The 57671-nt window shown below is 59.7% G+C and carries 44 protein-coding genes and 1 other RNA gene (1 of these 45 cut by a window edge); 30 read left to right on the top strand and 15 right to left on the bottom strand.

Annotated features, from left to right (window positions below; translation table 11 throughout):
- Positions 1-78: 78 nt before the first annotated feature.
- Positions 79-1317, top strand: a complete 1239-nt coding sequence (serA, locus tag F3J36_RS21075) for a phosphoglycerate dehydrogenase (RefSeq protein ID WP_166720511.1) — start codon at positions 79-81, stop codon at positions 1315-1317.
- 30 nt (positions 1318-1347) lie between these two features.
- On the opposite strand, the gene F3J36_RS21070 is transcribed toward serA, so the two are convergent.
- The 3 genes from F3J36_RS21070 to zapA form a co-directional block, all read right to left on the bottom strand.
- Entirely contained in the window at positions 1348-1953 is a 606-nt protein-coding gene (locus tag F3J36_RS21070; RefSeq protein ID WP_166720510.1) for a 5-formyltetrahydrofolate cyclo-ligase, read from the bottom strand.
- Between the two features lie 70 nt (positions 1954-2023).
- Positions 2024-2207, bottom strand: a non-coding RNA gene (ssrS, locus tag F3J36_RS21065) — 6S RNA.
- 39 nt (positions 2208-2246) lie between these two features.
- Complete coding sequence (gene zapA, locus F3J36_RS21060; RefSeq protein WP_021506660.1) at positions 2247-2576, bottom strand: cell division protein ZapA; 330 nt, start codon at positions 2574-2576, stop codon at positions 2247-2249.
- Positions 2577-2746: 170 nt separating this feature from the next.
- Between zapA and F3J36_RS21055 the strand changes: the two genes are divergently transcribed.
- From F3J36_RS21055 to F3J36_RS21020, 8 genes are all read left to right on the top strand, one after another.
- Positions 2747-3328: a YecA family protein gene (locus F3J36_RS21055; protein WP_166720509.1), complete on the top strand. Its 582-nt coding sequence runs from the start codon at positions 2747-2749 to the stop codon at positions 3326-3328.
- 50 nt (positions 3329-3378) lie between these two features.
- Positions 3379-4701, top strand: a complete 1323-nt coding sequence (pepP, locus tag F3J36_RS21050) for a Xaa-Pro aminopeptidase (protein WP_211073249.1) — start codon at positions 3379-3381, stop codon at positions 4699-4701.
- On the top strand, positions 4698-5876 hold the full coding sequence (ubiH, locus tag F3J36_RS21045) for a 2-octaprenyl-6-methoxyphenyl hydroxylase (protein ID WP_166720508.1): 1179 nt from the start codon (positions 4698-4700) through the stop codon (positions 5874-5876). Before pepP ends, ubiH begins: the two co-directional genes overlap by 4 nt.
- 20 nt (positions 5877-5896) lie before the next feature.
- Positions 5897-7099, top strand: coding sequence for an FAD-dependent 2-octaprenylphenol hydroxylase (gene ubiI, locus F3J36_RS21040; RefSeq protein WP_166720507.1), 1203 nt, complete (start codon positions 5897-5899; stop codon positions 7097-7099).
- A 555-nt stretch (positions 7100-7654) separates the two neighbouring features.
- Complete coding sequence (gene gcvT / locus F3J36_RS21035) at positions 7655-8752, top strand: glycine cleavage system aminomethyltransferase GcvT (RefSeq protein WP_166720506.1); 1098 nt, start codon at positions 7655-7657, stop codon at positions 8750-8752.
- Between the two features lie 21 nt (positions 8753-8773).
- On the top strand, positions 8774-9160 hold the full coding sequence (gcvH, locus tag F3J36_RS21030; protein ID WP_058771554.1) for a glycine cleavage system protein GcvH: 387 nt from the start codon (positions 8774-8776) through the stop codon (positions 9158-9160).
- A gap of 98 nt (positions 9161-9258) precedes the next feature.
- The gene (gene gcvP, locus F3J36_RS21025; RefSeq protein WP_166720505.1) at positions 9259-12132 is read left to right on the top strand and encodes an aminomethyl-transferring glycine dehydrogenase; all 2874 of its coding nucleotides are present in this window, start codon (positions 9259-9261) and stop codon (positions 12130-12132) included.
- Positions 12133-12206: 74 nt separating this feature from the next.
- A complete protein-coding gene (locus F3J36_RS21020) occupies positions 12207-12950 on the top strand; it encodes an SDR family oxidoreductase (RefSeq protein WP_058781310.1) in 744 nt (247 codons plus the stop codon).
- Positions 12951-13010: 60 nt separating this feature from the next.
- Here the strand turns inward: F3J36_RS21020 and F3J36_RS21015 are convergent, their stop codons facing one another.
- Positions 13011-14450, bottom strand: a complete 1440-nt coding sequence (locus F3J36_RS21015; protein WP_058757093.1) for a 6-phospho-beta-glucosidase — start codon at positions 14448-14450, stop codon at positions 13011-13013.
- Between the two features lie 124 nt (positions 14451-14574).
- Positions 14575-15306, bottom strand: a complete 732-nt coding sequence (locus F3J36_RS21010; RefSeq protein WP_166720504.1) for a MurR/RpiR family transcriptional regulator — start codon at positions 15304-15306, stop codon at positions 14575-14577.
- 176 nt (positions 15307-15482) lie between these two features.
- On the opposite strand from F3J36_RS21010, the gene F3J36_RS21005 reads away from it, so the two are divergent.
- Entirely contained in the window at positions 15483-16136 is a 654-nt protein-coding gene (locus F3J36_RS21005) for a hemolysin III family protein (RefSeq protein WP_021506671.1), read from the top strand.
- 52 nt (positions 16137-16188) lie between these two features.
- Here F3J36_RS21005 and ygfZ read toward each other — a convergent pair whose 3' ends face one another.
- Entirely contained in the window at positions 16189-17172 is a 984-nt protein-coding gene (gene ygfZ, locus F3J36_RS21000) for a tRNA-modifying protein YgfZ (protein ID WP_166720503.1), read from the bottom strand.
- Between the two features lie 228 nt (positions 17173-17400).
- Here ygfZ and sdhE point away from each other — a divergent pair, with 228 nt between their 5' ends.
- On the top strand, positions 17401-17667 hold the full coding sequence (gene sdhE, locus F3J36_RS20995; protein ID WP_010616925.1) for an FAD assembly factor SdhE: 267 nt from the start codon (positions 17401-17403) through the stop codon (positions 17665-17667).
- Positions 17642-18061, top strand: a complete 420-nt coding sequence (locus tag F3J36_RS20990; protein ID WP_166720502.1) for a protein YgfX — start codon at positions 17642-17644, stop codon at positions 18059-18061. Before sdhE ends, F3J36_RS20990 begins: the two co-directional genes overlap by 26 nt.
- Here F3J36_RS20990 and fldB read toward each other — a convergent pair.
- The gene (gene fldB / locus F3J36_RS20985) at positions 18058-18576 is read right to left on the bottom strand and encodes a flavodoxin FldB (protein ID WP_010616927.1); all 519 of its coding nucleotides are present in this window, start codon (positions 18574-18576) and stop codon (positions 18058-18060) included. The two genes, F3J36_RS20990 and fldB, sit on opposite strands and share 4 nt — an antisense overlap.
- Before the next feature lie 100 nt (positions 18577-18676).
- Here fldB and xerD point away from each other — a divergent pair, with 100 nt between their 5' ends.
- Genes xerD through recJ form a run of 3 tightly spaced genes read left to right on the top strand, consistent with a single transcriptional unit; the run spans position 18677 to position 22043 of the window.
- Entirely contained in the window at positions 18677-19570 is an 894-nt protein-coding gene (gene xerD / locus F3J36_RS20980) for a site-specific tyrosine recombinase XerD (protein WP_058757089.1), read from the top strand.
- Positions 19571-19592: 22 nt separating this feature from the next.
- Positions 19593-20306 (top strand): bifunctional protein-disulfide isomerase/oxidoreductase DsbC, encoded by a 714-nt coding sequence (gene dsbC, locus F3J36_RS20975; protein WP_166720501.1) that lies wholly within the window; start codon positions 19593-19595, stop codon positions 20304-20306.
- 9 nt (positions 20307-20315) lie between these two features.
- Positions 20316-22043, top strand: a complete 1728-nt coding sequence (gene recJ / locus F3J36_RS20970; RefSeq protein WP_058771561.1) for a single-stranded-DNA-specific exonuclease RecJ — start codon at positions 20316-20318, stop codon at positions 22041-22043.
- 3 nt (positions 22044-22046) lie between these two features.
- Here the strand turns inward: recJ and F3J36_RS20965 are convergent, their stop codons facing one another.
- A complete protein-coding gene (locus F3J36_RS20965; RefSeq protein WP_166720500.1) occupies positions 22047-24809 on the bottom strand; it encodes an autotransporter domain-containing protein in 2763 nt (920 codons plus the stop codon).
- Between the two features lie 551 nt (positions 24810-25360).
- On the opposite strand from F3J36_RS20965, the gene prfB reads away from it, so the two are divergent.
- A protein-coding gene (gene prfB / locus F3J36_RS20960) for a peptide chain release factor 2 (protein ID WP_166720499.1) occupies positions 25361-26459 on the top strand; the annotation gives its coding sequence in 2 pieces (ribosomal slippage) (positions 25361-25435 and positions 25437-26459; 1098 coding nt in all).
- Positions 26460-26468: 9 nt separating this feature from the next.
- Positions 26469-27989 (top strand): lysine--tRNA ligase, encoded by a 1521-nt coding sequence (lysS, locus tag F3J36_RS20955; RefSeq protein ID WP_166720498.1) that lies wholly within the window; start codon positions 26469-26471, stop codon positions 27987-27989.
- A gap of 213 nt (positions 27990-28202) precedes the next feature.
- Here lysS and F3J36_RS20950 read toward each other — a convergent pair whose 3' ends face one another.
- Entirely contained in the window at positions 28203-28829 is a 627-nt protein-coding gene (locus tag F3J36_RS20950) for a serine protease (RefSeq protein ID WP_166720497.1), read from the bottom strand.
- A 391-nt stretch (positions 28830-29220) separates the two neighbouring features.
- Here F3J36_RS20950 and F3J36_RS20945 point away from each other — a divergent pair, with 391 nt between their 5' ends.
- A complete protein-coding gene (locus F3J36_RS20945) occupies positions 29221-30384 on the top strand; it encodes an MFS transporter (RefSeq protein WP_058775879.1) in 1164 nt (387 codons plus the stop codon).
- On the opposite strand, the gene F3J36_RS20940 is transcribed toward F3J36_RS20945, so the two are convergent.
- Entirely contained in the window at positions 30381-31301 is a 921-nt protein-coding gene (locus tag F3J36_RS20940) for a LysR family transcriptional regulator (RefSeq protein WP_021506685.1), read from the bottom strand. The two genes, F3J36_RS20945 and F3J36_RS20940, sit on opposite strands and share 4 nt — an antisense overlap.
- A 110-nt stretch (positions 31302-31411) precedes the next feature.
- On the opposite strand from F3J36_RS20940, the gene lysA reads away from it, so the two are divergent.
- Both lysA and F3J36_RS20930 read left to right on the top strand, forming a co-directional pair.
- Entirely contained in the window at positions 31412-32665 is a 1254-nt protein-coding gene (gene lysA, locus F3J36_RS20935; RefSeq protein ID WP_166720496.1) for a diaminopimelate decarboxylase, read from the top strand.
- Positions 32665-33117 (top strand): GNAT family N-acetyltransferase, encoded by a 453-nt coding sequence (locus F3J36_RS20930; RefSeq protein ID WP_058757074.1) that lies wholly within the window; start codon positions 32665-32667, stop codon positions 33115-33117. Before lysA ends, F3J36_RS20930 begins: the two co-directional genes overlap by 1 nt.
- A 197-nt stretch (positions 33118-33314) precedes the next feature.
- Here F3J36_RS20930 and galR read toward each other — a convergent pair whose 3' ends face one another.
- A complete protein-coding gene (galR, locus tag F3J36_RS20925) occupies positions 33315-34316 on the bottom strand; it encodes an HTH-type transcriptional regulator GalR (RefSeq protein WP_166720495.1) in 1002 nt (333 codons plus the stop codon).
- Between the two features lie 196 nt (positions 34317-34512).
- On the opposite strand from galR, the gene F3J36_RS20920 reads away from it, so the two are divergent.
- The 8 genes from F3J36_RS20920 (at position 34513) to lplT (ending at position 51553) form a co-directional block, all read left to right on the top strand.
- A complete protein-coding gene (locus F3J36_RS20920; protein ID WP_166720494.1) occupies positions 34513-36786 on the top strand; it encodes a molybdopterin-dependent oxidoreductase in 2274 nt (757 codons plus the stop codon).
- Between the two features lie 311 nt (positions 36787-37097).
- On the top strand, positions 37098-38828 hold the full coding sequence (locus F3J36_RS20915) for a penicillin-binding transpeptidase domain-containing protein (protein ID WP_021506690.1): 1731 nt from the start codon (positions 37098-37100) through the stop codon (positions 38826-38828).
- 443 nt (positions 38829-39271) lie between these two features.
- On the top strand, positions 39272-40477 hold the full coding sequence (locus tag F3J36_RS20910) for an MdtA/MuxA family multidrug efflux RND transporter periplasmic adaptor subunit (RefSeq protein WP_166720493.1): 1206 nt from the start codon (positions 39272-39274) through the stop codon (positions 40475-40477).
- Positions 40474-43623: a multidrug efflux RND transporter permease subunit gene (locus tag F3J36_RS20905; RefSeq protein ID WP_166720492.1), complete on the top strand. Its 3150-nt coding sequence runs from the start codon at positions 40474-40476 to the stop codon at positions 43621-43623. Before F3J36_RS20910 ends, F3J36_RS20905 begins: the two co-directional genes overlap by 4 nt.
- The gene (locus tag F3J36_RS20900; RefSeq protein WP_166720491.1) at positions 43620-46721 is read left to right on the top strand and encodes an efflux RND transporter permease subunit; all 3102 of its coding nucleotides are present in this window, start codon (positions 43620-43622) and stop codon (positions 46719-46721) included. Before F3J36_RS20905 ends, F3J36_RS20900 begins: the two co-directional genes overlap by 4 nt.
- A 12-nt stretch (positions 46722-46733) precedes the next feature.
- Positions 46734-48125: an efflux transporter outer membrane subunit gene (locus F3J36_RS20895; protein WP_371742070.1), complete on the top strand. Its 1392-nt coding sequence runs from the start codon at positions 46734-46736 to the stop codon at positions 48123-48125.
- Positions 48126-48215: 90 nt separating this feature from the next.
- Positions 48216-50366 carry a bifunctional acyl-ACP--phospholipid O-acyltransferase/long-chain-fatty-acid--ACP ligase gene (aas, locus tag F3J36_RS20890; protein WP_166720489.1) on the top strand — a complete coding sequence of 717 codons (2151 nt, stop codon included), beginning with the start codon at positions 48216-48218 and terminating at the stop codon, positions 50364-50366.
- Positions 50363-51553: a lysophospholipid transporter LplT gene (gene lplT, locus F3J36_RS20885; protein WP_166720488.1), complete on the top strand. Its 1191-nt coding sequence runs from the start codon at positions 50363-50365 to the stop codon at positions 51551-51553. Before aas ends, lplT begins: the two co-directional genes overlap by 4 nt.
- A 129-nt stretch (positions 51554-51682) precedes the next feature.
- On the opposite strand, the gene F3J36_RS20880 is transcribed toward lplT, so the two are convergent.
- From F3J36_RS20880 to mutH, 4 genes are all read right to left on the bottom strand, one after another.
- On the bottom strand, positions 51683-52723 hold the full coding sequence (locus tag F3J36_RS20880; RefSeq protein WP_021506697.1) for an NADP(H)-dependent aldo-keto reductase: 1041 nt from the start codon (positions 52721-52723) through the stop codon (positions 51683-51685).
- 143 nt (positions 52724-52866) lie between these two features.
- Positions 52867-53085, bottom strand: a complete 219-nt coding sequence (locus tag F3J36_RS20875; protein ID WP_021506698.1) for a YgdI/YgdR family lipoprotein — start codon at positions 53083-53085, stop codon at positions 52867-52869.
- Between the two features lie 116 nt (positions 53086-53201).
- Complete coding sequence (locus F3J36_RS20870) at positions 53202-53912, bottom strand: TerC family protein (RefSeq protein WP_021506699.1); 711 nt, start codon at positions 53910-53912, stop codon at positions 53202-53204.
- Positions 53913-54009: 97 nt separating this feature from the next.
- A complete protein-coding gene (gene mutH, locus F3J36_RS20865) occupies positions 54010-54696 on the bottom strand; it encodes a DNA mismatch repair endonuclease MutH (RefSeq protein ID WP_058757065.1) in 687 nt (228 codons plus the stop codon).
- A 685-nt stretch (positions 54697-55381) separates the two neighbouring features.
- Between mutH and rppH the strand changes: the two genes are divergently transcribed.
- Both rppH and ptsP read left to right on the top strand, forming a co-directional pair.
- Positions 55382-55912 (top strand): RNA pyrophosphohydrolase, encoded by a 531-nt coding sequence (gene rppH, locus F3J36_RS20860; RefSeq protein WP_031279497.1) that lies wholly within the window; start codon positions 55382-55384, stop codon positions 55910-55912.
- 12 nt (positions 55913-55924) lie between these two features.
- Positions 55925-57671 carry the 5' portion of a phosphoenolpyruvate--protein phosphotransferase gene (ptsP, locus tag F3J36_RS20855; protein WP_058757064.1) on the top strand. Its footprint extends 500 nt past the window's final position, so only the first 1747 of its 2247 coding nucleotides appear in the window; the start codon lies at positions 55925-55927; its stop codon lies off the right edge, out of view.

The raw sequence follows: 57671 nt of genomic DNA, 5'->3' as shown, positions 1-57671 counted from the left end.
CCGCGCCGGAAAATTTTGATATTTTGACAGAAGGCTACCTTATGGTAGTCCTCGTTGAATTCTGAATAGGGTCGGGAAATGGCAAAGGTATCACTGGAAAAAGACAAGATTAAGTTCCTGCTGGTGGAAGGCGTTCACCAGAGTGCGCTGGATAATCTGCGCGCCGCAGGTTACACCAACATCGAGTTCCACAAAGGCGCACTGGATGCTGAGACGCTGAAGTCCTCCATCCGCGATGCCCACTTCATTGGTATCCGTTCCCGTACCCAACTGACTGAAGAGATCTTCGAGGCGGCTGAAAAGCTGGTGGCGGTGGGCTGCTTCTGTATTGGTACTAACCAGGTTGACCTCAGCGCGGCAGCGAAACGCGGCGTGCCGGTGTTCAACGCCCCGTTCTCCAATACCCGTTCGGTCGCGGAACTGGTGATCGGCGAAATGCTGCTGATGCTGCGCGGCATTCCGGAAGCCAACGCCAAAGCCCACCGCGGCATCTGGAATAAAATCGCCACCGGCTCGTACGAAGCGCGTGGTAAGAAGCTGGGGATCATTGGCTACGGCCATATCGGGATGCAGCTCGGCGTGCTGGCGGAAAGCCTCGGCATGCACGTATTTTTCTACGATATCGAAAACAAGCTGCCGCTGGGCAATGCCACCCAGGTGCGCCATCTCTCTGACCTGCTGAACATGAGTGATGTGGTCAGCCTGCACGTGCCGGAAACGCCGTCCACGCAGAACATGATTGGCAGCGAAGAGCTGGCGCTGATGAAGCCCGGCGCGCTGTTGATCAACGCCGCGCGCGGCACCGTGATCGACATCCCGGCGCTGTGTAATGCGCTGGCCAGCAAGCACCTCGCCGGTGCGGCCATCGACGTATTCCCGGTTGAACCTGCAACCAATAGCGATCCGTTCAACTCGCCGTTGTGCGAATTCGACAACGTGATCCTGACGCCGCACATCGGCGGATCAACGCAGGAAGCGCAGGAGAACATCGGTCTGGAAGTGTCTGGCAAGCTGGCCAAGTACTCTGACAACGGCTCGACACTCTCCGCAGTAAACTTCCCGGAAGTCTCGCTGCCGATGCACGCCGCCAGCGCCAGCCGCCTGCTGCACATCCATGAAAACCGTCCAGGCGTGCTGACCGCCATCAACCAGATCTTTGCCGAGCAGGGCATCAACATTGCCGCTCAGTATCTGCAAACCTCGCCAGTGATGGGTTATGTGGTTATCGATATTGATGCCGAAGAGGATGTGGCGGAGAAAGCGCTGCAGCTGATGAAGGCGATTCCGGGCACCATGCGCGCCCGTCTGCTGTACTGACAGTGCAGGGCGCCGCTGGGCGCCCTGTCTTTATCCCGCCAGCGTTTCCCACTGCCACAGCTTTGACGGCGTCAGAATCGCCGGCAATGGCACATCCCAGGCCGCCACCGGCAGCGCATCCACGCGCTGGCAGTCGTGCGCAATACCCAGCGGTAAAAAGCCATGCTGCTGCCAGTGCTGTAGCGTGCGATCGTAAAAACCCCCACCCATGCCTAAGCGTTGTCCCTGCGCGTCAAACGCCACCAGCGGTACCAGCATCACATCCAGCTGATCGAGTGTGGCCAGCTGCGTAATATCCAGCGGCGGCTCAGGGATGCGCAGCTTGTTAGGTCGCAGCGGGGTTTCTGGCGTGTAGCGCAAAAAAAGCAGGTGACCGGGCGCAAACGGATGCAGCACCGGCAGAAAGACCTGCTTCTTTTGCTGCCACAGTTTGGCAATCAGCGGTCGGGTATTGATTTCGCCGTCAACGGAGAGAAACAGCGCGATGCGTTGTGCGCTGGCCAGCGGGGCAAAATTGATGGCATGTTCAGCCAGCAGATCGGCGGCCTCAACCTGTTGCTTAGGCGTAAGATTGCGGCGCAGATGGCGCACATGCTGACGAATATCCTGACGGTCGAGAAGAGAGAGTGCTGGCATGATGTCCCCGGCTGATAAGGCTGTTGATAGCCACATTATCACACCGGGAATAACAGGGTGGAACTAAGAGGAGATCTCCGAGATGCCGCCGCAGGCTGTAACCCTTGAACCCTTGGTTCAAGGTGAGTATGCCGTCGTAACCATCAGGCTTCTCGGACGGACCGAGCATGCTCACAGGTTACAGAGCGTCACACTCTGTTGGTATGAAATATCGGCTCAGGGGACTGGCCCGCTTGCAAACATCTCAGAGAAAATTGACTTCACCGTTACTCTAACACGAGTACCATGAAGTGTTATTCGAATTTAGGACCCTGACGTTCAGTTATGCGACCTTGCTCAACTAATGCCTGCTCAATGGTCTGCTGCAGCATACGGATGCGTTGTTCCATATTGGCTGCGTAATCGCGCGTTTTACCTTTCTCTTGTGCCAGCTCGTGGCAAATGTTTAACGCGGCGATGAACACCAGCTGCTCTGTATTTGTGACTCTAGTGCGAACTTTTAAATCTTGCAACCGTTGATTGAGATCCTCTGCGGCCAGATTCAGCGCATCTTGCTGTTCAGGCGGACAATTCACTCTCAATGAACGACCAAAAATCTGAATATCTACCGGTTGTGCAGACATGCCACCATCCTGACTGATTACTTCGTTCGCATCTCCCTTACCTGTCAATGGGTTGGGAGGTGCGCAACTATATAGACCCGCGTGATAAGTTACAACCCCTTTTCTGGAAACCCTGAGGCACCTGGTGGTAGCATAACACGAACTTATTCTGCCAACGACGACCAAAGCTTATGTCTTTACAGAACGCAACACCCACTTACAACGCGCTGGCCGCGGCACTTTCCCAGCAGGGCGTAGGCATGACGCCCGCCGAGATGCACGGACTGCTGTGTGGCATTCTGTGCGGCGGCAATCAGGACAGCAGCTGGAAAACCCTGGTGCACGACCTGACTAACGAGGGCATGGCGTTCTCGCAAAGCCTGTCGCAGTCGCTGCAGGCGCTGCATGAAAACCTGGCCAACACGCTGGACGAAGAGGGATTCCTGTTCCAGCTGATGCTGCCGGATGAGGAGGACATCACGGTGTTCGATCGTGCTGACGCGCTGGCCGGCTGGGTCAATCACTTCCTGCTGGGCCTGGGCGTGACGCAGCCGAAGCTGGACAAAGTGACCGGTGAGACCGGCGAAGCGATTGACGATCTGCGCACCATTGCGCAACTTGGCTACGATGAAGATGAAGATCAGGAAGAGCTCGAACAGTCGCTGGAAGAGGTGATTGAGTACGTGCGCGTTGCCGCGCTGCTGTGCCATGACACCTTCACCCGGCCACGCACGCCGACCGCACCGGAAGTGCAAAAACCTACGCTACACTAAGCGCGTCATCGTGGGCAGGTCGCTGCCCGTTTTCTACAGGGAGTGCAAATATGATTACACTGGAAACTTTCCGGCAACGTCGTCAGGCGCTGATCGCCCGCATGGCGCCCGGCAGCGCGGCTTTGATTTTTGCTGCACCTGAAGTGACGCGCAGCAACGACACCGAATATCCCTTTCGCCAGAACAGCGACTTCTGGTACTTCACCGGCTTCAACGAGCCGCAGGCGCTGCTGGTATTAATTAAGAGCGATGACAATCATAACCACAGCGTGCTGTTTAATCGCGTACGCGACCTGACGGCGGAGATCTGGTTCGGGCGTCGGCTTGGTCAGGAAGCCGCACCGGCGAAGCTGGGCGTTGACCGCGCGCTGCCGTGGGATGCGATTGACGAGCAGCTGCATCAGCTGCTCAACGGACTCGATGTGGTGTATCACGCACAGGGTGAATACGCGGAAGCGGATACGCTGGTTTTCAGCGCGCTGGAGAAACTGCGCCGCGGTTTCCGGCAAAACCTCAGCGCGCCGGCGACGCTGACCGACTGGCGTCCCTGGGTGCATGAGATGCGCCTGTTTAAAAGCGAAGACGAGATCGCCATTCTGCGCCGCGCAGGAAAAATCAGCGCGCTGGCACATACCCGTGCGATGCAGGCGTGCCGTCCCGGCATGTTTGAATATCAGCTGGAAGGCGAAATCCATCACGAATTCACCCGCCACGGCGCGCGCTTTCCGTCTTACAACACCATTGTGGGCTCCGGTGAGAACGGCTGCATTCTGCACTACACCGAAAACGAAAGCGAAATGCGCGACGGCGATCTGGTGCTGATTGATGCCGGTTGCGAATTCCATGGCTACGCCGGCGATATTACCCGCACCTTCCCGGTTAACGGTAAATTCAGCCAGCCGCAGCGCGAGATCTACGACATCGTGCTCGCCTCGCTGTACAAGGCGCTGTCGATGTTCCGCCCGGGCATCAGCATCCATGAAGTCAACGACGAAGTGGTGCGCATCATGATCACCGGTCTGGTCGATCTTGGCATTCTGGAAGGCAATATCGATACGCTGTTTGAAGAGCAGGCGCACCGTCCGTTCTTTATGCACGGTCTTAGTCACTGGCTGGGGCTGGACGTGCATGACGTCGGCCACTACGGCACGCCCAGCCGCGACCGCCTGCTTGAACCCGGCATGGTGCTCACCGTTGAACCGGGCCTGTATATCGCGCCGGATGCCAAAGTGCCGGCGCAGTATCGCGGCATCGGTATCCGTATCGAAGACGACATCGTTATCACCGCCGACGGTAATGAAAACCTGACCGACAGCGTGGTAAAAGACGCTGAGGCGATCGAAGCACTGATGGCGGCGGCGCGCAGCGTATGAGTATCCTGATTGCAGGCGGCGGTATGACCGGCGCCACGCTGGCACTGGCGATTTCGCATCTGACACAGGGCCAGTTGCCGGTGACGCTGATTGAACGTCATCAGCCGGACAGCCGCGCGCACCCGGGCTTTGACGGGCGCGCCATCGCGCTGGCGGCGGGCACCTGTCAGCAGCTGGCGGAAATTGACCTGTGGCGTTCGCTGGCGGATTGCGCCACGCCCATTACCCACATCCACGTTTCCGATCGCGGGCACAGCGGGTTTGTTCAGCTGCAGGCTGAGGATTATCAGCTGTCGGCGTTGGGCAACGTGGTCGAGCTGTATGACGTGGGACAGCGCCTGTTTAAACGTCTGCGTGAGGCGCCAGGCGTGACGCTGTGCTGCCCGGATCACGTGACCTCAGTAACCCGCAGCGCCGATAGCGTGCAGGCGACGCTCAGCAGCGGCGCAACGTTACAGGGCGCGCTGCTGGTGGCCGCTGACGGCGCACGCTCGCCGCTGGCGGCATCCTGCGGCATGCGCTGGCAGCGCGACGACTACCAGCAGCTGGCGGTGATTGCCAACGTCGCGACGCAGTTGCCGCATCAGGGCCGCGCGTTTGAGCGCTTCACGCAGCATGGCCCGCTGGCGCTGCTGCCGATGTCCGGCAACCGTCTGTCGCTGGTGTGGTGTCATCCGGCGACGGCCGAAGCCACGGTTAAGCAGTGGGACGATGCCACCTTCCTGCATGAATTACAGCGCGCCTTTGGCTGGCGGCTGGGGCGCTTTACTCACGCCGGCCAGCGCGAAATCTATCCGCTGGCGCTGCAGACCGCAGAGCGTCAGGTGACGCACCGGCTGGCGCTGGTCGGCAATGCGGCGCAGACGCTGCATCCGATCGCCGGGCAGGGCTTTAACCTCGGACTGCGCGATGTGATGTCGCTGGCGGAAACCCTTGCGGCGGCGCATCGTCACCAGCAGGATCCGGGCAGCCACGCGGTGTTGCACCATTTTGCTGCGCGCCGCCAGCCGGATCGCGCGGCGACCATTGGCGTCACCGACGGTCTGGTGCGGCTGTTCGCCAACCGTTATGCCCCGCTGGTGGCAGGACGAAATCTTGGGCTGGTGGCAATGGACCACCTGCCATGGCTGCGAAACCCACTTGCCGTGCGCACGCTCGGCTGGGTTAAGCGTTAAGCATGAATTAAGGGGCAGCAATGCAAACATTTGATGTGGCGATTGCCGGTGGCGGCATGGTCGGTCTGGCGGTGGCCTGTGGCTTACAGGGCAGCGGCCTGCGCGTTGCGGTGCTGGAAAAAGCGCCTGAGCCACAATTTGATGCGGCGGCGCCAGCGTCGGTTCGCGTCTCGGCCATCAACGCCGCCAGCGAGCGTCTGCTGCAAAAACTCGATGTATGGTCGACCATTCTCGCGCTGCGCGCCAGTGCGTATCACGGCATGGAAGTGTGGGATCAGGACAGCTTTGGCTCGATCAGCTTTGATGACGAGCAGCAAGGGCTGTCGCACCTCGGACATATCATTGAAAACGAGGTGATTCACAGTGCGCTGTGGCAGCGCGCCAGCCAGTGTAGCGACGTGACGCTGATTGCGCCGGCTCAGCTGCAGCAGGTGGCGTTTGGCGATAACGAAGCCTTTATTACCCTGCAGGACGGCAGCATGATGAGCGCGCGCCTGCTGATTGCTGCGGACGGGGCCAACTCGTGGCTGCGTGACAAAGCGGATATCCCGATTACTTTCTGGGATTACGAACATCACGCGCTGGTGGCCAATGTACGCACCGATATGCCGCACGATGCCATTGCGCGCCAGGTGTTCCACGGCGACGGCATTCTGGCCTTCCTGCCGATGCAGGATCCGCACCTGTGCTCCATCGTCTGGTCGCTGTCACCGCAGGAAGCGGCGCGACTGCAATCCATGCCGGAAGCGCTGTTTAACCAGCAGCTTTCGGTGGCATTCGATATGCGCCTTGGTCTGTGCCAGGTGGAAAGCGAACGGAAAACCTTCCCGCTGACGGCGCGTTACGCCCGCAACTTTGCTGCGCACCGGCTGGCGCTGGTGGGCGATGCGGCGCATACCATCCATCCGCTGGCCGGGCAGGGGGTTAACCTCGGCTTTATGGATGCCGCCGAGCTGATTGGCGAAATCCGCCGTCTGCATCAGCAGGGCAAAGATATCGGCCAGCATCTCTATTTGCGGCGTTATGAACGCAGCCGCAAGCACAGCGCAGCGCTGATGCTGGCCGGCATGCAGGGTTTCCGTGAGCTGTTTGCCGGGCACCATCCGGCAAAAAAACTGCTGCGCGACGTCGGGCTGAAGCTGGCCGACACGCTGCCTGGCGTGAAGCCGTTACTGCTGAAGCAGGCCATGGGCCTCAACGACCTGCCCGGCTGGATCCGCTAACCCTCCTTATTACGGCACCGTTTCAGGTGCCGTTTTTCCTGTACTGACGTTACGCGATCACCCTCAAGGGTGGGCGTGGCAGTCGGCTGCCGCTCATGAATCACCGAACTGCACAGCGTTGTCGCCATCCATTGCGACCCTGTGCGCACCCGGTAACGTCACTGCAATACCCGCCCCAGCACCATTATTGTGCATCGCTGCACCCAAATTGCCCTTCATTTGATTTATTCTAATTTCAGGTCTCAATTCGCATTACTTAAACTAATCCTAAATGCTTTTCGCCCCCGAACCATTTCCCTTGTCTGCGGCACGGCTTCCATTATTCGGCTGAATTACTGCGCAACAGGTGAATTATATGCGCGGTAAATCACATAAATGCAGTGAGATGTGCTGGCGTGGCTGCCGGGGCAGCACAAAGGATGATAAGGTTTCACCCTCGTTTTCCTTATGGTTAATTGCCGGATTCGGTGGTAACTTCAGCGTAAAGAGAACGTTTGCGTCGCTCAAAACTGACGGCGCAGGCGCGTCACATTCACTTGTCTTCACAGGATGGTTATGACTCAGCAAACGCCTCTATTCGAACAGCATCAGGCCTGCGGTGCCCGCATGGTGGACTTCCACGGCTGGATGATGCCGCTGCACTACGGCTCGCAAATGGATGAACACCATGCGGTACGCAACGATGCCGGAATGTTTGACGTTTCCCACATGACCATTGTCGATCTGCACGGCGCGCGCACCCGTGAATTTCTGCGTTACCTGCTGGCCAACGACGTCGCCAAACTGACCCAGCCCGGCAAAGCCCTCTATACCGGCATGCTGAATGCTTCAGCTGGCGTCATTGATGATTTAATTGTTTACTTTATGAGCGAAGATTTCTTCCGCCTGGTGGTCAACTCCGCTACGCGCGAGAAGGATCTGGCGTGGATCGCTGAGCATGCGCAGCCGTTTGGGGTTGAACTGACCGAGCGTGACGATCTGGCGCTGATCGCTGTACAGGGACCGAACGCGCAGCAAAAAGCACAGAGCCTGTTTAGCGCGGCACAGCGTGACGCGGTGGCAGGCATGAAGCCGTTCTTTGGCGTACAGGCCGGCGATCTGTTTATCGCCACGACCGGTTATACCGGTGAAGCCGGTTATGAAATCGCCCTGCCTGCCGCTCAGGCCGCAGATTTCTGGCAGCAGCTGCTGGCCGCAGGCGTGAAACCAGCCGGACTGGGCGCACGCGATACGCTGCGTCTCGAAGCTGGCATGAATCTGTATGGGCAGGAGATGGATGAAGGCGTTTCGCCGCTGGCTGCCAACATGGGCTGGACCATCAGCTGGGAGCCCGCCGACCGTGATTTCATTGGCCGTGAAGCGCTGGAAGCGCAGCGCGAGAACGGCACGGAAAAACTGGTCGGGCTGGTGATGACCGAAAAAGGCGTGCTGCGTAACGGCCTGACGGTGCGCTTTACCGATGCGCAGGGACAGCCGCAGCAGGGCATCATTACCAGCGGCTCCTTCTCGCCAACGCTGGGCTACAGCATTGCGCTGGCGCGCGTGCCGGCCAGTATCGGTGAGCAGGCGATTGTTGAAATCCGCAATCGTGAAATGCCGGTGAAAGTGACTAAACCTATTTTTGTTCGCGCCGGCAAGCCGGTCGCTCAGTAATTTTTTTCAGGAGAAATGGCGATGAGCAATGTGCCAAATGAATTGAAGTACCGTGATAGCCACGAGTGGGTGCGTAAAGAAGCTGACGGTACGTTTACCGTGGGCATCACCGAACACGCGCAGGAACTGCTGGGCGACATGGTGTTTGTCGACCTGCCAGACGTGGGCGCCAGCTTTGCCGCCGGTGACGACTGTGCGGTAGCCGAATCCGTGAAAGCGGCATCGGATATCTATGCCCCGCTGAGCGGTGAAATCGTGGCGGTTAACGAAGCGCTGGGCGATGCCCCGGAGCTGGTTAACAGCGAACCGTACGCCGCCGGCTGGCTGTTCCGCATCAAAGCCAGCGACGAGTCCGAGCTCGACGCGATGCTCGATGCCGAGGCCTATAAAAAGTCCATCGACGAGTAACCGGTAGTCTCTGAAGGTGCTGCACTGCGGCGCCTTCTTTTTTATCTGCCTGATTTAATGCCATTTTGTCACCCAGCCCGATTCAGGATGTACTGTAAATGACCCAGACTCTCAGCCAGCTCGAACATAACGGTGCTTTTATTGAGCGCCATATCGGTCCTGATGCCGCGCAGCAGGCCACCATGCTGGAAGCGATTGGTGCCAGCTCGCTGGCTTCGCTGATCGCTTCAATTGTGCCTGCTGATATCCAGCTGCCAGGCCCGCCGGCGGTAGGCGATGCCGCGACTGAACAGCAGGCGCTGGCAGAGCTGAAAGCCATTGCCAGCCAGAATCAGCGTTACAAATCCTGGATTGGAATGGGTTACAGCGCCGTGATCACCCCGCCGGTGATTCTGCGCAACATGCTGGAAAACCCAGGCTGGTACACGGCCTACACGCCGTATCAGCCGGAAGTGTCGCAGGGCCGTCTGGAAGCGCTGCTCAACTTCCAGACCCTGACGCTCGATCTCACCGGGCTGGATATTGCTTCAGCTTCACTGCTGGATGAAGCCACCGCGGCCGCCGAAGCGATGGCGATGGCTAAACGCGTCAGCAAGCTGAAAAACGCGACAAAATTCTTTATCGCCGATGACATCCATCCGCAAACGCTGGATGTGGTGCGCACCCGCGCCGAAACCTTTGGCTTTGAGCTGATTATCGATCGCGCCGAAAAAGCCCGCGAGCACGACGATCTGTTTGGCGTGCTGCTGCAGCAGGTCGGTACCAGCGGAGAAGTGCACGACTACCGTGAACTGATTGCTGAGCTGAAAAGCCGCAAAGTGGTGGTGAGCGTGGCGGCGGATTTCATGGCGCTGGTGCAGCTGGAAGCGCCGGGCAAACAGGGTGCTGATATCGTCTTCGGTTCCGCCCAGCGCTTTGGCGTACCGATGGGCTACGGCGGTCCGCACGCGGCCTTCTTTGCCAGCCGTGATGAGCACAAGCGCTCCATGCCGGGCCGTATCATCGGCGTGTCACGCGATGCCGCCGGTAACACCGCGCTGCGCATGGCGATGCAGACGCGCGAACAACACATCCGCCGTGAGAAAGCCAACTCCAACATCTGTACTTCACAGGTGCTGCTGGCGAATATCGCCGGCCTGTACGCGGTTTACCATGGCCCGGCCGGACTGAAGCGCATCGCCTCGCGCATTCACCGTCTGACCTCGATTCTGGCAGCAGGCCTGCAAAACGGCGGCCTGAAGCTGCGCCATCACAGCTGGTTCGATACGCTGACCGTTGAGGTCGCGGACAAAGCGGCGGTGCTGAACCGTGCGCTGAGCTTCGGCGTCAATCTGCGCAGCGATATCCTCAATGCGGTCGGTATCACGCTGGATGAAACCACCACGCGTGAAGACGTGCTGGCGCTGTTTGCCATTCTGCTGGGCGACGCGCACGGCCAGGATATCGAGGCGCTGGACGTCGCGGTCGCGGCGGAAAATAGCGCCATTCCGGCAGGCCAGCAGCGCACCAGCGAATTCCTTACCCATCCGGTGTTCAACCGTCATCACAGCGAAACTGAGATGATGCGCTACATGCATAGCCTGGAGAAAAAGGATCTGGCGCTGAATCAGGCAATGATCCCGCTCGGCTCATGCACCATGAAACTGAATGCCGCCGCCGAAATGATTCCGATCACCTGGCCGGAATTCGCTGAACTGCACCCGTTCTGTCCGGCAGAGCAGGCGAGCGGTTATCTGCAGATGATCGGCCAGCTGTCCCAGTGGCTGGTCCAGCTCACCGGTTACGATGCGCTGTGCATGCAGCCGAACTCTGGTGCGCAGGGCGAATACGCCGGTCTGCTGGCCATCCGTCGCTATCATGAGAGCCGTAATGAAGGGGGCCGCACGATCTGTCTGATCCCGAGTTCGGCGCACGGCACTAACCCGGCGTCCGCGCAGATGGCGGGCATGGCGGTCGTGGTGGTGGCCTGTGATAAGCAGGGCAACATCGATCTCGGCGATCTGCGTGAAAAAGCAGCGCAGGCCGGTGATGCGCTGTCGTGCATCATGGTGACCTATCCGTCGACGCACGGCGTCTACGAAGAGACCATTCGCGAAGTATGCCAGATCGTGCATCAGTACGGCGGCCAGGTGTACCTCGACGGCGCAAACATGAACGCGCAGGTCGGGATCACCACGCCTGGCTACATTGGCGCTGACGTGTCGCATCTCAACCTGCACAAAACCTTCTGCATTCCGCACGGCGGTGGCGGTCCGGGCATGGGGCCGATCGGGGTAAAAGCGCATCTGGCGCCATTCGTACCGGGCCACAGCGTGGTGCAGATTGACGGCGTGCTGACCCAGCAGGGCGCGGTTTCTGCGGCGCCGTTCGGCAGCGCATCTATTCTGCCCATCAGCTGGATGTACATTCGCATGATGGGTGCCGAAGGGCTGAAGCAGGCCAGCTCGGTGGCGATTCTCAACGCCAACTACATCGCCAGCCGGCTGCAGTCGGCGTACCCGATTCTGTACGCCGGCCGCGACGGCCGCGTGGCGCATGAGTGCATTCTCGACATTCGTCCGCTGAAAGAGCAGACCGGCATCAGCGAGCTGGATATCGCGAAACGCCTGATCGACTATGGTTTCCATGCGCCGACCATGTCGTTCCCGGTCGCCGGCACGCTGATGGTCGAGCCGACCGAATCCGAGAGCAAAATCGAGCTGGACCGCTTTATTGACGCGATGCTGGCGATCCGCATGGAAATCGATCGCGTAGCCGACGGTGAATGGCCGGCTGATGACAACCCGCTGGTGAATGCACCGCATACCCAGATGGAAATCGTCGGCGACTGGACTCATCCGTACAGCCGCGAGCTGGCGGTCTTCCCGGCCGGCAGCGCCAACAAATACTGGCCGACCGTTAAGCGTCTCGACGATGTGTTTGGCGATCGCAATGTGTTCTGTTCATGCGTTCCGATGAGCGAATACCAGTAATCTGCAGGCGTAATCCAAACCCTTCAGTAATACTAAAGGCCGATTTGTCGGCCTTTTTTTTATGGGAGAAGCATATGGATCTGGCACTGGTCACCGGCGGTAGCCGCGGAATTGGACGGGCAACATCGCTGCTGCTGGCGCAGGCAGGTTATCGCGTGGCAATCAATTTCCGGCAGCGCGAAGCAGAAGCGTTGCAGGTGGTAGCAGATATCGAAGCGCAGGGCGGCAGCGCGTTTGCCTTACAGGCGGATATTGCCGATGAAGCGCAGGTGGTGCGCATGTTCCGCCAACTGGATCAGCAGCCGGGCGCGCTGCGCGTGCTGGTGAATAACGCCGGTATTCTCTTCTCCCAGTGCCGGGTTGAGGATCTGGATGCTGCGCGCATTCAGCGCGTGCTGGCAACCAACGTCACCGGCACGTTTATCTGCTGCCGCGAAGCGGTAAAACGCATGAGTACCGCACACGGCGGTCAGGGTGGCGCCATTGTTAACGTCTCGTCGGCTGCCGCGCGTACCGGCTCGCCCAATGAGTATGTCGATTATGCGGCGTCGAAAGGCGCGATGGACACGCTGACCAGAGGATTGTCACTGGAAGTGGCAGCGCAGGGGATTCGCGTCAATAGCGTGCGGCCAGGGCTGATCTACACCGATATGCATGCCGACGGCGGTGAGCCGGGGCGCGTTGATCGCCTCGCGGCATCGCTGCCGATGCAGCGCGGCGGCCAGGCGGAGGAGATCGCTGCCGCCATTGCCTGGCTGGCCAGTGACGCCGCTTCCTACGTCACCGGCAGCTTTATTGATGCGTCAGGCGGCCGTTGAGCCGCACGTCACAGCCTTTCTGTGCGCGGCGCACATCTATACGTCGCGCGCCATTAGCGGTTACAGCACTTCACCATTGCTGGCAATCACCTGCTGATACCAGGCGAAACTCTTCTTCTTCGAGCGGGCAAAGCTGCCGCTGCCGTCATCGTTTTTATCGACGTGGATAAAGCCGTAGCGCTTGCTGTACTGGCCGGTGGTAAAGGAGACGCAGTCGATGCAGCCCCACGGCGTATAGCCCAGCAGATCGACACCATCCAGCGCCACCGCTTTTTTCATCTCTTCAATGTGCGCGCGCAGATAATCAATGCGGTAGTCATCTTCGATCACGCCCTCAGCATTGGCTTTATCAATGGCACCAAAGCCGTTCTCAACAATAAACAGCGGCTTCTGGTAGCGCTCATACAGCGCATTCAGCACGTAGCGCAGGCCGACCGGATCAATCTGCCAGCCCCAGTCGGACGCTTTCACATGCGGGTTAGGCACTACGCCGTCGAAGCCGGTGATCGGATCGTCGACGCCGCTGGCTTTGGTGTCCACCGCATTGCTCATGTAGTAGCTGAAACCGATGTAGTCGCAGCAGCCCTGACGCAGCGTTTCGGCGTCATCGGCTTCCATCGCAATGTGATAACCCTTGCGCGCCCACTCTTTCAGCGTATAAGCCGGGTACGCGCCGCGCATCTGCACGTCGCTGAACACGTAGCGCTGATGCATCGACTCCTGCGCGCGCATCACGTCATCCGGATGGCAGGAGAACGGATAGACCGGCACCATGGCGATCATGCAGCCAATCTGGAAATCCGGGTTGATTTCGTGGCCGCGCTTCACCACTTTGGCACTGGCGACGAACTGGTGATGCATCACCTGATACATCGTCTGCTCGGGCTTTTCATGCTCTGTGAACACGACGCCGGAGCAGCAGTAGCCGAACAGCGGATACTGCCAGTTGCGCTGGTTATTGATTTCATTGAAGGTCATCCAGTACTTCACTTTGTGGCGATAGCGCGTCATCACCACGTCACTGAAGCGCACAAAGAAATCGACCACTTTGCGATTAGCCCAGCCGCCGTACTCTTTAACCAGATGATAAGGCATCTCAAAGTGCGACAGGGTAATCACCGGTTCGATGCCATATTTCAGCAGCTCATCAAACAGGTCATCGTAAAATTGCAGGCCGGCTTCATTGGGCTGCAGTTCATCGCCGTTGGGGAAAATGCGCGTCCAGGCAATCGAGGTGCGGAAGCATTTGAAACCCATCTCGGCAAACAGCGCCACGTCCTGTTTGTAGTGCGAATAGAATTCCACCGCCTGATGGTTGGGATAGTGCTGGCCGGGCTGGACGCCGGGCGTGATGACGCGATCAACGCCGTGTGCGCCGCCGGTGAGAACATCGGCGATGCTGACGCCTTTGCCGCCCTGATCCCAGCCGCCCTCAACCTGATGGGCTGCCACCGCGCCGCCCCAGAGAAATCCGCTGGGTAACTGCAATCCTTCACTCATTTCAATACCTCGTCACGCTGTTGGCGAAAATAATACTGCCCGCAGTGTAACAACTGAAATAGCAAAGTCACGCTATAACACCGGCGCGGAAATGTGACTTGTTACCGCCGAAAAACAGGCTGTTTTATACCTGCGTGAGGCGGGCAATATAACGGCCCAGCATCTCCAGAATATAAATCACCGGTACCTGGGTGGTAATATCGTAGCGGTCAGGCAGTTTCTCCTGCGGCACATGATAGGAGAGATTGAAATCCGCCATTTTCGCCAGCGAGCAGTTGTCGTGATTGGTGATGGAGATGATTTTACAGTGATGCAGACTGAACTGACTGGCAAAGCGCAGGATCTCTTCGGTTTCGCCAGAGACGGATAAAATAATCGCCAGCGCATTTTCCCAGGCGCTCTTACTCACCGGGTAATAAGGATCATCGATGTGATGACTGAATTTACCAATATTAGAAAAATAGCGTGCACCATATTTGCCGAGACTGCCTGAAGTACCGGCACCAATAAAGAAAATGTGCTCAGCCTCAATGATCATTTGCGCTGCGGTGGCAATCTGCTGATCAAATTCTGCGTTGTTGATGCTTTTAAAAAAGCTCAGCATTTCTCCGACGCCGGAGGGCAGCAGCACCGGCGCGCTTTGCTCCTGCGCCAGGCGAAAACGGATGCGAAATTCTGACCAGCCGTCACAATGCATTTTGCGGCAGAAGCGCAGCACCGTGGTGGTCGAGACGCCCGCCTGCGCCGCCAGTTCGCGGATGGTCATATAACTGACACTTTCCCGGTGTTTGATGATGAAGTGATAAACCTGCATCTCAAGGTCATTCAAACGGGACAGGTCGCTGTGTGAAAACATTCGGGCGGCGCTCACGGCAAAAAGAAGCCTCAGTGTAACAGATTGGTTTGCCGCTGGGTTGTCACACCTCTTCACAGAATAATTTTAGCGTACATGTGTACTCTGAAATTGTTCTTCGCTACTCTGGTGCACAGAAAAAGCACAACTTTCGTTACGATGTTCAGGAATCCGACGCCATGGTACAGAACCGACTTATTGCCCAGGGCTATTCACTGGCCGAAGAGATCGCCAACAGCATCAGCCACGGCCTGGGCTGTGTGTTTGGCATCGTGGGGCTGGTGTTGCTGTTGACCCAAGCCGTTGAAATGCAGGCGAATATCACCGCCATTACCAGCTATAGCCTGTACGGCGGCAGCATGATTCTGCTGTTCCTTGCCTCGACGCTGTATCACGCCATTCCGCATCAGCGCGCCAAATACTGGCTGAAGAAATTTGACCACTGCGCCATCTATTTGCTGATCGCCGGGACTTACACGCCGTTTCTGCTGGTCGGGCTGCAATCGCCGCTGGCGCAGGGATTGATGGTGGTGATCTGGAGTCTGGCGCTGGCGGGCATCATCTTTAAGCTGACCATTGCGCATCGCTTTAAAGTGCTGTCGCTGGTGACCTATCTCAGCATGGGCTGGCTGTCGCTGGTGGTGATTTATCAGCTGGCAACTAAACTGTCGGCCGGCGGCGTCTGGCTGCTGGCGGCGGGCGGGATTGTCTATTCGCTCGGGGTGATTTTCTATGTGTCGCGCCGTATCCCGTACAATCATGCCATCTGGCACGGTTTCGTGCTGGGCGGCAGCGTGCTGCACTTTTGCGCCATCTATTTTTACGTAATGTAACAAGGCAAGGGTCGCCACTGATGGCGACCCTGCGGCGTACCAGCCGTAACCGTTACTCCTCCAGCGAATAGGGCAGCGGCTGAATGGTCAGCTTACCGTTTTCATCGCCTTCAACGCGCAGCACGCTATCCGGCTCCAGATCGTTGTTCAGCACCGCCTGCACCCACACGCTGCCATCATCCAGTTGTACACCGCTCAGCACCGTGCCGGTGCGACGCCATTTGTCGCCCATCTGCAACTCCAGCGAACTGGCTGCGTCCGGTACTTTGCTGGCGCTGCCCGCCAGCCAGTAGAGCGCACGTTTGTTGGCGCCGCGGAATTTGGCGCGCGCCACCATTTCCTGGCCGGTGTAACAGCCTTTTTTAAAGCTGATGGCATCCAGCGCCTGCAGGTTGGTGGCCTGCGGAATCAGCTGCGCCGTGGTGGCGCTGTCGATCACCGGCACGCCCGCCGCAATATCCAGCGCCAGCCACTGCGTGCTGTCATTCAGTTGCGCTTCCCCGGCCAGCTTCTGCTGCAGCGCTTCGGCCTGCGCCGGCGTGGTGACCAGCAGAAAACGCTCGGCTGGTTCGGCGAACCACAGCAGGGTGGTGTCATCCTGCTGCACCACTGGGGTTGTGGCATCCGGCAGCGTGGTGAAAACGTTAGCCAGTGCGGCGTGCGCCTGAAAACCGGCAACGCCGAGCAGGACCGCGTCATCATCGGCCGCAATGGTCACTTTGGCGAACACCGCATACTTCTTCAGTTCGGTCACCTGCTGCTCGCGCAGATTGCGGCGCACGATATAGGCATAACCTTCTCCACGATGGAACAGACGCAGATTGCTCCACATTTTGCCTTTGGCATCGCAGTGCGCTGCCGGGCGATGCTGCGCTGCGTCCAGCGCCGCCACGTCCAGCGTCAGCTGACCCTGCAGATAAGAGGTGCTGTCTTTGCCCTGCACCGATACCAGCGCCCACTCGTCGAGCGACATCAGCGTTAAAGGCAGGCGCGACGCCGCAGCGGGCTGGCGAGGCGGAAGGGTGAAAATCGGCATGAGTCCGTCCTGATCAATAAGGTTTATCCAGTAATATGCTTACCAATGTTAAAAGAGCAGTGCGCCATTGCAACCTGTTTGCGGAATCTGGCGCACAAATCGCGTGATAACCCTGTAACCGGTGGCATTGCTGTGCGTCACCGCGCGCAGCGTCTGGTTGCACGCCTGCAGCGCGGCGAAAAAGCAGGTACACTGAGCGCCACTGTTATCAGCTGTGGAAGAAGACACATGGATATTCATGACAAAGCGCGCGTCCAGTGGGCATGCCGTCGCGGCATGCTGGAGCTGGATGTCTCGATCATGCCGTTCTTTAAATATGAGTATGATTCGCTGAGCGACAGCGACAAGCAGGTGTTTGTCGCGCTGCTGAAGAGCGACGATCCGGACCTGTTTAACTGGATGATGAACCACGGCGAACCGGCCGATCCCGAGTTCAAACGCATGGTGAAACTAATTCAGCAGCGCAACCGTGAACGCGGGCCGGTGGCAATGTGATCTGCGCGCGTCACGCAGCGCGCGGGTGCTGAATGTGACGCTGTTCGGGCTGTGTGGCGCGCTGTTGCTGAGCTGTCGCTGGCCGGCGGGCTGGGCCTGGGTTCAGATCGCGGTAGTGATTCTGCTGACCCTGCAGTGCTGGCGTAACGCGCGTCGCCTGCGGCAGCGCTGCGGAGCGCTCATGCTGGATGACAAGGGTGACTGGTACTGGCGCGGTGAGCGCTGGCAGGCGCAACGGCAGCCGGACTGGCTACCGTGGGGCGTGTTGCTGGTGCTGCGTAACCGTCGCGGGCAGCGCTGGCGGCTGTGGCTGCTGCACGACAGCATGCCGCCCGACGCGTGGCGCGCGTTACGCGCCCGCTGTTTTTTGCTGGATGACGCGACGCCGCATTAAAGCAGCGCGGCGGTTTCGGTCAGAATCTGTTCGCACCACTGCTCGACGCGCTCTTCGCTCAGCTCAAACTGATTAACGTCGTCGAGCGCCAGGCCGACAAACTGCTGACCATCGGCGGTCAGCGGTTTTTTACTGGTGAACTGGTAGCCGTCGAGCGGCCAGTAACCGACAAACTGCACGCCCATCGGCAGCAGCAGTTCGTGCAGCATACCCAGCGCATCAAGGAACCATTCGCTGTACTCGACCTGGTCGCCCATGCCGTACAGCGCCACAATTTTGCCCTGCAGGTTGAGCGCCGGCAGCTGTTGCCACACCGCTTCCCAGTCCTCCTGCAGTTCGCCGAAATCCCAGGTCGGAATACCGAGAATCAGTAAATCGTACTGCTCCATCAGCGACGGATCGTCATCTTTCAGGTTATGCAGTGTGACTAATTCTTCACCGATAAAGTCGCGGATTTTCTCCGCCGTCATCTCGGTGTAACAGGTACTGGAACCGTAAAACAGACCGATATTCATGCAATTAATGCTCTGACTGAAACTCACTCTGGCGCAATTGTACCAGAAGCAGGCCAGTTTCAGGCATAATGAGCACGATTTCACACGGCGAGGGGCAACAGTGCAGGACAGCGATCTGATAGAACAGTTTCTCGACGCGCTCTGGATTGAGCGCAACCTGGCGCAGAACACGCTGGCGTCCTATCGTCAGGATTTGCAGACGCTCACTGCCTGGCTGCACCACCATGAGCGCACGCTGCTGACGCTGGAAGCCGCTGATTTGCAGCAGTTTCTGGCTGAGCGGATTGAGGGCGGTTACAAAGCCACCAGCTCAGCGCGTACTCTGAGCGCGATGCGCCGTCTGTTTCAGTATCTGTACCGCGAAAAGCTGCGCAGTGACGATCCCAGCGCGCTGTTATCAGCGCCGAAATTGCCGCAGCGCCTGCCAAAAGACCTGTCAGAAAATCAGGTCGAGCGCCTGTTACAGGCGCCGGCAACAGACATACCGCTCGAACTGCGTGACAAAGCGATGCTGGAGCTGCTCTACGCCACCGGGCTGCGCGTCTCTGAGCTGGTCGGTCTGACGTTGAGTGATGTCAGCCTGCGTCAGGGCGTGGTGCGCGTCATCGGTAAAGGCAATAAAGAGCGGCTGGTGCCATTAGGTGAAGAAGCAATTTACTGGCTGGAGCACTATATGGAACACGGGCGGCCGTGGCTGCTGAACGGACAGACCATTGACGTGCTGTTCCCCAGCAACCGCGCGCAGCAGATGACACGCCAGACCTTCTGGCATCGCATCAAACACTATGCCACCCTTGCCGGCATCGACAGCGAAAAGCTGTCACCGCACGTGCTGCGCCACGCATTTGCCACACATTTACTGAACCATGGTGCCGATTTACGCGTCGTACAGATGTTGCTGGGGCACAGCGACCTGTCGACCACCCAGATTTACACGCACGTGGCGACTGAGCGCCTGCGTCAGTTACATCAACAGCATCATCCGCGCGCCTGAGCAGCGGCAACAAGGATTTGAGATGAAAAAAACCGTTACGACGCTGGCTCTGCTGGTCAGCGCCTTTTCTGCGCTGGCCCATGCCGATGACAACGCGATTCAGCAATCACTGAAAAAACTGGGTATGCAGCAGGCGGAAATCCAGCCGTCGCCGCTGCCGGGTATCAAAACGGTAATGACCGAAAGCGGCGTGCTGTACGTCACCGAAGACGGCAAGCACATGATTCAGGGCCCGCTGTACGATGTCAGCGGCGCGCAGCCGGTGAATGTCACCAATCAGCTGCTGGAGAAAAAAGTCGCCGCGCTGGCACCGGAAATGATTGTCTACAAAGCGCCGAAAGAGCAGCACGTGATCACCGTATTTACCGACATCACCTGCGGCTACTGCCGCAAGCTGCACGAGCAGATGGCTGACTACAACGCGCTGGGCATCACCGTGCGCTATCTGGCGTTCCCGCGTGAAGGCCTGCACGGCCAGGTGGAGAAAGCCATGACCGCCATCTGGTGCAGCGCCGATCGCAACAAGGCGTTTGATGCCGCCATGAAAGGCGACGCACCGCAAATGGATGCGCCGGCGAGCTGCAAAATTAATCTCGACCAGCACTACAAGCTGGGCATTCTGTTTGGTATTCAGGGCACGCCCGCCATCCTCACCGACAGCGGCATGATGATTCCTGGCTACCAGGGACCGCAGGAGCTGAAGCAGGTGCTGGACGGCCAGAAGCGTGGTGGTTAAGACACAGTGATGCACTCTGTAGAATTGCGTCGGCGTGAAGCCCAGGCCGACGCGCAGTTACCCGACGATTTACCGCCATTGCTGCGTCGTCTCTACCTGCAACGCGGTGTCAAAGACGCCGCCGAACTGGAACGCGGCGCGAAATTCCTGCTGCCGTGGCAAAGCCTTGGCGGCATTGAGCGCGCCGTGACGCTGCTGCATGAGATGCTGCAGCAGCAACGCCGCATCGTGGTGGTAGGCGATTTCGATGCCGATGGTGCCACCAGCACTGCGCTCACCGTGCTGGCGCTGCGCAGCATGGGCGGCAACGTCGATTATCTGGTGCCGAACCGCTTTGAGGACGGCTATGGCCTGAGCCCGGAAGTGGTAGAGCAGGCGCGTGCGCGCGGCGCCGAGCTGATCCTCACCGTGGATAACGGCATTTCGTCGCACGCGGGCGTCGATACCGCACACCAGCACGGGATACCGGTACTGATCACCGATCACCACCTGCCGGGCGAAACGCTGCCGGCGGCAGAGGCCATCGTTAACCCTAACCTGAGCGACAGCGCATTCCCGTCGCGTTCGCTGGCGGGCGTCGGCGTGGCGTTTTATCTGATGCTGGCGCTGCGTGCCCATCTGCGTCAGCAGAACTGGTTCAGCGACGGGCGCAGTGAACCCAATCTGGCTGAACTGCTGGATCTGGTGGCGCTCGGTACCGTGGCCGACGTGGTGCCGCTGGATGCCAACAACCGCATTCTGGTGTGGCAGGGGCTGAGCCGCATCCGCGCCGGCAAATGCCGTGCCGGCATCCGCGCGCTGCTGGAGATTGCTAACCGCGATGCGCGTCAGCTGGCGGCCAGCGACCTCGGTTTTGCCGTCGGGCCACGCCTCAATGCTGCCGGCCGGCTGGACGATATGTCGGTTGGCGTTGCGCTGCTGCTGACGGAAGATATTGCCCAGGCGCGCATGCTGGCCAGCGAACTTGATGCGCTTAATCAGACGCGTAAAGAGATTGAGCAGGGCATGAAGAGCGAGGCGCTGGCGCTGTGCGATGAGCTGGAGCGCCAGCATCGCGATCTGCCGCTCGGGCTGGCGTTCTATCACCCGGAGTGGCATCAGGGCGTGGTTGGCATCCTCGCGTCACGCCTGAAAGAGCGCTTCCACCGTCCGGTGATCGCCTTCGCGCCCGCCGGTGACGGCACGCTGAAGGGCTCCGGCCGTTCGATTGCCGGACTGCACCTGCGCGACGCGCTGGAACGCATCGACACGCTCTATCCTGGCCTGATCATCAAATTTGGCGGGCACGCCATGGCGGCGGGGCTGTCGCTGGAAGAGGCGAAGTACGATGAGTTCCGCCAGCGCTTTGCTGCGCTGATCGACGAATGGCTGGAAGGCGAGGCGCTGCAGGGCGTGATGTGGTCCGATGGCGAACTGCATGCGCAGGAATTTACCCTGCACACCGCGGAAATGCTGCGGGAAGCCGGCCCCTGGGGCCAGGCGTTTCCGGAGCCGGTGTTCGACGGTCAGTTTAAGCTGTTGCAGCAGCGTCTGGTGGGCGAGCGTCACCTTAAGGTGATGGTCGAGCCGCTGGGCGGCGGCCCGTTACTGGATGGTATCGCCTTTAACGTCGACACCAGCCTGTGGCCAGACAGCAGCGTGCGTCAGGTGCAGCTGGCCTACAAGCTGGATATCAACGAATACCGCGGCAATCGCTCGGTACAGCTGATCATCGACCATATCTGGCCGCAGTCGTAACCTTTAGAACGTGACGTCGACACCGCCGCGCAGCACCTTCTCATCGCCGCGATCGGCCACGTGGCGGTCGGCACGCAGAAACAGCCGCGCGCGTGCCGACTGCACCAGATCAACCCGCGCACCAAACCACTGCGAGCGGCGATCGAGCTGCATACCCGGGATGGTAAAGCTCTGCTGACCGCTGCCGAAGCCGCTCCAGCGCGCGCTGACGTCCATCGACGGATTGCTGAACGCGTACTGGTATTCGCCATACAGGCTCAGCATGCTCCACCAGCCCGCCGACCAGTCCTGGCGCGCGCTGAGATTCAGGCCGCCGTAACCGACGCTGCGGCGATAGCTGTCGCCGTCGCCCTGCAGACCAAACGCGCTGCCGCTGTCGCTGAAGCTGCCGGTTTGCAGGCCGGTTTCACGCCAGCCGAGATAAGGCTCAATGCGATAATCCTCCTGCAGCGTCCAGCGATAGCCGCTCTGCAGCGCCGCCTGCCAGCTGTCAGTGCGGGCGGAAGAAGAAACCGGTGCAGCTTCATCCAGCAGCACCAGGCGCTGCAGTTTGTCGCGTCCATGCTGATAGCTGAGATTGCCCTGCCAGTACCAGGCTGGCGTCACCGCATAGCGCCCATACAGCATTACGCCCTGCAGGCTGTTCTGGCTGTTGCCGCCGGTGTCGTCATAGGTGGCATCAAGCTGAGTGTGCGTCCAGGCGATGCCGAGGCGCAGGCCGGGCAGGCCAAAATCGCTGTCGGCACCCAGCGCGGTCAGGGTGTTGCGATAGCGGTTGCCGAGATAGCCGTCCTGGTCGAGCGAACCGCGCAGCTGACCGCTCTCCAGCCAGAAGCCGAAGCGCCCCTGTTCGCTGGCATCATCGATGCGGTTGTTGAGCAGGCGCGTCTGATAATCAAGCGCGTTGAACAGCACCGCATTGCCGGAGGCATGCGCCTGACCGGATAGGGAGTTGATCGCCGCCTGTGCGCTGCGGGTGTCCGCCAGCGTCTGGAAGGCGCCTGCGGCCGCCAGCGCTGACTGCTGCGCACTGCTCAGCGTCGCCTGACCCTGCCAACGGTCTGCCAGCTCAAACGCCTGCTCCAGGTTGCGGCTGGTTTGCTGCGCGCTGGTGCTATCGATTCCCATCGCCTGTGCCGCTGCGGCGGTGTTCTTGCGCGTGAGCTGGCCGGTAACGCTGTGGGCGTCATAGCTGACGGAACCGTCGAGAAATACGCCGGTATTGACCTGACTAAATTGACCGCTCACGCCGCCGCCGCTGGTCAGCAGCGTTTCCTGCTGTTTCACCACGTAGCTGGCGGAGGGCGGCGCCAGGTTTAGCGTGCCGTCGAGCGCTGCGTTGCCGGTCACGCGCAGCGGATTGTTCAGCGTGACGTTGAGCGTACCGTCGGCGCTTTGCTGATAGTTGCCCGCCACCTGCAGGCCGCTATTAACCGATCCCTGGTTGACCAGATTGCCGCCGATGCGCCCGCTGCCACCCAGTTTGCCGCTGCCGTTCACCAGCGCATTGCCGGCAATCGCACCGTCAATCAGCAGGCTATTGGCGGAGACCTGCGTCAGGCCCTGATAGCTGTTGTTGCCGGTCAGCTGCAGCGTACCGCCGCGTTCGCTGCCGTCCAGCACCAGCCCGCGATCGCCGCTGATGTCATTGCTGAACACATACTGGCCGCCGTCGAGGCGCGCACTGAAGTCCTCTGCCCGGAATTGTCCCGGCCCGTTTAAGGCTTTGGCGGCGTTAAGATCGCCCCAGCCGAACGTCTCATTGTATGGCCGCCCGTTCGCGCTGTCGGCGACGTTATCGTGCGCATCACTACGGTAGGTGGCGGTGGTCAGCAGGGTTTGCTGCAGGTTATGGCCGCTCATCCACGGGAAACGCTGCAACAGCTGCGAAGCCGCGGCCGTCACGCGCGGTGCGGCAAACGAGGTGCCGAAGCTGCGCACCTTTACCCAGCTGCCGTCAGAATTTTGATACAGATAATCGGTATAACCCGGCGCGGTCAGGCACCATGCGGCGGCCGCGCCGCAGGCGTCAAACGGTCCGGTGCCGGCTGCGCGTCCCGGCAGATCATAACCGGTATGATCCATGATGCCGGTGACCGCCAGCAGATTACGCGCCAGTTGCGGGTCGTTATACATCAGCGGTGTCAGCACGTCCGGTGCCGGCGTAGCGCCGCTGTTGTTGCCGGTGATCATCACCGCCAGCCCATCTGCCGCAGCCACCGCGTTAAGCCCCTGATACAGTGACTGATAGCGCTGGCGCGCATCGGTCAGCGCCTGCTGGCTGGTGAGGCGCTCCTGCGAACCGTAGGACATATTGAAGATGCGCACGCCCTGTGCCACTAATCCCTGCACGGCGCGCGCAGTATTGTCATAGCTGAAAATGTTATTTTGTGACGCCTGTGCCACATACAGCGCGCTGTCAGGCGACAGCCCCAGTAGCGTCATCGCCACCAGCGTGCCGTGGCCGTTGATTCCCATGTTGTCGTTCAGCGCGGTGTTGCTGTCGACATAACTGGAGAAATTCACGTTGGCGTAATTAATTCCGCTGCGGCCCGGGGCCAGACCGGAGTCAATGATGCCTACTTTATTGCTGGCGGCCGTGGCCGGCACCGCAGGTTCAACCACCGGCGTGACCGGGTTCAGGGTGCCGCCGCCGCCGCTACCACCGCCGCCGCCGCCGCCACCACCACAGGCGCTCAGCAGAAACGGGATGATCAGCGCCAGCAGGCGCGGTGAGGGTAGAAAAGTAACAACAGGATAATGCATGGCAACTCCTCATGCCTCTCAGGGCATGTTGTCGCCCGTTCACGTTAACGGGCCTGAATGCAGTCTTTCCCTGTCACGAATACTCCTGAGCAACGTGGCTGACAGACAGAACGCAATAGATGAAGCACGAACCCCTGAGATTCCGCCAGGGTGCAGAAAGGATAAGGTGCGCACTGGCCGGTTGATGGCCAGGACAGCGCAGCATTGCGCAGGCTAATCGCGCTATATCACGCTTCGAACCAGACATTTCTGATGGTGGAGTTTTAATGATTTTGTCTGAGAAATCATGGGTTTTAATGACGCCAGCTGGCGTTTATTGTCGAGATTATGTAGGAAAATTCTGAAGACGCACCGCGTAGGTGGCGAGTGACAGCGGGATTTCTGGCAACCGCCATACCTGCTGGTTTCCAGAACTGGCGCAATTATTTTCTGCCGGTTCATACGCGGTATAGCCATTGATGTGCAAAGCTACAAACCAGGCGCGCTTTCGGGTAAACTAGCGCGTTACTTTTATCTCCTCTCACCGAATCGTCAAAAAAGACTGAAAAGCCATGTTTGAAATTAATCCGGTCAAAAATCGTATCCAGGACCTCAGCGAGCGCAGCAGCGTTCTTAGGGGGTATCTTTGACTACGATGCCAAGAAAGAACGCCTCGAAGAAGTAAACGCCGAGCTGGAACAGCCGGACGTCTGGAACGAACCTGAACGCGCGCAGGCGCTGGGCAAAGAGCGCGCTTCGCTGGAAGCGGTGGTTGAAACGCTCGACCAGATGCAGCAGGGGCTGGAAGATGTCCAGGGTCTGCTGGAGCTGGCGGTTGAAGCCGACGACGAAGAGACCTTTAACGAAGCCGTGGTCGAGCTGGACGCGCTGGACGTGAAGCTGGGTGAACTGGAGTTCCGCCGCATGTTCTCCGGCGAATACGACGGCGCCGACTGCTACATGGATATTCAGGCCGGCTCCGGCGGCACCGAAGCGCAGGACTGGGCCAGCATGCTGCTGCGCATGTATCTGCGCTGGGCGGAAGCCAAAGGCTTCAAAACCGAGATCATCGAAGAGTCCGAAGGCGAAGTGGCCGGTACCAAATCAGCCACCATCAAAATCATCGGTGATTACGCTTACGGCTGGCTGCGTACCGAAACCGGCGTTCATCGTCTGGTGCGTAAGAGCCCGTTCGACTCCGGCGGTCGTCGTCACACCTCCTTCAGTTCGGTATTTATTTACCCGGAAGTGGATGACAACATCGACATCGAAATCAACCCGGCCGACCTGCGTATCGACGTCTATCGCGCATCGGGTGCCGGTGGTCAGCACGTTAACAAAACCGAGTCAGCGGTGCGTATTACCCACCTGCCGACCAACATTGTGGTGCAGTGCCAGAACGACCGCTCGCAGCATAAGAACAAAGATCAGGCCTTCAAACAGCTGCGTGCCAAGCTGTATGAATACGAAATGCAGAAGAAGAATGCCGACAAGCAGGCGGCGGAAGAGAACAAGTCGGACATCGGCTGGGGCAGCCAGATCCGTTCATACGTTCTTGACGATTCGCGCATCAAGGATCTGCGTACCAGCGTAGAAACGCGTAACACCCAGGCCGTACTGGATGGCGATCTTGACCGTTTTATTGAAGCAAGTTTAAAAGCAGGGCTATAAGGAACCGACATGTCTGAACAACAACCGCAGAGCGCTGATGCCGCCCTTGAGTTAAACAACGAACTGAAAGCGCGTCGCGAAAAACTCAGCGCGCTGCGTGAAAAGGGCGTGGCGTTTCCTAACGATTTCCGCCGTGACACCACCTCCGATCGTCTGCATGCCGACTATGACAGCAAAGAGAACGACGAGCTGGAAGCGCTCGGCGTTGAGGTGAGCGTAGCCGGTCGTATGATGACCCGCCGCATCATGGGTAAAGCGTCGTTCGCCACCCTGCAGGATGTGGGCGGTCAGATCCAGATCTACGTTTCGCGTGACGATCTGCCGGAAGGCGTCTACAACGAGCAGTTCAAAAAGTGGGATCTCGGCGATATCCTCGGCGCGCGCGGTAAGCTGTTCAAAACCAAAACCGGCGAGCTGTCGATCCACATCTCTGAGCTGCGCCTGCTGACCAAAGCGCTGCGTCCGCTGCCGGACAAATTCCACGGCCTCGCCGATCAGGAAACCCGTTACCGTCAGCGTTACCTTGACCTGATTGCCAATAAAGAGTCACGCGAAACGTTTAAAACGCGTTCAAAAATCATGGCCGGTATTCGCGAGTTCATGGTTGGTCGCGACTTTATGGAAGTGGAAACGCCGATGATGCAGGTGATTCCTGGCGGCGCGTCCGCGCGTCCGTTCATCACCCATCACAACGCGCTCGACATCGACATGTACCTGCGTATCGCGCCGGAACTGTACCTCAAGCGTCTGGTGGTTGGCGGTTTCGATCGCGTGTTTGAGATCAACCGTAACTTTCGTAACGAAGGGATTTCGCCGCGCCACAATCCAGAGTTCACCATGATGGAACTCTATATGGCGTATGCGGATTACAAAGATCTGATCGAACTGACCGAGAGCCTGTTCCGCACCCTGGCGCAGAGCGTGCTAAACAACACGAAAGTGCCTTACGGTGATCACACCTTCGATTTCGGCAAGCCGTTTGAGAAGCTCACCATGCGTGAAGCGATCAAGAAATACCGTCCGGAAACGGACCTCGCCGATCTGGATGACTTTGACAAAGCAGTGGCGATTGCCAATGAGCTGCACATCAAAGTGGAGAAGAGCTGGGGTCTGGGCCGCGTGGTGACCGAGATCTTCGAAGAGACCGCCGAAGCGCACCTGATTCAGCCAACCTTCATCACCGAGTATCCGGCAGAAGTGTCACCGCTGGCGCGTCGTAATGACGAGAACCCGGAAATCACCGACCGCTTTGAGTTCTTCATCGGCGGCCGTGAAATCGGTAATGGCTTCTCCGAGCTGAACGATGCGGAAGATCAGGCCGAGCGTTTCCTGCAGCAGGTTAACGCGAAGGACGCCGGTGATGACGAAGCGATGTTCTACGACGAAGACTACGTCACCGCGCTGGAGCACGGTCTGCCACCGACTGCGGGTCTGGGCATTGGTATCGACCGCCTGGTCATGCTGTTCACCAACAGCCACACCATTCGTGACGTGATCCTGTTCCCGGCTCTGCGCCCGACCGGTAAGTAATCAGGTTGCCTTCACCCTCACCCTAACCCTCTCCCATGGGGAGAGGGGACCTGCCTGTACCCCGGTGGGAGAGGGCCGCTGTGGTTTTCTCCCTCTCCCGGTGGCAGAGGACCGCTGTGGTTTTCTCCCTCTCGCTGTGGCAGAGGTCAGCTCTGGTTTTCTCCCTCTCCCCGTGGGAGAGGGCCGGGGTGAGGGCATCAGCGCGCACCCAACCTAAGACTTCACCACGCCCTCCAGCCACGCCTGGAACCGCGCATAAGGCACATACAGCGCCACATCTTTAAACAGCGTTTTGCCGCTCTTATTATCATCAATCCGACTGCTATAGCCGACAATCACCCCGGCCAGCGTGTCGTCGCTGGCGTTATACACCGCGCCGCCGGACATGCCTTTCACCACGCCGGCATTGGCCGCCACCACCACGCAACTGGCCTTATTCCAGTCATTGCTCAGCGTCGTATTGATCAGGTTTTTGCCGCTTGATGCCACCGGCAGCGCGGAGATAAAGCTATACCCATACAGATTTACGTTGTCGCCGATATGACTGTTGCGGAACTGCGGGGGCAGATTGGCTTCTTTATTTGCATGATAAACCACGGCGATATCGCACTCCGGATGCCAGGCCTTCACCCGATACAGCGAATATTTGGCCACGTGTGCCGCCGTCAGGCTGTATTCGCGCGTCAGGGGGATAGTGGTGCCCAGCGCACCCATGCCGAGCACGGTGGGGATGCCGGTGACGGTCATATCGACGCGCCTGGCCGCTTCTGAGCTGTATTCATAGTGCCCGACCGAGCAGCCGCTTAAGCCGCCGATCGCCAGCGCGATGATCCATCGCATAACTCTGTCCCCCTGTTGTGTTGACGCCGCATCACCGGGCAATCCATTGGGGTATCGGCAATGTGCGACCATCCTTTACTGCCTGATTTAACGCCAGAAAGCGCCGTCGCTGTGACAGCGATCACAACCTGTTATCAAGCGTAGTCTGTTATCGCCGTCCTGTCTCAGTGATGCATAAGCGACACTTTTTAGCGCCGGGATTATTGCCGCGCAGGCAAAATAGCCTTGCTGCCGCCCGGGTGGTTGAGAGTCAGAGGCTGTGCTTTAATAGCAGACTGTGACGCACTTCAAAAATAAACATCCCCGCACTGTCGGAGGGATACGCGTCTGTCTTAACCGTACGGCGTTCGTCGTGCGGCCCGCCTGCAAAATTATTTTGGGAGAGTGTGTTATGCCTGTTGCATTACTGGCGCTGGCGCTGAGTGCGTTCGCCATCGGCACCACGGAGTTCGTCATCATGGGGTTACTGCCGGAAGTGGCGGGTGACCTGCAGGTGTCGATTCCTTCTGCGGGCTGGCTGATCAGCGGCTATGCGCTGGGCGTGGCTATCGGCGCGCCAATCATGGCGCTGCTGACCGCGAAACTGCCGCGTAAACGTACCCTGATTCTGCTGATGATCATCTTCATCATCGGCAACGTACTCTGTGCGCTGGCTTACACCTATAACCTGCTGATGCTGGCGCGCGTTATTACCGCGTTGTGTCACGGTGCGTTCTTCGGCATCGGCTCAGTGGTCGCGGCAAGCCTGGTGGCGCCGAGCCGTCAGGCGTCGGCGGTGGCGCTGATGTTTACCGGTCTGACGCTGGCCAACGTACTGGGCGTGCCGCTCGGCACCTGGTTTGGTCAGCTGTTTGGCTGGCGCGCCACCTTCTGGGGCGTGGCGATTATCGGCATCCTCGCGTTCATCGCGCTGATTGTCAGCCTGCCGACTAACAAAGATGAAAAACCGGTGCACCTGGCGAGCGAAATCAGCGCGCTGGCCAACGGCAAACTGTGGCTGTCACTGCTGATGACAGTGTGTTTTGCCGCCGCGATGTTTGCGCTGTTCAGCTACATTGCGCCGCTGCTGTTACAGGTGACCGGCATCAGCGATCGCGGTGTCAGCTGGACGCTGTTCCTGATTGGTGCTGGCCTGACGGTGGGTAACATTGTTGGCGGGAAACTGGCGGACTGGAAAGTGTCGTTCAGCCTGATCCTCAGCTTCTCGCTGATCGCCGTGTTTTCGCTGCTGTTCAGCTGGACCAGCCATGCGCTATGGCTGGCAGAGGTAACCCTGTTCCTGTGGGCAATGGCGACCTTCGCCACCGTGCCGGGCCTGCAAATTAACGTGGTGCGCCACGGTAAAGACGCGCCAAATTTGGTGTCGACGCTCAACATTTCGGCCTTCAACGTCGGTAACGCACTCGGTGCGTGGGTGGGCGGCGCAGTAATCGATAAAGGCTATGGCCTGACGGCGGTGCCGGTCGCGGCGGCAGCGCTGGCGGCAGCGGGATTAGTGGTTTGTCTGCTGACCTTCCGCAAATCGGGCGGTCAGCGCGAGACGGTGCGCGCTTAAGCCAGCCGCTGGGCGATGCGCTGCGGAAAGGTGGCCACCTGCTGCTGCAGGTGGTCGCAGAAGTGATCGACCAGCGCCGATGCCGGCCGATGCTGTGGCCGCACCAGGCTCACCGTGAACGGCACGGCAATACTGAAGCGGCGCATCACCACGCCGCTGTCGGCGTAATCCAGCGCTGTCAGCGGATTAACAATTGAAATGCCCACCCCGGCGCGCACCATCGCGCACACCGACGCGGCGCTGTGCGTCTCCAGCACCAGCCGCCGCTCCACCTGCTGCTCATGGAACAGCGCATCCAGCAACTGACGATAGCTATCGCTGCGCGACAGGCTGACATAGTTTTCACCGTGAAAATCCTGCGGCGTCAGCACCGCCCGCTGACACAGCGGATGCTGCGGTGGCAGCACGCACACTTCATCACAGGTTAGCAGTGCCAGGCGTTCAGTCCCGGCGGGTGCATGCTGGGTTTCGGTCAGACCGAGATCGTAGCGCTGCGCCGACAGCCACTCCTCCAGCAGCGGCGACTCCTGCGGAATAATATTCAGGCTCACCTGCGGATAGCGCTGTAAAAACGGCTGCAGCAGCGGCGGCAACAGCGACTGGGAAAAAACCGGCAGGCAGGCGATGGACAGCTCGCCCTGGCGGAAATTGCGCAGCCCTTCGGCGGCATCCATGATGCGATCCAGACCGTACCACGAGCGCTGCACCTCTTCGTACAGCCGCAGCCCCTGTACGGTGGGCTGCAGGCGACCGCGCACCCGCTCAAACAGCTGTAAGCCCAGCTGCTGCTCCAGCCGCGCCAGTTCGCGGCTCACCGTTGGCTGCGAGGTATGCAGCAGCGTGGCAGCCTGGGTCAGATTGCCGCTGGTCATCACCGCGTGAAAGATTTCGATATGCCGCCAGTTGATTTTTGCCATCGTCGCCTCCGTGTTATCCATATCATATTTGCATAGCTGATGCTTAAACAGATATTTTTCTGCATCACTGTGCTGTGGCTAAATGACAGCAACGACTCAGGAGAATGCTCATGCCACGTCCACTTAACGATTCCCAGACGGCGCTTAACGCCACAAATCTGCTGCCGCTGGCGCAGCGCTACAGCGGCCCGTTCTGGGCTTACGATGCCGAAATCATTCAGCAGCGTATTGCGCAGCTCAGCGCGTTTGACGTGGTGCGCTTTGCGCAAAAGGCCTGCTCAAATATTCATATTCTGCGGCTGATGCGCGCTGCCGGCGTCAAGGTCGATTCGGTCTCGCTCGGCGAGATCGAACGTGCGCTGGCTGCCGGTTTTCAGCCGGGCGGCGAGGATATTGTGTTCACCGCCGATGTGCTGGACTCACCGACGCTGGCGCGCATCGCCGAGCTGAAGGTGCCGGTGAATGCCGGATCCGTGGATATGCTGCATCAGCTCGGCACGGTTTCGCCGGGTCACAGCGTCTGGCTGCGCATTAATCCGGGCTTTGGCCACGGTCACAGCCAGAAAACTAATACCGGCGGCGAAAACAGTAAGCACGGCATCTGGCACAGCGATCTGCCGCTGGCGCTGGCGGCGATTCAGCAGCATGGCCTGCAGCTGATAGGTTTACATATGCACATCGGTTCCGGCGTCGATTATGGCCATCTGCAGCAGGTGTGCGACGCGATGGTCGATCAGGTAGTGGCCTTTGGTCAGGACCTGCAGGCCATTTCGGCGGGCGGCGGGTTATCAATTCCTTATCGCTTTGGTGAGGAGGCGATTGATACGCAGCACTATTACGGCCTGTGGAACGGCGCGCGCGAGCGTATCGCGGAGCACCTCGGCCATGCGGTGAAGCTGGAGATTGAGCCGGGCCGTTTTCTGGTGGCGGAGTCGGGCGTACTGGTGTCGCAGGTGCGGGCGGTGAAGCAGATGGGTAGCCGTCACTTTGTGCTGGTGGATGCCGGTTTCAGCGATCTGATGCGTCCATCGATGTACGGCAGCTATCACCATATTTCGCTGCTGCCTGCCGATGGCAGCGCGCCGGGTGAGGCGAATGTGGATAGCGTGGTGGCCGGGCCGCTGTGTGAGTCGGGAGATGTGTTTACCCAGCTGGAAGGAGGCAAAGTGGAAACCCGCGCGCTGCCGGCGGCACAGGTCGGCGATTATCTGGTGTTCCATGATACCGGTGCTTACGGCGCATCAATGTCCTCCAACTACAACAGCCGTCCGCTGATCCCGGAAGTGCTGTTTGAGCAGGGCGTGCCGCGTGAGATTCGCCGTGCGCAGACTATTCAGGAACTGCTGGCGCTGGAGCTGAACTGATGCGCATCGTGCCGCTCAGCAGCGTGCCGCATCACGCCAGCCAGATCACCGACTGGCTGTGGCAGGCGTTTGGTGACGGCACCTCGCGCGCGTTTTACGACAGCATTGTACGCAGTAGCCTGAACGGTGCCGCGTTTCCGGTGACCTTTGTCGCGCTGGACGATGATGACGTGCCGCACGGCACGGTAGGGTTCTGGCGCTGTGATTTGATTAGCCGTCAGGATCTCTATCCGTGGGTTGCCGCGCTGTATGTGGATGAAGCGGCGCGCGGGCAGGGGCTGAGCGCCGCCCTGCAGCAGCACGTGCTGGATTACGCCCGCCAGCGCGGCTATGCAACGGTGTGGCTGTGGTCAACGTTTGGCGGCTACTACGAGCGATTCGGCTGGCAGTATCAGTGTGATGCGCTGGAGTTTCCTGAGGTGCAGGTGAAGGTGTATTCGCAGGATTTATAGTGGGTTGGGTGCGCGCTGGCCCTCACCCCAACCCTCTCCCGCAAGCGGGCGAGGGGGCTGACCGCGCGCGCTGGCCCTCACCCCAACCCTCTCCCGCAAGCGGGAGAGGGGGCTGACCGCGCTCTCCTTGCCGCGCGCTCTGGAACGTTCCCTCTCCCTCAGGGAGAGGGTCAGGGTGAGGGAAAGCCCGCACCCGTTTAACCCGGTCCACCCACCGAATGCCGCCTGACCAGCGTCGGGCTAAACATATTGGTCACCTCCGGCAGCGCGGTGCCGTTGGCCAGCGCCAGCGCCAGCTGCGCGGCCTGCTGCGCCATGGTCACAATCGGATAGCGCACCGTGGTCAGGCGCGGACGCACGTAGCGCGACACCAGCACATCATCAAAGCCAATCAGCGACATCTCTTCCGGCACGCGAATGCCGTTATCGCTCAGCACCGCCAGCGCACCGGCGGCCATCGAATCGTTGTAGCACGCCACCGCGCTCACCTGCTTGCCGCGTCCGAGCAGTTCCGTCATTGCCTGCTCGCCACCAACCTCATCCGGTTCTCCCCACGCCACCAGCCGGTCGTTGCACGGCAGACCGTGCTCCTTCAGCGCATCGTAGTAGCCCTGCAGCCGATCTTCGGCGTCAGAGATGGTGTGCGTCGAGCAGATAAAGGCGATCTGCGTATGGCCCTGCTGAATCAGGTGGCGCGTGGCCAGCCAGGCGCCGTAGCGGTCATCCAGCGCAATGCAGCGCGACTCAAACCCCTGCAGCAGCCGGTTCAGCAGCACCATACCTGGCACCTGCTTCATCAGCAGCTCTAAATCGTCATCGGGAATTTTCTTGGCGTGCACCACTAGGGCGGCACAGCGATGGCGCATCAGCTGTTCAATCGCCTGACGCTCTTTCTGCTCATTATGGTAACCGTTACCAATCAGCAGAAAGTTGCCGGTTTGCCCGGCGACTTCATCAACCGCTTTCACCATCGCGCCAAAAAACGGGTCTGACACATCGCCTACCACCAGCCCGAGCGTTTCGGTGGATTGCTGCGCCAGCGCGCGGGCATTGGCGTTCGGGTGATACTGCAGCTGTTCCATGGCCAGGGTAACGGCGAGGCGCGAACTCTCGCTGGCTTTGGGCGAATTATTGATGACGCGGGACACGGTCGCGACCGACACCCCCGCCATGCGGGCAACATCCTTAATAGTAGCCATGCAATGGTCGACATCCGGGAAAACGTTTACACATGCTCTCAGTGTTACGGAAAAGCCCGGCAGCCGCAACCCGCCAGAATGTCAGCGCTGTCGCAAAAGTGCGGAAAATCAGACGCTCACGGTGAGGCTTTAGCCCGGTAACGGCACCGTGCTATGCTGCCAGCCTGAATCACACCTGCTTGCCGGACCCATAACCATGAAAACTCGTGTGCCGCACCTTGCGCACTGGGGCGCGTTTACCGCCGTCACCGAAAATCAGCGCCTGATTGCCTGCGAACCTTTCTTCGCCGATGCCGATCCTTCCCCGATGATCCACACTCTCCCTGAACTGGTGTACTCGGATAAACGCATCCGTCAGCCGATGGTGCGCCGTTCGTGGCTGAAGTCGCGTGAAAACAGCGATCGCACGCTGCGCGGCCGGGAAGATTTTGTCGCCGTGGACTGGGACACCGCGCTCGATCTGGTGGCTGAAGAGAACCGCCGGGTGCGCGACCGCTACGGCGCTTCCGGCATTTTCAACGGTTCGTACGGCTGGTCATCAGCCGGTCGCGTTAACCACGCGCGCACCCTGATTCGTCGCTTCTATTTCCAGGGCGGCGGTGGCGTTGATCAGCAGGGTAACTACAGCTGGGGCGCGGCACAGTTCTTTCTGCCGTACGTGATTGGCACTTATATGCCGCTCACCGGCCGCGTCACCGACTGGCCGCAGGTGGTGGAGCATGCAGAAATTTTCGTCGCCTTTGGCGGCCTGGCGCTGAAAAATGCGCAGGTGGCCTCCGGCGGCGCCGGCGAGCACAGCCTGAAACCGGCGCTGCAGCAGCTGAGCGCCAAAGGCACGCCGATCATTAACATCAGCCCGATGCGCGATGACTGCCCGGCATTCGTTAACGCCGAGTGGATTCCGATTCGCCCGAACACCGACGTGGCGCTGATGCTGGCGCTCGGCTATGAAATTACCCGCCGCAACGCGATCGATGAGGCTTTCCTCGCCAGCCACTGCACCGGCTGGCCGCAGCTGCGTGCCTATCTGCTGGGCGAAAGCGACGGCGTGGCAAAAACGCCCGCGTGGGCCAGTGCGATAACCGGTATTCCGGCAGCGCGTATCGCATTGCTGGCGCAGCAGCTGGCGGGCAAACGCAGCTTTATCACCTGTGCTTATGCGGTGCAGCGCGCCCATCGCGGCGAGCAGCCGTACTGGATGATGATTGCGCTCTCGTCGATGCTGGGCCAGCCGGGACTGCCGGGCGGCGGCTTCTCTTTTGGTCATGGCTCAATGAACAGCGTCGGCAATCCGCGCCAGGAAGGCCCGGCGCCGCTGATGAGCACCGGCCCGAATCCGGCGAACCTGTCGATCCCGGTGGCGCGCATCAGCGACATGCTGCTCAATCCCGGCCAGCCGTATGCGTTTCAGGGCGAGACGCTGCACTATCCCGACATTCACCTGGTGCACTGGGCAGGCGGCAATCCGTTCCACCATCACCAGCAGCTCAACCGGCTGGTCGAGGGCTGGCAGCGTCCGGATACGGTCATCGTGCAGGATATCGTCTGGACGCCCGCGGCGCAGATGGCGGATATCGTGCTGCCGGCCACCACCACGCTGGAGCGCAACGACATTGGCGGCTCCTCGCGTGACCGCTTCGTGCTGGCGATGCACCAGGCGATTAAACCGCAGCATCAGGCGCGTAACGACTTTGATATTTTTGCCGATCTGGCCGATCGCCTTGGCTACCGCGATCGCTTTACCGAAGGACGCAACGAGATGCAGTGGATTGAGCATCTTTACCAGCAGTGCGCGCAGGCGCATGCGCAGCTGGACATCGCGTTCCCGGAGTTCGAGGCATTCTGGCAGCGCGGTTTTGTTGAGATTCCGCAGGGCGGCAAGCCGTACGTGTTTATGGATGATTTCCGCGCCGATCCGCAGGCGCATCCGATTCACACCGCCAGCGGTAAAATTGAGCTGTTTTGCCAGACCATCGCCGATTACCAGCTGGCGGATTTCGCCGGGCATCCGGAGTGGCGCGCGCCGCAGGAGTGGCTTGGCGCAGCGCTCAGCGCGCAGTTCCCGCTGCACATGATTTCGGTGCAGCCTGCGGATCGCCTGCACAGCCAGCTGGATGCCACCGCCACGGTGCAGGCCGGCAAAACTGCCGGTCACGAAACGCTGTATGTGCACATTGACGATGCCGCCGCGCGCGGTATCAGTGACGGCGATGAGATTGAAGTGAGCAACGCGCGTGGCCGTATGCTGGCTGGCGTTCGCCTGACGGACGGCCTGACGCCCGGCGTGGTGATCATCGCCACCGGCGCCTGGTTCGATCCCGGTTTCGGCAAAGCGTGGCAGCCGTGGGACCGCGCCGGCAACCCTAACGTGCTGACGCTCGACATCGGAACCTCGTCGTTAACTCAGGGACCAAACGCCATGAGCTGCCTGGTGGAAATTAAAAAACACGCCAGTTGCACAATCGGCTAACAATCTCACCGCTGGTTACATTTTGCCGGTAACTGTTGCGTTTGAGTGATAGTTTCTGCGCTGAGCAACTTGCTACAGTCAGGGTCCCAGAGGTATTGATGGGTGAACATCAACAGTTTTCTTGATTACACCGACCTGCGCAGATGCGCAGGTTTTTTTTGCCTGCGATCTGCCGGTGTGAAGCGTCCCGTTGTGGTGACCTCAATCGGGCATAAACGAACTGATACATTGTTTTCCTGTCAACTCGCTTTACCTTTCTTTATAACTGCAGCTAACCCCTTTGGATTCATCTTTTATCGCAGCGGATCGCCATGCCCCCGATTAAAAAATTTCTGGGAAAAGACCAGATTAAAGCCCCGTTTAACCCGTTTCGTTTTCGTCTGATTTGTCTGGGCGTATTAGGCTGCATGGGCCTGCTGCTGGCGCGTGTCGGCGATCTGCAGCTGATCAATCATCCGATGCTGGAGCACGAGGCCGACCAGCGCTCGCTGCGGACCGTGACGCTGCCGACCAACCGCGGCACGCTGCTCGACCGCGACGGCCAGGCGCTGGCGCTCAGCGTGCCATCGCGCGATATCATCGCCGATCCGCTGCGCGTGCTGGAGGCCAATCCCGATTTCACCAGCGCCAAATGGAGCTATCTGGCGGCGGCGCTGAATCTGCGACCGGACGAGCTGCGCGCGCAGATCACCGCCAATCCGAAAAAGCGCTTCCTCTATCTCGGGCGCAAAATCGAGCTGGGCATTGCCAAAGATATTGCAGAGCTGCATCTGAAAGGCATCAGTTCGGTGTATGACGACAGCCGTTTTTATCCGATGAGTGAAGCCGCGGCGCCGCTGATTGGCATCGTCGGGGCGGACAATAACGGGCTTAACGGGCTGGAGAAGGGATTTGACCGGGTACTGCAGGGCGAGCCGGGTAAAGAGGTGTATCGCCAGGACGGGGACGGCAACATTATTGCGATGATCGATTACGAGCCGCCGAAGCAGCCGCCGACGGTGCAGCTCAGCATCGATAAGTTTGACCAGTTTACGCTGTACAGCAAGCTGCGCGACGGCGTGCTGCTCAACAAGGCCGATTCGGGCGCGGCGGTGCTGGTGAAGATCGACACCGGCGAAATCCTCGCTATGGCGTCTTATCCGTCGTTCAACCCCAACAATTATGACAACGCCACGCCGGCGCAAATGCGCAATACCGCCATCAATGACAGCTACGAGCCCGGTTCGACGGTGAAGCCGCTGGTGGTGATGGAAGGGCTGCAGCGTCATCTGGTGCGCCCCGATTCGGTGATCGACACCACGCCCTACAGCGTCAACGGCCACCTGATCCGCGATGTCGGCCACTGGCCGCGCCTGACCATGACCGGCATTTTGCAGAAATCCAGCGACATCGGCGTGTCGCACATTGCGCTGGCGATGCCGGCGGAAGCGCTGGTGAACACCTATCAGGCGTTTGGTCTTGGCAAGCCGACCGGGCTGGGACTGACCGGTGAGAGCGTGGGCTACTTCCCGCTGCATCGCCAGCGCTGGGCGGACATTGAGCGCGCCACCTTCTCGTTCGGTTACGGTCTGCGCGTAACGCCGCTGCAGATTGCGCGTGAGTACGCCACGCTCGGTTCGTATGGCGTCTATCGCCCGCTGTCGATCACCAAAGTGACGCCACCGGTACTGGGCAGGCAGGTGGCGGATCCGCAGATCGTGCAAACCGTGGTGCACATGCTGGAGAGTGACGTGCTGCCGGGCGGTACCGGGGTGAAAGCAGCGGTTCCGGGCTACCGGCTGGCGACCAAAACCGGTACCGCGGAGAAGATGGGCAGCAGCGGCAAATATGACGGCGGCTATGTCAACTACACCGCCGGCATCGCGCCGGCCAGCCATCCGGAAGTGGCGCTGGTGGTGATGATTAACCATCCTACCGCTGGCGATCACTTTGGCGGATCGGTGGCTGCGCCGGTATTTGGCAACATCATGGGGCCGGTGCTGAAACACATGAACGTGGCACCCGACGCGATTTACAGTAAACCGGCATCAGATAAATCTTAACGAAATCAGGATGTAAACGCGCAGTCGAGCTTTTCACACCTCGTTGCATTTCGCCGAACTCCGTTGCGATTTGCGGCTGTTATCCGTGCCGCCATTGCGCGACGATAAAGGTCCCAGAGGTATTGATTGGTGTGAAGATCGGCTGCTGCGGCAGCGATACCCTTGTGGTATTCACCCTGTTCGGTTGCACCGACCCACGCGGATGCGTGGGTTTTTTTTGCCTGTAAGTTGTCCTCCTCTCCCGTTTATAGCGCCTGCACGCGCCATCACCGGCCGCTGCCGGGCGCGGTTTAAATCCTGCATCTCTTAACGAAACGCTTACGGTTTGCGTATAGAAAACGTTCTGGCGATCCGCCGATAATGCGCGTCGTGATGATTTTCGCTGAAATAATCCCCTGCTTACCGGGGTTTTTACCCACACTTTTGCTGATCTGAAGACGCTGATGACTATCCATGCTCCCCGTTCTGGTTTCTCCCGCTGGTTGAAATGGCTGCTTGTGTTGCTGGTGCTGCTGATCGCGGCCGGCGTGATCTGGCGTGTGGCAGGCGGCAAGCGGGGCGCAGCACCCGGCGACCTGCCGCCAGGCGGTCATCGCGGCGCGGCGCAGATAAGCGGCCCGGCAACGCTGGTGCACAGCGGCGTTGCCGCGACGGCCGACGTGCCGGTGTACCTGAATGCGCTCGGCACGGTGATCCCCAACGCCAGCGTCACCGTCTCCAGCCGCGTGGCCGGGCAGCTGCAGCAGGTGTTCTTTACTGAAGGGCAGAAAGTCAGCGCCGGTCAGCTGCTGGCGCAGATCGATCCGCGCAGTTATCAGGCGACGCTGGCCCAGTATCAGGGCGATCTCAGCCAGAACCAGGCGCTGCTGCACAGTGCGCAACTGACGCTGGCACGCTACAAAAAGCTGGCAGCGCAGGACTCGCTGTCGCGCCAGGATCTGGATAGCCAGATTGCTACCGTCGGCCAGTATCAGGGCGCGGTGGCGGCGGATCAGGCGCAAATCGCCAGCGCAAAACTGGATATTGAGTATGCCCGCATCACCTCGCCGATCAGCGGTCGCGTGGGCCTGCGGCTGGTCGATCCCGGCAATATGGTGCAGACCAGCGACACCACCGGCATTGTGGTGGTGACGCAAATGCAGCCTGCCGCCGTGACGTTCAGCGTGCCGCAAAGTTACATCGCGCAGCTGACGCGCGCACTGCGCAACGGCCAGAGCCTGCCCGCGACGGCCTTCGATCAGGACAACAGCACCATACTGGCGCAGGGTGAGGTGAAGTACATCAGCAATCAGATCGATACCAGCACCGGCACCATCGAACTGAAAGCCAGCTTTCCTAACCAGGACGAAGCGCTGTTTGCCAACCAGTTCGTTAATCTGCGTCTGCAAACCGGCACGCTGAAAAACGCGACGGTGATCCCTGCGCAGGCGCTGCAGCTGAGCAGCGACGGGAGCTTTGTGTTTATTATCAACAAAGACAATAGCGTGACGCGCAAAGCGGTCACCACCGGACCGGCACTGGGGGAAGATCGTCAGGCGATCCTGCAGGGCGTGGCGCCAGGCGATCGTCTGGTGACCGAGGGGATCGATCGTCTGACTAACGGCAGCAAAGTCCAGCTGGCTGACAACAGCAAAAGTACCCAGCCATGAACCCGTCTCGTCTGTTTATCCTGCGCCCGGTAGCGACGATTCTGCTGATGATCGGCGTGCTGATCGCCGGCCTGTTCGCTTATCGCTTTCTCTCCACCTCGGCGCTGCCGCAGGTGGATTATCCGACCATTCAGGTTACCACCCTTTATCCTGGCGCCAGCCCGGACGTGATGGCCTCGTCCGTGACCTCGCCGCTGGAGCGTCAGCTCGGTCAGATGGCCGGTCTTAGCCAGATGACGTCTGCCAGCTCGGGCGGATCATCGATTATCACCCTGAAGTTCAGCCTCGATCTGTCGCTTGACGTCGCCGAACAGGAAGTCCAGGCGGCAATCAACGCGGCGAATAATCTGTTACCGGACGATCTGCCCAATCCGCCGACGTATAAAAAGGTCAATCCGGCCGACAGTGCGGTGATCACGCTGGCCGCCAGTTCCGACACGCTGCCGCTGACTGAAGTGCAGGATCTGGTGAACACGCGCGTGGCGCTGAAGCTGTCGCAAATCAACGGCGTGGGGATGGTGACCCTGGCGGGCGGCAATCAGCCGGCGATTCGCGTGCAGATGGATCCAAAAGCGCTGGCGGCGCACAAGCTGTCGCTGGAAGACGTCAATACGCTGATCGCCAACAGCAACGTCAACGGTTCGAAAGGCGGCTTCGACGGCAAATATCACTCGGTGACCATCGACGCCAACGATCAGCTGCGCACCGCGGCCGAATACGGCAATCTGATTCTCACCTGGCAGAACGGTGCGGCGTTGCGGCTGAAAGATATCGCCCATATCGAACAGGGGCCGGAGAATCGCTTTCAGTCGGCGTGGGCCAATAACCGTCCGGCGATTGTCATCAGCGTGCAGCGCCAGCCCGGCGCCAACGTCATTCAGGTAGTGGATAGCATTAAAAAGCAGCTGCCCGTACTGCAGGCGGCGCTGCCGGATGGCGTGAAAATGCACGTGCTCGCCGATCGCACGCAGACCATCCGCGCCTCGATCAGCGACGTACAGTTTGAACTGATGCTGTCGATCGCACTGGTGGTGATGGTGACCTTCCTGTTTCTGCGCAACGTGGCGGCGACGCTGATTCCCAGCGTGGCAGTACCGCTGTCGCTGATTGGCACCTTTGGCGTGATGTATCTCGCCGATTTCAGCCTCAACAACCTGTCGCTGATGGCGCTGACCATCGCCACCGGGTTTGTCATTGATGACGCGATTGTGGTGGTGGAGAACATTTCGCGCCGGCTGGAGCAGGGGGAAACGCCGATGCAGGCTGCGCTGAAAGGTTCGCAGCAGATTGGCTTCACCATTATTTCCCTGACGTTTTCCCTGATTGCGGTCCTGATTCCGCTGCTGTTTATGGGCGATGTGGTCGGACGGCTGTTCCGCGAATTCGCCATCACCCTGGCCGTGTCGATTCTGGTGTCGATGGTGGTGTCGCTGACGCTGACGCCGATGCTGTGTGCCTGGCTGTTAAGGCATATTCCTGAGGCGCAGCAGTCACGCTTTGCGCGCAAAGGCGGCGAGCTGTTTGACAAACTGGTCCGCGGCTATGACCGCCTGCTCAGCGTAGTGCTCAACCATCAGAAGCTGACGCTGCTGATGGCGCTGGCAACCTTTGCACTCACCGCGCTGCTGTATCTGGCCATCCCGAAAGGGTTCTTTCCCACGCAGGATACCGGGCTGATTCAGGGGGTGACCGTGGCGTCGCAGGATGTCTCCTTCACGGCGATGGCGCAGCGTCAGCAGGCGCTGGCAACGGTGATCCTGCAAAATCCGGCGGTCGAGAGTGTGTCCTCAACCATTGGTATCGACGGCAATAACACCAGCCTCAATAGCGGGCGCCTGCAGATCAACCTGAAAGCGTTTGACCAGCGCGACGTCAAAGCCGATGAGGTGATTGCGCAGCTACAGCAGGCGGCGCGCCGGGTCGCCGGCATTCAGCTTTATCTGCAGCCAGCACAGGACCTGACGGTCAACGATCAGGTGACGCCGAGCCAGTACCAGTTCACCCTTGATGATGCCGACAGCGAAAACCTGGTGCGCTGGACGCCGCAGCTGATAGCTGCGCTGCAGCAGCGCCCGGAGTTTAATGGCGTGGTCAGCAACCTGCAGGATCAGGGGCGCGTGGCCTATGTGGAGCTGAATCGCGATAAAGCTGCGCGCTACGGTATCACGGCAGCTGACGTCGATACCGCGCTGTACAACAGCTTTGGTCAGCGGCTGGTTTCCACCATTTTTACCCAGGCGAATCAGTATCGCGTGGTGCTGGAAGTGGCGCCGCAGTATCAGCAGTCGCCGGCGTCATTTGATGACGTTTATCTGCCGGTGAGCAGCAGTGCATCAACCAGCAGCGACAGCGACAGTGAGACCACTACCACCGGCATGGTGAAACTCACCGCCATCGCCAGCGTGCATGCGCGGACCGGGGCGCTGATGCACATGCGCCTGAATCAGTTCCCGGCGGTGATGGTGTCGTTCAATCTTAACCCCGGTTATTCGCTGGAGGAGGGGCAGCGGGCGATTGCGCAGGTCACGCAGCAGCTTAAACTGCCCGCCAGCATAACGCTGCGCTATCAGGGTGAAACCGCGGCGTTTCAGAGCGCCACCGGCAATACGCTGTGGCTGATTCTGGCGGCGCTGATCACCATGTACGTGGTGCTGGGCATTCTGTATGAAAGCTTTATTCATCCGGTGACCATTCTCTCCACGCTGCCGTCGGCGGCGGTCGGGGCGCTGCTGACGCTGATGCTGGCGGGCAGTGAATTCAGCCTGATCGCGCTGATTGGCGTCATTCTGCTGATTGGCATCGTCAAAAAGAACGCCATTATGATGATCGACTTCGCGCTGGAGGCGCAGCATAAGCAGCAAATGACGCCGCGCGAAGCGATCCATCAGGCCTGTCTGCTGCGCTTCCGGCCGATTCTGATGACCACCATGGCGGCGCTGCTCGGTGCGCTGCCGCTGATGCTGGCCTCCGGCTCCGGTGCCGAACTGCGTCAGCCGCTCGGGCTGGTGATTGTCGGTGGCCTGCTGGTGAGCCAGGTGCTGACGCTGTTCTCCACCCCGGTGATCTATCTGTGGTTTGATGGGCTGGCGCAGCGCGGTAAGCGCTACGTGCAGCGCCGGCAGCAGCAGGCGCGGGGCGAGCCATGAACATCACCCGGCTATTTATCTTTCGCCCGGTTGCCACGCTGCTGCTGACGCTGGCGATCCTGCTGCTCGGGGCGCTGGGCTACCGGCTGCTGCCCGTCGCGCCGCTGCCGCAGGTGGATTTTCCTACCATCATGGTCAGCGCCAGCCTGGCCGGTGCCAGCCCGGAAACCATGGCGGCCACGGTAGCGACGCCGCTGGAGCGTTCGCTCGGCCAGATTGCCGGTGTGACGGAGATGACGTCGACCAGCTCGCAGGGCTCGACCAGCGTGATACTGCAGTTTGAACTTGACCGCGATATCAATGGCGCGGCGCGCGACGTGCAGGCAGCGATAAACGCGGCGCGCAGCCTGTTACCGAGTGCTATGGAGTCGCTGCCGACCTATCGCAAAGCAAATCCCTCAGACGCGCCGATTGTGATGCTGGCGCTCACCTCCGCCACGCGCACGCCGGGTGAACTGTATGACCTCGCCGAAAGCAAAATTGAACAGGCGATGGGGCAGGTCAGGGGTGTAGGCGAGGTGTCGCTGATGGGCAGCGCGCTGCCGGCGGTCCGCATTGATCTGCAGCCGCAACAGCTGACGCACTATGGCATTGCGCTGGATACGGTGCGCAGCGCCGTCGCCAGCAGCACCACCAATCTGCCGAAAGGCATGCTGCAGGGCAGTAGCCAGTCCTGGATGGTGGACGGCAACGGCCAGCTGGACAAAGCGGCACAGTACCGCGACCTGATAGTCAGCTACCACGCGGGTAAGGCGGTGCGACTGCATGACGTCGCCACGGTGTATGACTCGGTGGAGGATCAGTATCAGGCCGGCTTTCTCAATTCACAGCCGTCGGTGATGATCGCCATCAAGCGTCAGGCCGGCGCTAACATGCTCGACACCATTGACGCCATCAAAGCGCAGCTGCCACAGCTGGAGAAAGATCTGCCTGCCGATACCCAGCTCAAAGTGGTGGTGGACCGTTCGCCAACGGTGCGCGCCTCACTGTATGACACCGAAGAGACGCTGCTGGTGGCGATGCTGCTGGTGATTGCCGTGGTATTTGTCTTCCTGCGTAATTTGCAGGCGGTGGTGATTCCGGCGCTGGCGCTGCCGGTGTCGCTGATCGGCACCTGCGCGGTGATGTATCTGCTCGGCTACAGTCTTGATAACCTGTCGCTGATGGCGCTGATCATCGCCACGGGTTTTGTCGTTGATGACGCCATCGTGGTGCTGGAAAATATCACCCGGCACATCGAAGCCGGTCTGAGTCCGCTGCGTGCCGCCCTGCGCGGTGCCCATGAGGTGAGCTTTACGGTGCTGTCGATGACGGTGTCGCTGGTGGCGGTGTTTATCCCGATTCTGCTAATGGGCAGTATTGTTGGCCGCCTGTTCCGCGAATTTGCGGTGACGCTGACGGTCTCACTGCTGATCTCCATGTTTGTCTCGCTCAGCCTGACCCCGATGCTGTGCGCCCGGCTGCTGCGGCCGAAGCCGCAGGTCACCCGGCGGCCGCATCCGCTCTATCAGCTGATTGAAAATGCGCTCAACGCGCTGCTGGCCGCTTACGCGCGTGGCCTGGCGTGGGTGATGGCGCACCAGAAGATTACCCTGCTGAGTTTGCTGCTCACCGTGCTGCTTAACCTGTTTCTGTTTAGCGTGGTGCAAAAGGGCTTTTTCCCCAATCAGGACACCGGCCTGCTGATGGGCGCCCTGCGCGCTGACCAGAACATCTCCTTCCAGGCGATGAAGCCAAAGATGCTGGCGTTCACCAAAATCATTGAGGCCGATCCGGCGGTAGACAGCGTGATGTCGTCAATGGGCAGCGGCATGTTTGGCTCGCGCAATAGCGCCAACTTTTTTGTCCGGCTGAAAGATTTTGACCAGCGCAGCGCCAGCGCCACCGAAGTGGCTAACCGGCTGAGCCTGAAAACCCGCCATATTGCCGGGGCGCAGCTGTTCCTGATGGCCGCGCAGGATCTGCACATCGGCGGGCGCAGCGCCAACGCCACTTATCAGTACAGCCTGCAGGCTGACGATCTCGATCTGCTGCGCCGCTGGACGCCGAAAGTCCAGGCGGCGCTGGCCGCGATACCGCAACTCAACAGCGTGGATTCCGATGCGCAAACCGGCGGACAGGAGGTGGTGATCAATATCGATCGCGACCGCGCCACGCGGCTGGGCGTTAACGTGCAGATGCTGGACACGCTGCTGAACAATGCCTTTAGCCAGCGACAGATTGCCACGCTCTATCACACGCTCAATCAGTACCATGTGGTGATGGCCCTGCAGGATAGCGACACGCGCGATCCGGCCATGTTGCAACAACTGTATGTGATTAACGACAGCGGCGATCGCGTGCCGCTGGCGGCCTTTGCCCGCTTCAGCGGCGGCAACGCGCCGCTGTCGGTTGCGCATCAGGGCCAGTCAGCGACCAGCACCATCGCCTTCAACCTCAACGACGGCGTGTCGCTGGAGCAGGCGCAGACGCTGATTAAGCAAGCGATGGCACAGCTGGGGTTGCCCTCCAGCATTCAGGCGGGCTTTGCCGGCACCGCCGCGGCGTTCTCTCAGCTCACCGCCACCATGCCGTGGCTGATTATTGCGGCGCTGGCGGCGGTGTATATCGTCCTGGGCATGCTGTATGAGAGTTACATTCACCCGCTGACCATTCTCTCCACGCTGCCGTCGGCAGGCGTCGGGGCGCTGCTGCTGTTGCTGCTGACCAATACGCAACTGACGGTGATTGCGCTGATCGGCATCATTTTGCTGATCGGTATCGTCAAGAAAAACGCCATCATGATGATCGATTTTGCCCTGCACGCCGAGCGCAGCCAGGGGCTGTCGCCGCAGCAGGCGATTACGCAGGCGTGCCTGATGCGCTTTCGGCCGATCATGATGACCACGCTGGCCGCCTTCTTCGGCGCTCTGCCGCTGGCGCTGGGCAGCGGTGGCGACGCTGATTTACGCAGTCCGCTGGGGATTGCGATTGCCGGCGGTCTGGCCCTGAGCCAGCTGCTGACCCTGTTTACCACGCCAGTGGTCTATCTCTGGCTGGATCGTCTCAGCCGCGCCACCCAGCGTCAGTGGCGGCGCGTGCGTCATGTGGAATCCTGATTGATGAAAATGATGAACATTGGCGCGCTGACGGTGGCGCTACTGGTTGCTGGCTGTAGCGTTGGCCCCGATTATCAGCGTCCGGCGATGGCGCTGCCGACGCACTATAAAGAGGCCAAAGGCTGGACGCAGGCCACGCCGCAGGACGCCAGTCGCAAAGGGGAGTGGTGGACGGTGTATCACGATGCCGCCTTGTCCAGCCTGCTGCGCCAGGTGAGCATCTCTAACCAGAACGTCGCCAGTTATGCGGCGCAGTATCGCGAAGCCCAGGCGCTAAGCGCGCAGTCGCGCGCGGCGCTGTTTCCCTCACTCGACTACGATGCCAGCAGCACGCGCAGCGGCAGCCGTGCCAGCACCAGCGGTCAGCGCAGCGTCAGCAACAGCCACAGCGCTACGCTGAATGCCAGCTGGGAGCTGGATCTGTGGGGCAAACTGCGCCGCACCCAGGAAGAGGATAAGGCCAGCGCGCAGGCCAGCCAGGCGGAACTGGCTAATGTCACGCTGAGCGCCCAGTCAGAGCTGGCGCAGGACTATTTTCAGCTGCGCATCATCGACGAAAAGATCGCGCTCTATCAGCGCAGCATTGAAGCTTATCAGCGCTATCTCAGCGTGATTAACAACAAGTACCGCGCCGGTAGCGAATCCCGCGCCACCCTGGCGCAGGCACAGATGCAGCTGGAGAGCGCCCGCGCTTCGGCGCAGGATTATCAGTGGCAGCGCGCGCAACTGGAGCACGCGGTGGCGCTGCTGCTGGGGCGTGCGCCAGCCGACTTTACGTTGCCGGTGGCGAAGCTGGATGCCACGCTGCCGTCCATTCCGCAGAGCCTGCCTTCGGCGCTGCTGCAGCGCCGTCCGGACATCGCCTATGCCGAACGTAACGTGGCGGCCGCCAACGCGGCGGTCGGGGTGGCGATTGCCGGTTATTATCCCGACCTGACGCTCAGCGCCAGCGGTGGCGTGACCGCCTCAGCGATCCACAGCTTATTGTCGCTGCCGAATCGCGCCTGGTCGCTGGGGCCGGAGCTCAGCGGTACGCTGCTCGACTTTGGCGCGACCTCGGCGAAAGTGGCGCAGGCGCGTGCCGCCTATGATGCCAGCGTGGCCACCTATCGCCAGACGGTGCTGAGCGCGCTGGGAGAAGTGGAAGATAACCTGGTGGAACTGAATACCTTGCAGGGGGAAATCGCCGCGCAGCAGCGCGCCGCCGTGGCGGCACAGGCGTCAGCACGCGTAACGCGCAACCAGTATGACGCCGGCATGATTGATTACCTTGATGTCGCTACCACGGAAAACAGCAGCCTGAGCGAGCAGCAGAGCCTGCTGTCGCTGCAGAGCAGCCAGTGGGTGAGCAGCGTGGCGCTGATCGCCGCGCTGGGCGGCGGCTGGCAGGGCGAATCACCCTGAATTCATCACGATAAATCACTGCGCTACTTGTCGAACATCCCCGGATCCTGCAAGGTAAGAACCATTTTTTACCGCTGCTAAGGAGCTGGCATGCTATTTACCGTTCTGCGTTTCCTCTGTCGCCTGTTATGGCGCGTTGAGCTGCGTGGCGATCTGACTGCCCTGCACAAAGAAAAAGTGCTGATCACGCCAAACCATATGTCGTTTCTCGATGGCGTGCTGCTGGCGCTGTTTCTGCCCATTAAACCGGTGTTCGCCGTCTATTCTTCGATCAGCGAACAGTGGTATATGCGCCTGCTCAGGCCGGTCATCGACTTCGTGCCGCTCGACCCCACCAAACCGATGTCGATCAAACATCTGGTGCGCATGATCAACGAAGGGCGTCCGGTGGTGATCTTTCCGGAAGGGCGCATTACCGTCACCGGTTCATTGATGAAAATCTACAGCGGCGCTGGCTTCGTCGCGGCGAAATCCGCCGCCACCGTGGTGCCGATGCGCATTGAAGGCGCAGAGTACACGCCGTTTGGCCGCCTGGCCGGGGTGTTTAAACGTCGCCTGTTCCCGCGCATCACCCTGACGGTGCTGCCTGCCACGGTGATTCCCATGCCGGAAGCGAAACGCGCGCGCGACCGCCGCGTGCTGGCCGGTGAGCATTTACATCATGTGATGATGGAAGCGCGCATGGCGGTGCGCCCGCGCGAAACGCTGTTCGACGCTTTTCTCAATGCGCGCACCCGTTACGGGCTGAGCAAACCCTGCATCGAAGACATCAACTTTAAGCCGGACAGCTACACCGGACTGCTGAAAAAAGCGCTCGGCGTCGGACGCATTCTGGAGCGCTACAGCCAGCAGGGCGAATTCGTTGGCCTGCTGCTGCCGAACGCCACGGTGACCGCGGCGGCGATTCTCGGGGCTTCACTGCGCGGGCGCGTGCCGGCCATGCTCAACTACACCGCCGGCATCAACGGCATGCGCGCGGCGCTGACCGCCTCGCAGGTGAAAACCGTGTTTACCTCGCGCCAGTTCCTCGAGAAGGGCAACCTGTGGCACCTGCCGCAGGGGCTGACGGAGGTGCAGTGGATCTATCTGGAGGATCTGAAAGATACCGTCACGCTGCAGGACAAACTGTGGATCCTCGCGCACCTGCTGCTGCCACGCCGGGCACAGGTTGCCCAGCAGCCAGAAGACGCGGCAATGGTGCTGTTTACCTCCGGCTCGGAAGGCAATCCCAAAGGTGTGGTGCACTCGCATAAAAGCCTGCTGGCGAATGTGGAGCAGATTCGCACCGTGGCGGATTTCACCCCGCGTGACCGCTTTATGTCGGCGCTGCCGCTGTTCCACGCCTTCGGCCTCACCGTCGGGCTGTTCACGCCGCTGCTGACCGGCGCGCAGGTATTCCTCTATCCCAGCCCGCTGCACTATCGCATCGTGCCGGAGCTGGTATACGACCGTAACTGCACCGTGCTGTTTGGCACCTCCACCTTCCTCGGCAACTATGCGCGCTTTGCCAGCCCGTACGATTTCGCCCGGCTGCGCTACGTGGTGGCAGGTGCTGAGAAGCTGCAGGAAGGCACGCGCCAGATCTACATGGAGAAGTACGGCATCCGCATCCTCGAAGGTTACGGCGTGACCGAGTGTGCGCCAGTGGTAGCAATCAACGTGCCGATGGCCGCCAAATCGCATACCGTCGGCCGTATTCTGCCGGGCATGGATTCACGTCTGATTGCGGTACCGGGCATTGAGCAGGGCGGACGACTACAGCTGCGCGGTCCGAATGTGATGAACGGCTACCTGCGGGTGGAAAACCCCGGCGTGCTGGAGCCACCGGTGGCGGATAACGGCGAGGGCGAACAGGAAGCCGGCTGGTACGATACCGGGGATATTGTCAGCTTTGACGAGGGCGGTTTCTGTCAGATTCAGGGGCGCGCTAAACGCTTCGCCAAAATCGCCGGAGAGATGGTGTCGCTGGAGAGCGTGGAGCAGATTGCCCTGAAAGCCTCGGCGGAGAAACAGCACGCGGCGTCGCTGCGGCCCGATGGCCAGCGTGGAGAAGCGCTGGTGCTGTTTACCACCGACAGTGAACTCAGCCGCGAGCGGCTGCAGCAGGCCGCGCGTGAGATGGGTGCGCCAGAGCTGGCGGTGCCGCGCGACATTCGCTACATGAAACAGCTGCCGATGCTGGGCAGCGGCAAACCAGACTACGTCAGCCTGAAACAGCTGGCAGAAGAGGAGCGGGCATGAGTCAGTCGGTGAATCCGGACGCCCCTTTGCTGTCGCGCAGTATGCTGGCGGTGATCGTGGCACAGTTTTTCTCTGCCTTTGGCGACAACGCGCTGCTGTTCGCCACGCTGGCGCTGCTGAAAAGTCAGTTCTATCCGGACTGGAGCCAGCCGATCCTGCAGATGCTGTTTGTGGCCACTTACATTCTGCTCGCGCCGTTTGTCGGGCAGATGGCCGACAGCTTTGCCAAAGGGCGGGTGATGATGTTTGCCAACAGCCTTAAGCTGCTCGGTGCGCTGGTGATCTGCTTCGGCTTTAATCCGTTTCTCGGCTACACGCTGGTGGGCGTCGGCGCGGCGGCGTATTCGCCGGCGAAATACGGCATCCTGACGGAGATCACCAGCGGCGCGCGGCTGGTGAAAGCCAACGGGCTGATGGAGTCGTCGACTATCGCGGCGATTCTGCTCGGCTCGGTGGCAGGCGGCGTGCTCGCCGACTGGCATCTGCTGGCAGCACTAGTGGTGTGTGCACTCACTTACGCACTGGCGGTGGTGGCGAACCTGTTCATTCCGCGTCTGCAGGCAGCGCGCCCCGGCCAGAGCTGGCACGCTGGCGCGATGCTGCGCAGCTTTATCGCCTCGGCACAGCTGCTGTGGCGTAACGGTGAAACCCGCTTCTCGCTGCTCGGCACCAGCCTGTTCTGGGGCGCCGGCGTCACGCTGCGCTTCCTGCTGGTGCTGTGGGTGCCGGTGGCGCTCGGCATCACGGACAATAAAACGCCGACCACGCTAAATGCCATGGTGGCGATCGGTATCGTTATCGGCGCGGCCGCGGCGGCAAATCTGGTCACGCTGCAAACGGTGCGGCGCTGCATGCCGGCCGGCGTGCTGATTGGCGTGATGGTGGTGCTGTTCTCGCTGCAGCATAGCCTGCTGAATGCGTATCTGCTGCTGATGCTGATTGGTGCGCTCGGCGGCTTCTTTGTGGTGCCGCTCAACGCGCTGTTGCAGGAGCGCGGCAAAGATACCGTGGGTTCAGGCAACGCGATTGCGGTGCAAAACCTGGGTGAGAACAGCGCGATGCTGCTAATGCTGGGGCTGTATACCGTGGCGATTAAGCTGGGTGCGCCAGCGGTCGCGACGGGCGTGGGCTTCGGCGCGCTGTTCGCCATGGCGATTGCCGTGTTGTGGTGGAGAACGCGTCGCTGAGCGGCGCAGAAAGGGACCAGGTCGCCATGAATGGCGACCCTACCCTGGCCCGGCGCATACACCAAAACCACAGCAGGTATGCGAAGGTCGCAAACCCTGTAGGGTGCGCGTTAACGCGCACCAGGGAGATTACGGTGCCGGATACGTATACTGACGGTGAATCGCTTCCAGCGCCTCTAACACCTCGCCGCTCAGCGTCAGATTGAAACTCTCCACGTTAACCTTCAGCTGTTCCATGGTGGTGGCACCGAGCAGGGTGCTGGCCACAAACGGCTGCTGCCGCACATAGGCCAGCGCCATCTGTGACGGATCCAGGTTATGCTGTTTTGCCAGCGCTACGTAGGCAGCAATCGCCTGCTGTGACTGCTCGCCGCTGTAGCGGGTAAAGCGGCTGAACAGCGTATTGCGCGCGCCGGCCGGTTTCGCCCCGTTGAGGTATTTACCGCTCAGCGTACCAAAGGCCAGGCTGGAATAGGCCAGCAGTTCCACGCCCTCATGCTGGCTAATCTCTGCCAGACCCACTTCAAAACTGCGGTTCAGCAGGCTGTACGGATTCTGAATGGTGACGATACGCGGCAGCTCGTGCTTCTCCGCCAGCTGCAGGTAGCGCATCACGCCCCAGGCCGTTTCGTTCGAGACGCCAATGTAACGGATCTTGCCCGCGCGCACCTGTTCGGTCAGCGCTTCCAGCGTCTCCAGCAGCGTAACAGTGGCGGTGTTATCACTGTACTGATAACCGAGCTTGCCAAAGTAGTTGGTCTGGCGCTGCGGCCAGTGCAGCTGGTAGAGGTCGAGGTAATCGGTATTAAGGCGCTTCAGGCTGGCGTCCAGCGCTTCGCGGATGTTCTTGCGATCCAGCGCCTGGTTGGGGCGAATCAGCGCATCGCTGCCGCGCACCGGGCCGGCGACTTTACTCGCCAGAATGATTTTGTCGCGGCTGCCGCGCTTTTGCAGCCAGCTGCCAATGTATTTTTCGGTCAGGCCCTGGGTTTCCGGACGCGGTGGCACCGGATACATCTCGGCGGTATCAATCAGGTTAATACCCTGGCTAACGGCGTAATCAAGCTGCTGGTGGGCGTCGGCTTCGCTATTCTGCTCACCAAACGTCATCGTGCCTAACCCCAGCTGACTGACTTCCAGCGTGCTATGGGGGATACGGTGATAATGCATTGCCGGCTTCCTTTTTTCATTATGAAACGGAATGTTGTGTTCTCTGGGACTATAGCCTGTGAAGTGGCGCAGAAGGAAGGGGGGAAAGTTCGGGAAATCGCCTGCACAGGGGGAAAACGCGTACAGGCGAGGCAATTTGGCACTTAACGCTCAATGATGGTGGAAACCTCGTCACCATTAATTTGCATAACATGGCCCTGTTCGTCGGTGTACTGCACCAGACCGGTTTCTTTATCAATCGACGGCTTACCTTCGGTCATAATCATGCGGCCATCTTTGGTGGCCATAACGTAATCACTGCTGCAACCGCTTAATGCCAGCGCCGCCAGCAGCAGGCCCACTGCACTTACCAACCCTTTCATTCTCAGCTCCCTCAAGCCACTTCAACAGCAAAAGTGTAGTAATAAATGCTTTTGCCAGCTGGAGTAATCGCATCATTCCTAAAATAACAGGGCGAGATGCGCTCGCCCTTGACAGGTTACGCTTTGTTTTTCCTGCTGCGCATCAGGTTCAGACACTCTACCGCCATGGAGAAGAACATCGCAAAATAAATGTAACCTTTTGGTACATGCATACCAAAACTCTCGAGGATCAGGGTAAAGCCGACCAGAATCAGAAACGCCAGCGCCAGCATTTTGACCGACGGATGCCGCTCAACAAACTCGCCAATCGCGCGCGCGGCTACCATCATCATCAGCACCGCGATGACCACCGCCGCCATCATAATGAACAGGTGATCGGACAGACCGACGGCAGTGATCACCGAATCCAGGCTGAAGATGATGTCGAGCAGCATGATCTGCACGATGGCGCCGAAGAAAGAGTGCACATTGGTTTTGTGCTCCTCTTCGCCGCCTTCGATGGTTTCATGGATCTCCATGCTCGACTTCCACAGCAGGAACAGGCCGCCGAACAGCAGAATCAGATCGCGCGCGGAGAAGGCGTGGTCCATGATGGAAAACAACGGCTGCGTCAGTCTCACCACCCAGGCGATGGAGGCCAGCAGCCCGAGGCGCATCAACATCGCCCCCATCAGACCCAGCCGGCGCGCCCGGTTTTGCTGGTGCTGCGGCAGTTTCGCGACCACCAGAGACAGGAAAATAATGTTATCGATACCCAGCACCACTTCCAGAATGGTTAATGTTCCCAGCGCCAGCCAGGCGTTGGGATCAGCAATCCAGTCAAACATGAATCCTTCATTCCTAAACGAAAAGTAAACGGGAATTATACACGGCGCAGGCGGCGCTGCCTAAAGCGATCCTGCAAGGGCGAGGTTGTACCGGGCATTACAGCAGAAAATGCCGCGCCAGCAGCGGTCCGGTAAAGCTCTTCTTGAGATAAAAACCGCGCGGCAGCGTCATGATCGGCTCGCCGTGTTCGCCGATGGCTTCGGTCAGCGCTTTGCTGTTGGCCGCTTTTGGCCGGATTTGCAGCCACGCACCGTGGCGGGCGGTGATGCGCTCCACCTGGCCGAGCACGATCATGTCCATCAGCTCTTCCCAGTCCTCACGTAACTGCTGCTCTTCCTGCGCATTCGGCTGCCACAGCAGTGGCGAACCCACGCGGCGCTCGGCCAGCGGAATGGCACGATCGCCCTCCACCGGGATCCACAACACCCGCGCCAGCTTGTGGCGCACGTGGCTGGTTTGCCAGGTAACGCCGCTGTTGCCGGTGAGCGGTGCCACGCAGACAAAAGTGGTTTCCAGCGGCTTACCCAGCGCATCGACCGGAATGGTTTTGAGTTCAATACCCAGATGCGCAAAATCCTGCTCGGCTTTACTGCCGGCGCTGGCACCCAGCAGCAGCTCCAGCAGCATGCCGACCCAGCCTTTGTCACGGCGTAAATCGGCGGGCATCGGCAGGCCAAGCTGCGCGGCCAGCGCGGCAAAGCTCTGACCAGCCAGCTGTTGGGCACGCTGGAGCAGTTCGGCTTCGTTACGGGGCGCAGCAGGCAAGGCGGCAGGGCAATTCATGATAAAAACTCGCATTGGTCAAAATATGGTCAGTAAAGGTCAGCGCGTGTTGTCCACACCGTGGCGGACAATGTAAACGTGATAATAGCATGATTCAGCATGCTTTTTTAGCGTGATTGACCAGGTGCTCATCAGGGTAAGAGGCGGTTATCCCGGTTTGTTATCGACAATGAACAGGATCTTAAACCCAGTTATCCACAGAAAAGTGGGATAACCCCACGTTTTGCCCACCCCTGTTTCCATTTACAGCCTTGACTTTGCCGAACTGCGCGCTTTTTTTCCATTCTCTGCCCAGGTTTAGGACATTCTCTGTGGATAAAATCAACGGTGATGGATCTTTGAGCAGCGGTAACCGCGTGGGGAAGAATAACCGGCTTTCACGCTGTGTATCTGAACGGAGTGATTGGCTATCGCTATGATAAATGGGTATTTTAGTGCTATTCGCCCCGGCGTGCATGAGAATTTTCCGAAGCGGTTATTCAACACATTCCCGTGTTCTGCACAAAGCTATCCACAGAAAAGGTGAATAAGATCGCCGTTAAATGCCCCTGTCTGTTCATAACATGGCTATTATCTGTGAGTTATCCCATTGTTATCCGGTCAGCGGCGCGGATATCCAGTGGTTTACCGCCTGTAAGGAGTATGAAACAATCAGGCTATTCAAATTTAGCTTTGAGGTAGTCCAGTGATCGATGATGATGGCTACCGCCCGAATGTTGGTATCGTAATCTGTAACAGGCAAGGACAAGTGTTGTGGGCCAGGCGCTTTGGACAGCACTCCTGGCAGTTTCCTCAGGGAGGCATCAATCCGGGTGAAACCGCTGAACAGGCGATGTATCGCGAACTGTTCGAAGAAGTGGGTTTACACCGCAAAGATGTTCGAATACTTGCTTCAACCCGTAACTGGTTACGTTACAAGTTGCCAAAACGTTTGGTGCGTTGGGACACAAAGCCGGTGTGTATCGGCCAGAAACAAAAGTGGTTTCTTCTGCAGTTGATGTGTAGTGACGCGGATATCAATGTGCAACACAGCAGCACGCCGGAGTTCGATGGCTGGCGCTGGGTCAGCTTCTGGTATCCGGTACGTCAGGTTGTCTCTTTCAAGCGCGATGTGTATCGCCGCGTCATGAAGGAATTCGCTGGCGTGGTGATGTCTATGCAGGAGAGTGCGGGGCAGCGCAATAACAACGCCGCCCATCGACGTAAAAGAGGATAGGCCACGCCCTTTATGCTCACTCAGTTGCGCGAAATTGTAGAAAAAGTGGCGAGTGCACCGCGTCTGAATGAAGCACTCGACATTCTGGTCAACGAAATATGCCTGGCGATGGAGACCGAGGTCTGCTCGGTTTACCTCGCCGATCACGATCGGCGTTGCTACTACCTGATGGCGACGCGCGGCCTGAAAAAGCCGCGCGGCCGCACGGTTACGCTGGCGTTCGACGAAGGTATCGTCGGGCTGGTGGGCCGCCTGGCCGAACCGATCAACCTCGCCGATGCGCAAAGTCATCCCAGCTTCAAATACATTCCCTCCGTCAAAGAAGAGCGCTATCGCTCGTTTCTGGGTGTGCCAATCATTAGCCGGCGTCAACTGCTCGGCGTGCTGGTGGTGCAACAGCGAGAGCATCGTCAGTTCGACGAAAGCGAAGAGTCGTTTCTGGTTACGCTGGCCACGCAGATGGCCGCGCTGCTGTCGCAGTCGCAGCTTGGCCAGCTGTTCGGTCAGTTCCGCCAGACGCGCGTCAAAGCGATTGCCGCCGCGCCGGGCGTCGCCGTTGCGCCTGGCTGGGTTGATGAAACACAGCCGTTGCTCGACCAGGTGTCCGCCGCCTCTACGCTCGATCCACAGCGTGAACGCGAGCGCCTGATTGTCGCCATGGGCGAGGCGGGCAACGAGTTTCGTCGCTTCAGCAAGCGTTTCGCGGCCAGCGTGCAGAAAGAGAGCGCGGCGATCTTCGATCTCTACTCGCACCTGCTCACCGATGCGCGACTGAAAAAAGATCTGTTTGCCGAGATCGAGCGCGGATCGGTAGCCGAGTGGGCGGTTAAAACGGTGATCGAGAAGTTTGCCGCACAGTTTGCCAGCCTGCAGGATCACTATTTACGCGAGCGCGCCGGTGATTTGCGCGTGCTCGGCCAGCGCCTGCTGTTCCATCTTGACGACACGCTGGTGGGCACCAATGCCTGGCCGGAACGTTTTGTGCTGGTAGCCGATGAACTCACCGCCACCACGCTGGCGGAGCTGCCTCAGGAGCGGCTGGCGGGCGTGGTGGTGCGCGATGGCGCAGCCAACTCGCACGCGGCGATCCTCACGCGCGCCATGGGTATTCCGACCGTGATGGGCGCGGATATCCTGCCGTCGCAGCTCAACAAGCGGCTGCTAATCGTGGACGGCTATCGCGGCGAAGTGCTGATCGATCCAGAGCCGGTGCTGGTGCAGGAGTATCAGCGGCTGATCAGCGAAGAGAACGCGCTGAGCAAAATGGCCGAAGATGTGGTGGAGCAGCCCGGCGAGCTGAAAAGCGGCGAGCGCGTGCAGGTGATGCTCAACGCCGGTCTCAGCCCGGAACACGAACAGGCGCTCGACAACTGGGTTGACGGCATCGGCCTGTATCGCACCGAAATTCCGTTCATGTTGCAAAGCGGCTTCCCGTCGGAAGAGGAGCAGGTGGCGCAATATCAGGGCATGCTGCAACTGTTTTACGACAAACCGGTGACGTTGCGTACGCTGGATGTCGGCGCTGACAAACAGCTGCCTTACATGCCGATCAGTGAAGAGAACCCCTGTCTCGGCTGGCGTGGCATTCGTCTGACGCTCGACCAGCCGGAGATCTTCCTGGTGCAGGTGCGCGCTATGCTGCGCGCCAACGTCGCTTCGGGCAACCTGAGCATTCTGCTGCCGATGATCAGTCATATTGACGAGATCGAAGAGGCGCGGCGCCTGATCGATCGCGCCGGTCGCGAAGTGGAAGAGATGC

Origin of the sequence: Pantoea sp. Cy-640 (genome assembly GCF_011752635.1) — a bacterium.
In the GTDB taxonomy this organism is placed as follows: Bacteria; Pseudomonadota; Gammaproteobacteria; order Enterobacterales; family Enterobacteriaceae; genus Pantoea; species Pantoea dispersa.
Note: the sequence above shows the minus strand (reverse complement) of the source record. Positions and strands in the feature narration are given on the sequence as shown.

Coding starts and splice junctions, on each gene's coding strand:
- serA (WP_166720511.1), top strand. CDS start 79: ATGGCAAAGGTATCACTGGAAAAAGACAAGATTAAGTTCCTGCTGGTG.
- F3J36_RS21070 (WP_166720510.1), bottom strand. CDS start 1,953: ATGCCAGCACTCTCTCTTCTCGACCGTCAGGATATTCGTCAGCATGTG.
- zapA (WP_021506660.1), bottom strand. CDS start 2,576: ATGTCTGCACAACCGGTAGATATTCAGATTTTTGGTCGTTCATTGAGA.
- F3J36_RS21055 (WP_166720509.1), top strand. CDS start 2,747: ATGTCTTTACAGAACGCAACACCCACTTACAACGCGCTGGCCGCGGCA.
- pepP (WP_211073249.1), top strand. CDS start 3,379: ATGATTACACTGGAAACTTTCCGGCAACGTCGTCAGGCGCTGATCGCC.
- ubiH (WP_166720508.1), top strand. CDS start 4,698: ATGAGTATCCTGATTGCAGGCGGCGGTATGACCGGCGCCACGCTGGCA.
- ubiI (WP_166720507.1), top strand. CDS start 5,897: ATGCAAACATTTGATGTGGCGATTGCCGGTGGCGGCATGGTCGGTCTG.
- gcvT (WP_166720506.1), top strand. CDS start 7,655: ATGACTCAGCAAACGCCTCTATTCGAACAGCATCAGGCCTGCGGTGCC.
- gcvH (WP_058771554.1), top strand. CDS start 8,774: ATGAGCAATGTGCCAAATGAATTGAAGTACCGTGATAGCCACGAGTGG.
- gcvP (WP_166720505.1), top strand. CDS start 9,259: ATGACCCAGACTCTCAGCCAGCTCGAACATAACGGTGCTTTTATTGAG.
- F3J36_RS21020 (WP_058781310.1), top strand. CDS start 12,207: ATGGATCTGGCACTGGTCACCGGCGGTAGCCGCGGAATTGGACGGGCA.
- F3J36_RS21015 (WP_058757093.1), bottom strand. CDS start 14,450: ATGAGTGAAGGATTGCAGTTACCCAGCGGATTTCTCTGGGGCGGCGCG.
- F3J36_RS21010 (WP_166720504.1), bottom strand. CDS start 15,306: ATGTTTTCACACAGCGACCTGTCCCGTTTGAATGACCTTGAGATGCAG.
- F3J36_RS21005 (WP_021506671.1), top strand. CDS start 15,483: ATGGTACAGAACCGACTTATTGCCCAGGGCTATTCACTGGCCGAAGAG.
- ygfZ (WP_166720503.1), bottom strand. CDS start 17,172: ATGCCGATTTTCACCCTTCCGCCTCGCCAGCCCGCTGCGGCGTCGCGC.
- sdhE (WP_010616925.1), top strand. CDS start 17,401: ATGGATATTCATGACAAAGCGCGCGTCCAGTGGGCATGCCGTCGCGGC.
- fldB (WP_010616927.1), bottom strand. CDS start 18,576: ATGAATATCGGTCTGTTTTACGGTTCCAGTACCTGTTACACCGAGATG.
- dsbC (WP_166720501.1), top strand. CDS start 19,593: ATGAAAAAAACCGTTACGACGCTGGCTCTGCTGGTCAGCGCCTTTTCT.
- recJ (WP_058771561.1), top strand. CDS start 20,316: ATGCACTCTGTAGAATTGCGTCGGCGTGAAGCCCAGGCCGACGCGCAG.
- F3J36_RS20965 (WP_166720500.1), bottom strand. CDS start 24,809: ATGCATTATCCTGTTGTTACTTTTCTACCCTCACCGCGCCTGCTGGCG.
- lysS (WP_166720498.1), top strand. CDS start 26,469: ATGTCTGAACAACAACCGCAGAGCGCTGATGCCGCCCTTGAGTTAAAC.
- F3J36_RS20950 (WP_166720497.1), bottom strand. CDS start 28,829: ATGCGATGGATCATCGCGCTGGCGATCGGCGGCTTAAGCGGCTGCTCG.
- F3J36_RS20945 (WP_058775879.1), top strand. CDS start 29,221: ATGCCTGTTGCATTACTGGCGCTGGCGCTGAGTGCGTTCGCCATCGGC.
- F3J36_RS20940 (WP_021506685.1), bottom strand. CDS start 31,301: ATGGCAAAAATCAACTGGCGGCATATCGAAATCTTTCACGCGGTGATG.
- lysA (WP_166720496.1), top strand. CDS start 31,412: ATGCCACGTCCACTTAACGATTCCCAGACGGCGCTTAACGCCACAAAT.
- F3J36_RS20930 (WP_058757074.1), top strand. CDS start 32,665: ATGCGCATCGTGCCGCTCAGCAGCGTGCCGCATCACGCCAGCCAGATC.
- galR (WP_166720495.1), bottom strand. CDS start 34,316: ATGGCTACTATTAAGGATGTTGCCCGCATGGCGGGGGTGTCGGTCGCG.
- F3J36_RS20920 (WP_166720494.1), top strand. CDS start 34,513: ATGAAAACTCGTGTGCCGCACCTTGCGCACTGGGGCGCGTTTACCGCC.
- F3J36_RS20915 (WP_021506690.1), top strand. CDS start 37,098: ATGCCCCCGATTAAAAAATTTCTGGGAAAAGACCAGATTAAAGCCCCG.
- F3J36_RS20910 (WP_166720493.1), top strand. CDS start 39,272: ATGACTATCCATGCTCCCCGTTCTGGTTTCTCCCGCTGGTTGAAATGG.
- F3J36_RS20905 (WP_166720492.1), top strand. CDS start 40,474: ATGAACCCGTCTCGTCTGTTTATCCTGCGCCCGGTAGCGACGATTCTG.
- F3J36_RS20900 (WP_166720491.1), top strand. CDS start 43,620: ATGAACATCACCCGGCTATTTATCTTTCGCCCGGTTGCCACGCTGCTG.
- F3J36_RS20895 (WP_371742070.1), top strand. CDS start 46,734: ATGAACATTGGCGCGCTGACGGTGGCGCTACTGGTTGCTGGCTGTAGC.
- aas (WP_166720489.1), top strand. CDS start 48,216: ATGCTATTTACCGTTCTGCGTTTCCTCTGTCGCCTGTTATGGCGCGTT.
- lplT (WP_166720488.1), top strand. CDS start 50,363: ATGAGTCAGTCGGTGAATCCGGACGCCCCTTTGCTGTCGCGCAGTATG.
- F3J36_RS20880 (WP_021506697.1), bottom strand. CDS start 52,723: ATGCATTATCACCGTATCCCCCATAGCACGCTGGAAGTCAGTCAGCTG.
- F3J36_RS20875 (WP_021506698.1), bottom strand. CDS start 53,085: ATGAAAGGGTTGGTAAGTGCAGTGGGCCTGCTGCTGGCGGCGCTGGCA.
- F3J36_RS20870 (WP_021506699.1), bottom strand. CDS start 53,912: ATGTTTGACTGGATTGCTGATCCCAACGCCTGGCTGGCGCTGGGAACA.
- mutH (WP_058757065.1), bottom strand. CDS start 54,696: ATGAATTGCCCTGCCGCCTTGCCTGCTGCGCCCCGTAACGAAGCCGAA.